A 57,671-nucleotide genomic window follows, 5' to 3' on the forward strand; every position below is an offset into this window, starting at 1 on the left:
GCGGCCCCGGTCAGCCGCAACGCCTCATCGATTTTCAGCCGGACCCTGTCATCGCTGTCACTGTTTTATTCTTATTAAGCGGCGTTGTCGCTGTAAAACGTAAGATTACTGGGGATTCCTCAGCCCTGTGGGAGAGGGTCAGGGTGAGGGGAATATGCGGCTCGGGAGGTGGGGTGTTATAAAAACGCGGTTTCGCTGCTCCCCACGCTTTTCAGCTCAAGCCCTACAAATTTGAGCCCTATTCCGTGTTCACGATCTGTATCGGTTGCAAACATAAATCCGAAATTATCTTTCGCATCAGGAGACAGATAAATTTTCACCAGAATAAGATCTGTCGCCTCTGCGCCGTACACCCGTTTGCAGTACGCCTGAGTTTCCGCTGTGATTTTCTGCGAGAAAGCGTTCTGTTTCTCAATAAGAAACTGGATATCGTTCCTCATTTTGTCATCAGGCGAATGCGCTTCCAGATTTATGCACTGAACAGGTTCAGAACCGAATATCGGTAAAAGCAAATCAACTGCGGTGCCTTCATCATCGGCATAATATTCCAGTTCTACAGACATCTTTCGGGTTCCTTTTGTCGGGACTTCAGGGCAGTGAGGGTTTCTCTGCCCTCAGCGAATTCATATCTGGCAATGCTTGCAAGAAAACGAGGGAATTATCATCCCCAGGCTTCATCTTCGGTTATCACCTTGCTGATGAAACTATCGAGACTCTGCTCAAGAAAAATACTCTTCTGGCTTTCCAGATTGGCAAAATAGACGGCCCCATCATCCATATTCATACAGTAGGGAAACCCACCGCCGTCAATGGCAAAGGGAAGAAAGTTTGCCGGGAGAATCTTCTTATCGACAACCAGCGTTCTGTAGTAGCCATCAGCGGTCAACAAACCTGGGCTGTTAGCACGCAAAATCGACAGAAAGTATTTGATATCGTTCTCATATTTTTCACTCTGGTAAACGCGCCGCCCATCCTCAAGCTTGCCACCGTTACTGATGAGCCATAACGACGTTAAAACATCAGGGAAAGAGACGCCCAGCGATGCTTCAATATCGCCAAGCTCATCAGCCGTGACGGCGGGCGATGAATCTACGAGTTTAATCATCATGTCGTTACCTGTTGGCAATAAGCAGCAATATGGCCTCTCAGCCATCCTTAATAGCAAGAAATAGTAACAGCTTCTCTTGCTTCATACTCATCACCACCATGATCGCCTCGTCGATTCATTCCCCTTTTCACCCTTGAATATCAGTAAGAAAAGGGTGAACGTTGCTGCGCCTCTTGTAAAAAATGGGTGGCATCTTCACCGGCAGCGGTATACAGCGGCGCGTTTTGATCGTTCGCAACGGCAAAAATGGCATTCGCGACATCCCCGGCGTGAGTTACTGGCGAGTGGTTATCGCGCGCCATTTGAATAAACGCATCCACCATCGCGCCATACACCGGATCGTCTTGTCCGCCAAAATAGGCCCGCGCATTCTCGCCAAACTTCGTCTCTGGTGAGCGTCCCGGCAACACCACATGAACGCGAATACCCAATGGCCTGACCTCAATGGCTAATGACTCGCTCCAGGCATTCAGCGCCGCTTTACTTGCACGATAAAGCCCAATCAGCGGCATTGCTTTGGTTGTCACTGACGATGAAACATTGATGATAACCCCTGATTTTTTCTCCCTCATTAGCGGCAGAAACGCCTGGGTTAATGCGAGTGTCCCCAGAACATTGGTGTTCATTAACTGCTGCGCGGTTGCCAGGGGCGTGAGTTCAACAGGGACCGGTGCGCCAAAACCGGCATTATTCACCAGCAGGTCAATCACCCCGGCCTTTTTCACCACATTATCAATGCTGTCAGCGGAAGTGATATCCAGCGGCAAAAGGGTCAGGTTGTCGCTTTCAGGTAATAGCGTCGGATCGGGCGTTCTCATGGTTGCAATCACTTTCCAGCCTTTGTCTAAAAAAAGTTTTGCTGTTGCAAGCCCAAAACCCGATGAGCATCCGGTAATCAGTGCAGTCGACATGTTTAATCCTCTCTGTTGGCAAGAGCAACGATCATAGCCGCCTCTGTCTGGACAATATATAATCAAAAATCCAGTAAAATTTAGAGAGCGTCCAATGTCAGACCCGTTAACCGATATTGTTACCTTGCTCAACCCCAGGCCCACCCATACCAAACTCGTTGAGGGAGCGGGTCAGTGGCGCATTGTCCGGGAATCTTGCGGAGAAGCGTTTTACTGCGCAGTGTTACAAGGCGAATGTCTGATAAGTATTAACGGCAAAGCGCCAAAATTGCTGGTATCCGGCGATTTCATTCTGATACCCGCAACCTACACGTTTGAAAACACCAATGCGGGCACGTCTGCGCCGACGGACATTACGACGCCGACCCTTATTGGCGATGGGCACGTGAGAATTGGCGCAACAACGGGACCGGCTGAATTTCTGATGAATGTGGGACACTGCGAATTCGACACGCCGGACAAACAGCTTATCGTCGCGTTACTGCCCAACGAGATCCTGGTGAAAGGACAACAGCGTTTTGTCACTCTGCTTGAACTTCTGCTTGATGAAAGCCAGGCCCGGCGGCCAGGACGTGAAGTGGTATTGATGCGTCTTTTACAGTTATTACTGGTTGAGTCGTTGCGAAGCCATGATTGTCTGTCGGGAACGGCAGGTATTTTGCGGGGATTACAACACGAAAAGATCGCCATCGCGCTGCATCTCATTCATGAAAAACCCGATATTGACTGGCAAATAGCACAACTCGCCAGCCACTGTGCGATGTCGCGTTCCTCTTTTTTCGCCATCTTCAACGAGACAGTCGGTATGCCTCCCATGCAATATCTGCTCTTCTGGCGAATGTCGTTGGCCAGAAAAGCACTGTTGAGCAGTACAGATAAAATCGAACAGATCGCATTTCGCATTGGATATCAGTCAGCGAGCGCCTTCAACGTCGCCTTCACGAAATATGTAGGGATGCCGCCGGGGGTATTCCGACGCCAGAAACCCCATGCTATCCCTGTGGAGCCGCATTACTGATGAAAAGCCAGTGTTGAACACTCTTTCTGTACGCTATCACTGGCCTTGTCTTTACGTGCTTGCCCCCTAAATAAAACAGGCTTTGCGGCATCTGTTGAAGGGGGAGCCATTAACACGGATTATCTTACCTGCATCCGATATTCAATCATGCCGCTTTTTTTCGCAATCCAGTCATATAATCTTTGCGCACGATAATTTGCTTCGTGGGTGTGCCAGTAAAGATGGCTGGCATGACGTTTTCGGGCTTCTTTCTGGACATATTCAATTAACTGTTTACCAATCTGTTTGCCGCGTGTATTTTCGCTGACATATAAATCTTCAAGATAACAGTAATCACTTTCCGCCCAGGTTGAACGGTGAAAAAGATAATGGGCGAAACCCACCACCTCGCCATTACTTTTCGCGACAGCACAGAATATCGGCTCGATTGGATTAGCAAAGCGCTCCCAGGTGCGCGTTGTGACCGCGTCAGGAATATCAACATTATAAAATATTTGATAATTTTTCCACAGCGGCAACCAGCTTTCATAATCCATTTCACTGGCTGCTTCAATTGTGATAACCACTGTATTCATAATAATAACCTCTTTATTTTCTGGCTTGTTCTGTATTGGAGTGAATCATTAATTAAAAAACGCAGGCAACGTAGGTGTTGGCTTTATTCAAACACGAAAAGCACAGGCAACGTGCCGATATATGACGCGCCTTATCGCCGCCGCTCCACCCTGCCTGTCATTGACGCTTCGGGAATAATGATAAGGTTAAAATGGCAGGTTTAGCCCCACCAATTTTTCACAATGCAGCAGACCAATTTATCTTCTGGCAGCAGACCATCCTGTTATAGACTGGATGATGAAGGAAGTAATAACGGAGAAACGGATGTTTAAGCATGCCCAGCTTGAAACGGTAAAGGCCTGGATGATTGATCCGGCAAACGGCTCACTGCCTCTTCATGAAAGGATCCAGAGAGCAATACGCGCACTTATCCTGGAAGGCATTTTATCTCACGGCAAAGCCCTCCCCGCCTCGCGTGCATTAGCCATCTCACTCAATGTTTCCCGTGACACCATTGAAGCCGCCTATACGCGTCTGCATGCGGAGGGGTTTATTGAAAGACACACGGGTAAAGGCAGCTTTGTTTCTGCCAGCGCCCGATTTCTGAAATCACATTCCCGGCAACGCCAGTCCGCCGCTGAGGTACGTGAACCAGCGCTCAGTGAGCGGGGACATGTGATGTACAAAAGTGGGGGGATACGTGAATTTTCATCGCCTCGCCCACTGGCGCCTGGGATCCCCGAAACACGTCTGTTTCCGGTACAAACCTGGGAGCGACTTGAGCGGCAGGTACTAAAAGAGTATCGCCACCGTGCGCTGGAGCAAAGCCCGCCTCAGGGGACAGAGCGGTTACGCCGGGCCATCGCAGAGTATGTCAATCTGGAACGCGGCGCGCATGCCACGCCAGAACGTATCATTATTCTGACAAGTTCCCAGCAGGCGATCGCCCTCTGTTCTCATGTCCTGATGGACAGCGGCGATGCCATCGTGATTGAAGATCCGACCTATCAGGGGGCGCAAAAAGCGTTTAAGGCTGCCGGGCTGAACAGCCTTCCGGTTCCGCTTGACGAGAAAGGGCTGTGTATTGCGTCACTTAATGCTCTGACAGCGCCGGCGAAAGCTATCTATCTTACCCCTTCCCATCAGTACCCTACCGGCGTCACCCTGTCGCTTGACCGACGGCTGGCGGTCATCGACTGGGCAAACCGTCACCAGGCCTGGATTATTGAAGATGACTATGACAGCGAGTTTCACTATGAAGGCAAGCCGATGGCCTGCGTGCAGGGGCTGGATGCCTTTAACCGGACAATCTATATCGGGACGTTCACCAAGTCTCTTTTTCCGGGGCTACGCATTGCCTGGATGATTGTGCCCGCAGAACTTGTTGAACCGCTGACGATGGCAAGGACGTTAATGGACGGTCATACCGCCTCCATCACCCAACTGACCGTCGCCAAATTTCTGGAGGGTGGCCATTTTGGTTCCTATGTCCGGATGATGCGGGAGGTTTATGTTGCTCGCCGTGACAAACTGGCAAGCCTGATTGAAGAGCGTCTTTCTGATTTTGTCGTTGGCATAACGCCAACGGGCGGGATGCAGATGCCCTGCCATCTCAGGAAAGGCATTTCCGAAGCAGCCGTCGCCGCAGCCGCCCGACGAGCAGGTATTGATATGCTTGGGCTTGCCGAATTATATGCAAATGAACCGACATCAGCCGGTTTTTTGATGGGTTTTGCGGCTTACACGGAGCAGGAAATAGAAGAGGCGGTAGAAAAAATCGCCGCCCTTTTTCGTCTTCTCTGAGGCTTTGGCGTGTCAGCCCGACACCCGCCTCACTCAATGTGCCTGCCGCTGGCAGGCCGCCAATATCATCCTGAACGGATCGCTGTACACCGCGAGCTATGTGGATTGCTAGCCTAATCGCTGCATTTCAGCGCGGCCAATACTGCGTCGCCATGCGCCAGGGGCCTGACCGTAGTGACGCTTAAAGCTGCGGTTGAAGGACTGCTGAGAGTCAAAGCCCAACGCGATGGCCACATTCAAAATCGGTTCGTCGCTGCGGGCTAACCGCTCGATCGATTTTTGCAGCTTTTGCGCACGAATATACTCGGCGAGACGATAGCCCGTATGCTCTTTGAAGATCCGCTGGAGGTGCCACTTCGAATAACCGGCGCGTCTGGAAACGGTATTGATATCGAGACGGCTTTCAATGTTGTTGTCGATCCAGTCGAGTAAATCGTGAATAAATGCGCCATTGTTCATTTTGTTTCCTCCCGCGCGGCTTACCAAAAAAGCATCTTTGTCTGTTGCATTTAAAGGTGGCCTGCTTTTGCAGTAAATGCAAGTTTTATTATTGCATTTAAATCCCTGCCGGAAATCTCTCTTCGGCCCCTGACGCAAACAGCACATAAAGTGCAACAATTATTCTTGCACTTAATTTAGCACCTCCCTACAATCGCCGCGATAGTGTATTCGCAACTGTTACAGTTTTGTGGCGATGAACGACACAAATGGCCTTAAGCCAGCCCGGACAAAGGAAGTGGCGCGGCGTCCCCTGCCGCGTCTTGCCCGGCGGCTACTATTACCGGAATAAAAATAATGAGCCTGCAAAAACATTGGGTTAATTTTCGTCTGAATGCGCTGGGAGCGGTATTACTCTCCGTCATGCTCGTCGGATGCGATGAGGGTGTCGCGCAAAATGCCGTGCCACAAGCGCCCGCCGTGAGCGCCGCTGACGTGGTCGTGAAATCGATTAGCCAGTGGGATAGCTTTAACGGCCGGATTGAAGCGGTGGAAAGCGTTCAGCTACGCCCCCGCGTCTCTGGATACATTGATAAAGTGAATTACACCGACGGCCAGGAAGTGAAAAAAGGCGAGGTGCTGTTCACCATCGATGACAGAACCTATCGCGCCGCGCTGGAACAGGCGCAGGCAACGCTGGCGAGAGCCAAAACGCAGGCCAGCCTGGCGCAAAGTGAGGCCAGCCGTACCGATAAATTAATCAACACCAATCTGGTCTCCCGTGAAGAGTGGGAACAGCGTCGTTCTGCCGCCGCCCAGGCGCAGGCCGACATTCGTGCAGCGCAGGCGGCAGTTGATGCCGCACAGCTTAACCTGGACTTCACCAAAGTGACCGCCCCCATTGATGGCCGCGCCAGTCGTGCCCTGATCACCAGCGGTAATCTGGTCACGGCGGGCGACAGCGCCAGCGTACTCACCACGCTGGTATCGCAGAAGACGGTTTACGTCTACTTTGATGTGGATGAGTCTACCTACCTCCACTACCAGAACCTCGCCCGCAGCGGGCAAGGCGCGTCCAGTAACCACATGGCGCTACCGGTTGAGATTGGCCTGGTTGGCGAGGATGGCTATCCCCATCAGGGCAAAGTGGATTTTCTGGATAATCAGTTAACGCCGAGCACCGGCACTATCCGTATGCGCGCACTGCTGGATAACGCACAGCGTCAGTTCACGCCAGGGCTCTTTGCCCGCGTGCGTCTGCCGGGCAGCGCTGAGTTCAAAGCCACGCTTATCGACGACAAAGCAGTGCTGACCGACCAGGATCGCAAATATGTTTATATCGTTGATAAAGAAGGTAAAGCGCAGCGTCGTGATATTACGCCGGGGCGTCTGGCTGCCGGTTTACGCATCGTGCAGAAGGGGCTGAACCCTGGCGATAAAGTCATCGTCGATGGTTTACAAAAAGTGTTTATGCCGGGTATGCCGGTTAACGCGAAAACCGTTGCCATGACCACCAGCACCGCCCTCAACTGATCCCTTACCTGAGAATCCGACACATGGACTTTTCCCGCTTTTTTATCGACAGGCCGATTTTCGCCGCGGTGCTGTCGATTCTGATTTTCATTACAGGATTGATCGCTATCCCGCTGCTGCCGGTCAGCGAATATCCTGATGTCGTACCGCCCAGCGTTCAGGTACGCGCGGAGTATCCCGGCGCAAACCCGAAAGTGATTGCAGAGACCGTGGCGACGCCGCTGGAAGAAGCAATCAACGGCGTTGAAAACATGATGTACATGAAATCCGTTGCCGGCTCTGATGGCGTACTGGTCACCACTGTCACCTTCCGTCCGGGTACTGACCCCGATCAGGCGCAGGTTCAGGTGCAAAACCGCGTATCACAGGCCGAAGCGCGTCTGCCGGAAGATGTGCGGCGTTTGGGTATCACCACCCAGAAACAGTCGCCGACGCTGACGCTGGTGGTGCATCTGTTTTCACCCAACGGTAAGTACGACTCCCTGTATATGCGTAACTACGCCACGCTAAAAGTGAAGGATGAGCTGGCCCGTCTGCCGGGCGTTGGTCAAATCCAGATTTTTGGTTCCGGTGAATACGCGATGCGCATCTGGCTGGATCCCAATAAAGTGGCGGCACGTGGGTTGACCGCCTCCGATGTGGTGACGGCGATGCAGGAGCAAAACGTCCAGGTTTCCGCCGGGCAGCTTGGCGCCGAGCCGCTGCCGAAAGAGAGCGATTTCCTGATCTCCATCAATGCCCAGGGTCGCCTGCACACGGAAGAAGAGTTTGGCAATATTATTCTGAAAACGGCGCAAGACGGCTCGCTGGTCCGCCTGCGTGACGTAGCGCGTATTGAAATGGGCTCCGGCAGTTATGCGCTGCGCTCCCAGCTTAACAACAAAGACGCGGTCGGGATTGGTATCTTCCAGTCACCGGGGGCCAACGCCATCGATCTGTCTAACGCAGTGCGCGCCAAGATGGACGAACTGTCGAAGCGTTTCCCGGATGATATGAAGTGGGCGGCCCCTTACGATCCGACGGTGTTTGTTCGCGATTCCATTCGCGCAGTCGTGCAAACGCTGCTGGAAGCGGTGGTGCTGGTGGTGCTGGTGGTGATTCTGTTCCTGCAAACCTGGCGCGCGTCGATTATTCCGCTGATCGCGGTGCCGGTATCGGTGGTGGGCACGTTCAGTATTCTCTACCTGCTTGGCTTCTCGCTGAATACCCTGAGTCTGTTCGGTCTGGTGCTGGCTATCGGTATCGTCGTGGATGACGCCATCGTGGTGGTGGAAAACGTTGAGCGAAATATCGAAGAGGGGCTGGCTCCACTTGCGGCGGCGCATCAGGCGATGCGTGAAGTCTCCGGGCCGATTATCGCGATTGCGCTGGTGCTGTGCGCGGTGTTCGTGCCGATGGCGTTCCTCTCCGGGGTGACCGGCCAGTTCTATAAACAGTTTGCGGTGACGATCGCGATTTCGACGGTGATCTCAGCCATCAACTCGCTGACGCTCTCACCAGCGCTGGCTGCCCTGCTGTTAAAACCGCACGGCGCGCCGAAAGACTACCCTACCCGCCTTATCGATCGTCTGTTCGGCTGGATTTTCCGTCCGTTTAACCGCTTTTTCCACCGTAGCTCGGACGGCTATCAGGGGCTGGTGGGCAAAACGCTCGGACGCCGTGGCGCGGTGTTTGTTGTCTATGTGCTGCTGCTCTGCGCCGCGGGCGTAATGTTTAAAGCCGTCCCCGGCGGGTTTATTCCGACACAGGATAAGCTCTATTTAATTGGCGGTGTGAAAATGCCGGAAGGCTCTTCGCTGGAACGCACCGATGCGGTGATCCGCAAGATGAGCGAAATCGGGATGAATACCGAAGGCGTGGATTATGCGGTCGCCTTTCCAGGGTTGAATGCGTTGCAGTTCACCAATACGCCAAATACCGGCACGGTCTTTTTTGGCCTGAAACCGTTCGATCAGCGTAAACATTCTGCGGCGGAAATTAACGCGGAGATCAACGCCAAAATCGCGCAAATCCAGCAGGGCTTCGGTTTCTCCATTTTGCCGCCGCCGATATTAGGGCTGGGTCAGGGTTCTGGCTATTCGCTTTATATTCAGGACCGCGCCGGGCTTGGCTATGGCGCGCTGCAAACCGCGGTGAACACGATGTCCGGTGCGATTATGCAGACGCCAGGAATGCACTTCCCAATCTCCACCTACCAGGCTAACGTGCCGCAACTGGATGTGCAGGTTGATCGTGATAAGGCGAAAGCACAGGGCGTGTCGCTGACCGATCTTTTCGGTACGCTGCAAACCTATCTGGGGTCGTCGTATGTCAACGATTTCAACCAGTTCGGTCGTACCTGGCGCGTGATGGCGCAGGCCGACGGGCCATACCGCGAAAGCGTGGAAGATATTGCCAATTTGCGTACCCGCAATAATCAGGGCGAAATGGTGCCGATTGGCAGTATGGTCAATATCAGTACGACTTACGGGCCGGACCCGGTGATTCGTTACAATGGCTACCCGGCGGCGGATCTCATTGGCGATGCCGACCCTCGCGTACTCTCCTCCTCACAGGCGATGACGCAACTGGACGGAATGTCTAAGCAGATCCTGCCCAATGGGATGAATATTGAATGGACGGACCTGAGCTACCAGCAGGCCACTCAGGGTAATACAGCGCTGATCGTCTTCCCGGTCGCGGTTCTGCTGGCGTTCCTGGTTCTGGCGGCGCTGTATGAAAGCTGGACGCTGCCGCTGGCGGTGATCCTTATCGTGCCGATGACGATGCTGTCCGCACTGTTCGGCGTCTGGCTGACCGGTGGCGATAACAACGTGTTTGTGCAGGTCGGTCTGGTGGTACTCATGGGGCTGGCCTGTAAAAACGCCATTCTGATCGTGGAGTTTGCCCGTGAGCTGGAAATCCAGGGCAAAGGAATCATGGAAGCGGCGCTGGAAGCTTGTCGCCTGCGTTTACGCCCGATTGTGATGACCTCTATCGCCTTTATCGCCGGGACGATCCCGCTGATACTCGGCCATGGCGCGGGGGCGGAAGTGCGCGGCGTCACCGGGATCACGGTGTTCTCTGGCATGCTGGGCGTGACACTGTTCGGTCTGTTCCTGACCCCGGTGTTTTACGTGACACTGCGTAAATTCGTCACGCGCGGTAAAGTGGAAAGAGAGGTTTTGCCAGCCTGAGTCACTGTTGCAGATAACAAAAAACCGCCTTCACTGTGAAGGCGGTTTTTTTTCGCAATATGAAAAGTATTAAAGCGATTTTTTAATCCGATCATCCAGTTCAGGCAGCAGATCGCACCCGCTGGTATCGGCTTTTTTGACCTTTTCCAGCGCGCTTGCCACGGTATGGCGAGCGAGTACATCTAACGACGCCTGCTCCGCTTCATCGGCAATCGATTTGAAATACCAGCACGCGTTGGCACTGACCACGCAGCGGGCCGGTATGTCGGGGCGCGACGCCCACAGCTTTTTATCTTCGATGACCGAAAGGTAGATATCGCGCAGGGTGATCTCTTCGGGCGGACGACCAAGATGAATAGAGCCGTTGCGGCCAAGCGTAGAGACGATAATCCCATCACGCGTGAGAGGCACCATTAATTTACGGATAAAGCTCGGGTTTGCTTCCAGACCGTAGGCCAGAATCGCACTCGTCGAACGTTCACCCAATTGCTCCGCCATCGCTACGCTGAGAACCATCTGCAAAGCTGTCGGGAAGCGGTAATCTAACATTTTATTGTCCTGGGTCGCGGTGAATCTTGTTCTTTTTGGCACCGCAGAGGTGAATAACCAATGAGCAATAATATAACAAATACAGTCTTTTTTTTGAAGCAATCAACGCGTGACCTGGCCCGTAAAAAAGAGTTTCCACGTATGACAGAGATGTCATTCAATGCCAGATGACGACATTATCTGGTAAGAATCAAAAAAATCCTCAAGCGTGATCGATACAGGCCAGAGCCTTTTCATGCCTGACCTGATTTATTTGCAAATGGAAACGATCACTTCATGCAACCAATATGCGCCAGAAATGGGGGCATATATGATATTACCAAATGAACGTTTTTTTAACCCGAACCGAAAAACGGAAGTACGGTATCCATATGCAGGCGAAAATTATGTATCTGACAATAGGCATAATCATGTCGAAATTCAGCGCAAGAGGCGCAAATAAGTATGAAGTGATGGCCCGGTCAATCATCATGATCGCGATACTGGCAACCAGTAGCACACTAAACGCCAGAGGTAACGCCCTCTTTTTGCGCACAAAAAGAGACGTAACATAGATAACCAGGAGCAGTAAAATCAGGTTAATCCCAGCGGCAGTAAAAAGATAGGATGTCTGGTAAACAGGAATACGACCGAGCATGTTCGTACCCAGTTTTAATGTCACTATCAGAGACGTGAAATAATCGTAGGCCATGAGCAAAATATTGAGGAGTGGCAGGAACAACAGGCCACCGATTTTTCTGTACCGTTTTTCCTCACATTCAGCACAATATTCAAGGTGTTGCGCGATCTCCTTATCACAGGTTAAGCAGGTCCATTTGAAAGGGGTCTCCGTCATTATTCATCCTTTTTAGTGTGTTCGCTCTTAACGAACTTGCTTCATTCCAGGATTAGTTAACGGCTAACCGTGAAGATTCTTTAGGGTGACTGCGTTTTTACCGTTGGGTGAAGAGTAATACGAGTATAAAAACGCCCTGCCCGTGCGAAATGGCCTATGGCCCCGTAAGCTTGATTAGTTTATGAAAAAATCTTAGGCTACCCCCTAAAATATAATGGATAATCAAAGGTTAAAAATGAAAAACATAACCCCGGAATATACCGTTGTCGACTTATCGCGCTGGGCAAGGAAAGAACATTTCGACGCATTCCAGAGCTTCGCGCAGTGTACATTTAGCCAAACTGTGCAAATCGATATTACCGCGCTGCTAAAACATATTAAGGAGGTCGGCTGGAAATTTTACCCCACGATGATTTTCCTCCTTGCAAAAATAGTGAACAGGCATGCGGAATTTCGTATGGCCATCAAGAACAACGAGCTTGTCGTATGGAATGACAGCCATCCAGCTTATACGATTTTCCATGATGAAACGGAGACCTTTTCGTCATTATGGAGTCACTACGACGGTAATATTCACCACTTCCAGAACGTTTTTTCAGAAGACGTGGCGCGCTATCGCAATAACCTTTCCTATCTGCCTAAAGAAGAGTCGCGGGAAAATATATTTTTTGTCTCTGCTAATCCCTGGGTAAGTTTTACCGGTTTTAATATCAACGTTGCCCATATGCAGAACTTTTTTGCCCCCATGTTTACCCTTGGTAAATACTACACACAGGGTGACAAAGTCTTGTTACCCCTCGCGGTCCAGGTACATCATGCCGTCTGCGATGGCTTCCATGTGGCAAGATTGATCAACGAATTACAAGAGATGAGTGATGACTTGTCGCGCTATTCCGAGTCACGCAATAGCTGATGCGCCCGACATTTTTTGTATGGAGTTTGCAATAAGGAAAGCAGATGGGAAATATCAAAAACCAGGGACAGTGGAAAATTGAAAGAAAATAAACACTCTCCCTGTTTATGCTGCGGTAAGCGAACGCTCGAAGAGAGAGGGAATTATGAAATTTGCGCCGTCTGCGGATGGGAAGATGATCCTGTGCAGTCCGCAGACCCTGATTTTGCGGGCGGGGCTAATCCGTTAAGTTTACATGCGTGCAGACGGGCGTGGGCGGCTGTTCAATGTAATAAGCCAACACAGTCTGAATAGCCATTTCCGCTTCGGGTTCGAAGCAGAGATATTGCATGATATACATACCTGTTTATTACACGGCCCGTTGCAGAATTTCGCCGGGCAGACCGTCAAAATCTCTGAATTCACGCGTGATAAAATTCTTGTTCGTCAGGATCTTTTTTGATGCCAGATTTGCAGGATCGATAATCGCAATGAGTGTAGAGATTTCAGGTTTTCTGCAGGCCTGCTCGACCAGTATTGTGGCAACTTTGCTCGCAATACCAAGCCCCCAATATTCCGGTAGCAGCATATAGCCCAGTTCGGCGGTCTTCGGTTGGTCAGTCACAGATGCCAGTTTGGCGAGGCCGATAAAATTACCCTGCTGATCATCCGTGATTCGGTAATAGCCCAAATCTGAATGGCGGGCATTCTCGTCGAGTATGAGTTTAAAATCACGAGAGGCCTCATCACAGGGAATGGCACGTTCTGTGATCATCGCCATAACATCGATATTACTGACAAGTTTTAAATAATCCGCAAAATCTATTTCAGAAAACTTTTCCAATAACAAATCCATTTATTACCTCATAAAACCATTAGCAGCCAAAGAAAATATCGCATTACTCTATCTGCATGGACAGCAGTATTGGCATTGTATCAATATGAATGCACTTTTAAAATTGATGGGGCCAAAACCGTTTTTTACATATGCACTTTTCTGGTACGAAACAGCTATCACTGGTAGGCGAAATCAGTATGTCCATTTTTATTCTACCGCTCCTTCGCTTAAGGTGCGCTCAAATCCGTCACCAGCAGCACGGTTCTTACTGAAAGCTCCCTGATGTCGCTCAGGTAACGAATGTTTAAGCGAAATTTTTCAGTCAAACCGTTGAATCAACTTTTTCTAACCTCCGACGCCCTGCACCCTGTTTATTCGCCGGTATATCAGGATCCGCACTAAGTAGACAGACTCTGTATGGGGGGGAGGTCTGTTAAGAGCGAACAGCGGACACAACGACTCACCAATAAGTTGCTGCCCGCTTCCGACCCAAAACCGTCGGTTGTATGCTAATTAATCTAGCAAGCACATGTTTAGCTTTTTATCCGGCGAATGAAGCAAGAGAAATTGAACCTATTGCTAAGTGTTACTGGGATAATTAAAAGGGATAATACTGGCCAATCCGTCATCAACATCAAGACCATAGGCAACTGCTATTTCTGCCACAGAGGTACCACAATTTTTTCGCAGTTTAAAAAGCGCTCGCTCAAGCATAGATATTTGAACAGGATGATCAAATCGGATGAACTGAGGGGAGCCAACGCTGTCACCGAATTCTTGGCATGCCTTTCTCATTTTCCTTAATTGTTTTGCTAAATATGAATCGCTCGGTAAACCTTGCAGGATTTTAGTTAATTCAGATCTAATGCTGATAACACTCTGAGAGCAATGACTAGCACCTTCCATATCGACAGGATTGAAAAGAACTCGCTTGTCCTCAAGAAAAATGACGATCTTCTTCGCTTCGTCAGCTTCTATTATTGGAGCATTCCACTGAATCCCAAATATAGGACAGCTAAGGCCAGTAATATTTTTATAGATTCGTTCAAATTTCAAAACTCACTCCTTGGATGGACACATAACGCCTAAAAAGTCATGCCGAGAAACGGACTCGGTTCGAGTAATCTATTAGATAGCATCACTCGGAACTACTGTAAAAACAGTTGCTATCATGCCTATTTTTACTATAAATATTATTTAATATCAGTCGGTTAAGATCGATTGCCCCCCACACATAATATAAAATGTTTGGGGGGGGTTATCTATTTTTTTCTATTTTTCAGTATAATCAAAAATGTTAATGCGAACCCAAAAATCCCAACAAAACTAGACATAATTCTTAGCAGCAACTCTCTATTATTTAAGAGTTCACTAAATAAACCGTTCTGGAATAAAGGATAAAGTACGCCCATGAAACCAATTAAAATGCCATAAAGTATCATTACTCTATCTTTCAGAGAATAAAACTGGAGTTTCTTCTCGATGGACCGGTACCTGAAAGGTGATTGTCTTTTAGAGTCAATACTACAGGATAAATCCATCTTGTTGGAAAGGTTGTTCCAGGATTTTATAATTGCATCAAGGTATATTGTTGATTTCAAATCATCCCAGAAGTTTTTTTGACCAAATGTACGCATGATGTCCATATCAAAAGGGATATTGCCAATATGTGTTACAGAACTGGCCGTATATTCTTTGTCTGATGTGGTCTTGTTAATTAATCTAAATATTGGATTGTTCGTGTCATTCTGCATCTGATTGATTAGATTATCAGTTGTTATTCTTGAGATGTTATCTTCTTCTTCCACGCAAATCGTAATATCACTGCATTGGTGTGAGGCAGATATTAGTTCATCATAGCCTGCACGACTATCAAAGAAAATAAAGTCATATGTTTTTTCATTTTTTATTGCTCGCAATAATCCTTGAATGTAATCTAGTGCTTCTTTTTTTGTGTCTGGCATCAAATCAGAAAACTGTAAAAGCTCATCTACTCTGCTCACTGATGGAATTACATCAAAAGATCTATATCGGGCAATTGCAAACTTTTTTGGACGACGTTCGAATAAAGAAGGAATTCCTTTATTTATAAAAAACTCTGCGACGGACATTTCCCAATTTTCACACAGTTTTATTTTTTCATTTTTATGATAATAAAGAAGCGAGGTGAGTCCTCGGACAAATACATCCAAGTCTATAACTAAAACATTGGAACCTGCGTTGCCTAACGTTTCAGCTAGAACTGCAGTCAGCAAGGTCTTACCAGTTCCACCCTTTCCGCTTACAATGTTTATTACTTTCATACTGCTTCCTTAAAGCATGTGAGTATTGCCATAATTATAAATTGGATGAAGAATGAAAATAAAATAGTAGTATATATTATATTCAAGTAGTCGTCATATGAAACGATGAAGGTCTGATACCTTAAATAATAGACTGGAGCGCTTACGAAAGCTAGCCAAATGATTCCTAGAGATATCTTACCCCAAAATTTATCAACGAGATTTTTTGCTGATTTCTTCTTTATTAAAAATGCAAAAATAATAAATACCCATAATTGCCCAGAGAAGTAGGCCGCACAAAATGCGCCTAGAACTTTAGGTGTGGCTATAAGGTAATTAACTATCTCATCCCACAGTTTGTCAGTTTTTAACTCCACCTTACCCTCAGCATTTTGTAGAGATTCAGATATTAGTATTATTTACACCAGCATGCGATGATGACAGCACACCTTAATGCTACCAAAAAAATCATGAAATGTAATACATATGTATGTTTTTAATAGAAAAAGATGATATGTACATTGTTTTATTGAGAGATTTCCAAGGGGTAGGCTTCATCAAAGATAAGCTACATGAGCAAAACGCTTTAACTTGCTCAAATGCATTGTGTTACAACAGTTTTGGCAACGTCTGCTTTGGCACAAAGCGGACAAACCGACTGAACAAAAGGCCCGCTATGAGCGAACATCTCGCGTTATATGCAGGCCTGTTTTACATTGTCCGTTGCCGAATGTCATCGGGCAGACCGTCAAAGCCTCTGAACTCACGTGTAATAAAACTCTTCTCGTCAGGATCTTTTTTTGATGCCAGATTTGCAGGATCGATAATCGCAATGAGGCCAGATATTTCAGGGGTTCTGCAGGCTGCTCAACCAGTATTGTGGCAACTTTGCTCGCAATACCAAGCCACCACTATTCCGGCAGCAGCATAGAGCGAAAACAGACTCACTTTGCGGTCATCGCGGGATCCGCAAGCATTGCATCGGCGATATCCAGCATTACCCGCAGGCGATCCATATGCCGGAGGTCACAGTGATACCCCATCCATATATCTATGGATGGCGGCGGCTCCGGCATATGAATAGACTGTAATGCGGGTATGGGGTGCGGATGGTGACTGGCCGTGTTGCCCCGGCATTTTCAGGAATGATTGCCGGAGTGACCAGCTCGACATTACAAATCAGCACTGCGCTGAGCGTCGCCGTCATTGGCGGCATTTTTTACAGCATGCTGGACACCGCTAAAAGCGGAGCCAATATCACGCATGCCTTTATCGTGGCGCTTCTGGCGATGGCGGTATATCTGGCGGCAGGCGCCGGATTAAGTATCCGGCTTATCCGGCGCGCCTCTGGTCTCCCTTCAGATCCGGCCAGCCGCATCCCGCAGCGATCTTAGTGCGATTCGCCTGAATGATGACGTAACCCGCCGGCAAGCAGCGTAAACACCTTAATAACGTCTGGCAGTCTCTTTTGCGGAGCGTCGCTCGCGGCTATCAACAGTGCAGCATTGAGCGCCGCTCCGTTCAACAGATGCGCAGCGGCCGTTGCATCCATCTCTTTGACGACCTTGCGTTCAATCATGCTTGTCAGGGTTTGTCGGGTGGATTCAAGGCAGCTATTCTGGCTGGGCCATTGAGCGGGATCGCCCAGGAAAGCCGGGCCGTCAAGCAGGACAATACGTCTCACTTCGGGGTCCAGCGCCATCTGAATGTAAGCAATGCCTTCGGCCAGCAATCTCTCCCAGTCATCGCTGGCTGTTGCGGCAGCGGCTTTTGCGCGCTGAGCCATTTCGCTATCTATCTGGGTGACAACCGCGGCAAGTAACCCCTTTTTATCGCCAAAGGTGTGATAAAGCGCACCGCGCGTCAGACCCACACTTGCGGTTAATTCATCCATTGATGCATTAGCAAAGCCTTTTTCTGCAAAGGCCTTACGCGCGGCTGAAATCATTTTTGCGCGATTTTCTTCCATCGCCTCGATTCGGCGGTTAACAGCCATACCCTCTCCTTTTTGACATACATCGCGTATCTCACTTGACATACGTGATGTATGTGATAATTATTACACATACATCACGTATGTTAAATCATTCCATCCTGTATTGCTTCATCTGCGCTATCTATTTGAAAAGAGGAAACCCTGTGATTCAACGCGAACCTGTTTTTCCTGCTCATCGCCATGCTCTCTATAATGAACACGGTTATTCCGCCGCGATCCGTTCTGGCGACTTGCTGTTTGTTTCTGGTCAGGTCGGAAGCCGGCCTGATGGCTCGCCGGAACCCGATTTTGCCGCTCAGGTCCGACTTGCCTTCGATAACCTGAAAGCGGTTCTTGATGCTGCTGGATGTACCTTTGATGATTTGATTGATGTCATGACCTTTCATACCGATCCTGAGAATCAATTTCCCGCCATTATGCAGGTTAAGCAGTCTGTTTTTCCGCATCCCCCTTATCCAAACTGGACTGCTGTTGGCGTCAACTGGCTTGCAGGATTCGATTTTGAAATTAAGGTGATTGCCCGCATTCCTGCGCATCAGTCATAACCAGAGGAAACAGATCAATTTATCAGTAGAACTGACATGAAAATCGCCAGACGCCGTCTGGTGATTTGTGAAAATAGCCAATGCCGTTGTCCGCCCACATCCAGTTAACTTTTTCTTCAGATCCTACCTGAAAGACGAAATCCTCAAGCCCGACACCATGTTGTATTTCCGCAGGGTATCCGCCAACTTTGGTTCCCCCGTAGCGGCTAAAGTCCTCAAAGAAACTGTCACTGGCTGGTTCATCATCGTTTACGGCAGAAAGGTCAAGAATATCCCAGGCATCCTCCCAGCCCGGCGCATCATCATTCACACTTAACCATCGCACAGGAAACGCGCGATACGGCGTGGTCAGTTCAGGTAATAACTCAAGCCCCTCAAGCGTGGCATATTCACGAATTAGCCAGCCTTCACCATGGGGTTGGTCAAAAGGATGGCTTTCCATATTATGAAAGAGAACCAGAAGAGCGACATTCTTGAGTTGTTCAGGAATAACAGGAAGCTCAGCGATACGAATCTGAAGAAGCGGAAACATCGGTTTCCCTCTCCAGACAGGCAGTCCTTCGCCTGCAAGCGATACTCCTTTTAAAAACCAGGAGGTAAGAGGATCTGCACTGGGGCGAAAACCACCGACCTGAGCCACCGAGGCGGGGCGCAATTTGGACCTGAGCTCTTCTAAAACTAACGCACTTTCGGATTTCATCTTCGATACCTTGCGTATGAGGATATTCTCTTAATATCGCGGATTCAGACCTGCTCATTATATATAAAAATGCTTCCCGGAAAGGTCCGGACCAAAGAAGACCTCAGTAATCCTTTCTCAAACCAGGTGACTTTTCACCCTCCCCCTGTTAGCTTCATCTGATGATAAAAATCTGTTCAGTATCTTCTTATGCGTTAATTATTATCACCTGCCCCTGTCAGGTGGGATAACGCTCGTCATCTTCCCGCCGGTAAGGCGGGCCTTACCGGTAATCATCCAGTGAGGCAAAGCATGAATACGGATACACCTGTCAAAGCAGTAAAACCAACTCTTCACCTTTTATGTGGAAAAATCGCTTCGGGTAAATCCACGTTAACTGCAAGATTGGGGGCATCGCCAGGCACGATCATTATCAGTGAGGACACGTGGCTGGCTGCACTCTATAAAGATGAAATACAGTCAGTCGCGGCTTATGTGCAGTGCGCAGCAAAGCTCAAAAATGCCATGAAGCCACATCTGATATCCTTACTGAACGCTGGTGTATCGGTCGTTCTGGATTTTCCGGCAAATACACGGGCGAATCGTGAATGGATGATGGATATCATTACGGCGTCGGGTGCTAATAATTGCCTGCATTATCTCAACGTCTCTGACGATATATGCAAAGCCCGTTTACGCGCCCGTAACGCCGAAGGCGCGCACGATTTTGCAGCAACAGATGAAGAGTTTGAAATGATAACGCGTTATTTCACAGCACCGAGTGCAGATGAAGGGTTCACTATTATCGAATACAGCTAAAATAGTGAACCTGAGCCGTCAGCAGACGGCTTTTTAATGCCCGTATTTATTCAAAGCATTTTCTCTATGTTATCTAACCAGTCGGGAAGATGTTCCTTGTACCAGTTAAGATACAAAGGAAAGGTTGATTTTTTCCGCTCATAAAGCAGCGTAATCACTTCGGTGACGATCCATGCTTTAGCAATAGCCATTTCTCTCGCCAGCGCTGTGGAATTACGCTGACCCGATAGCTGGCAATAGCGTTCGGCAAGATCAGTAAAGGCGTGTTTCGTTCCCATTCCTTTTATAAGGGGAGCCAGATCGATGGCCGGGCTTCCTCTTCCAAATCTTTCCCAGTCGAAAAGCACAACATCACCGTTCGCTCTTCTTCCCCAATTACCGGCATTGCTATCGCCAGAAATCAGACTCTGATAACCAAACAAAACATCACTACACTGCCGGAAGTGCCGAAATTGTCGTGCACTTTTGTCGGGTAATGCCAGGAGCAGAAGAGCGTGCTCAAGCGCGGAGTCTGACCATGCATGGTTGTGGTAAAGCCACTGCGGACTGGCGGTGTATCGATGTAAGTTTCCGAGCATAATGAGTATTTCATCTGCGAAGACTTCATCCTGGTCAATTTCACGGGGGATATATTCCAGTCTTAGCCTGCGTAACTCAGGATCGGCAGATAACAGTTTCGGCACGGCAACGCCTGCGTGGGTGAGTGCATTGGCCGCCTGTTGATAAAAATGGTACTCCACCTCACCAACAGGACATTTCTCGATGAACTGATAACCCGCTTCATCCACAAGAAGCGCCACTCTGGCTACCCCCATCCGGGATAGATTTTCAACTGACATAGCTCACTCCCTCAGTGGGTATTTTTCTGGTACTCCGGTGTTTAAAGCGATGGCATTTATGCGCGAATAAAATCGACAAAGGCCCGCAACGCGGTCGGCAGATTCCGCCGCCCGGAGTAGTAGAGGAAAAATCGCCCCGGCGGCGCGCTGAAGCTATCCAGTAGAGACACCAACCGACCCGCGGCTACCTCTTCTCTCACCATCGCCTCGTAAACGTAAGCAATGCCTGCACCGTCGCGTGCAGCCTGAATCATTAACATATCGTCGTCGAACACCAATGGGCCAGCAACAGCGACGGTCAGCGATTTTCCTGAGACCAGAAATTCCCAGTGATAGTGGCGGCCACTTGGAAAACGACGGCAAACACAGGCGTGGTCCAGCAGTTCGTCCGGCGTTTTCGGCGCGTCACGCAATTTCAGGTAAGACGGCGCCGCAACACAAACGAAGCGCTGCGGCGGACCGACAGGAACAGCCACCATATCTCCGGCCAGGCTTTCGCCAAAACGGATACCCGCGTCAAAGCCACTGTCCACGATATCAGCCAGGCCGTCGTCAGTCACAACGTCGACTTTTACGCACGGATACTTCGCCACAAATCCCGCCAGTATCGGGGCCAGCACCAGCCAGGCCGCCGGACGCGGTACATTCAGACGCAGCGTGCCTGCGGGTACCGCCTGTAACGCCGTCACGTCGGCGAGCGCGTCGGCGACATCACGCAAAGCAGGAGCGAGCCGGGCCAGCAGGCGATGGCCTGCCTCGGTGGGCGTAACGCTGCGGGTGGTGCGGTGGAGCAGACGCACGCCCAGTCGCTCTTCAAGCCCACGCATGGCATGGCTCAGGGCCGAGGCAGAGACACCTCGCTCAGCGGCCGCTTTACGGAAGCTGCGATGCCGTGCCACGGCTTCAAAGGCGTCAAGTTCATGCAGATCGATTGTCATATTGATGAGAATTATTCAGTAGTTCATCAAACATAACATGGCTTATCGCCTGCTATCTACCGTGACACACTGGCGCCGTCAACTTGATTGAGGAGTTAAACCATGCAGCACAGAAAACTGGGGAATGCCGATTTCACTATCTCACCCATCGGGCTGGGAACCTGGGCCATCGCGGGGGCGGGCTGGGAATTTGGCTGGGGAGCGCAGGATGACGAAGAAAGCCTGTCCGCGCTGGAATACGCCGTGGAGCGCGGCGTGAACTGGATCGACACCGCCGCCGTTTACGGTCTGGGTCATGCCGAGGAAATTGTCGGAAGACTGCTTCGCCGGGTGCCGGCTTCGCGCCGTCCGTTAGTCTTCACCAAAGGCAGCCTGGTCTGGGATCCGATAAGTCGGCAGATTTCGCACTCCCTGGCACCGGATTCGTTGCTTCGGGAGATTGACGAAAGCCTGCGCCGCCTTCGGACAGAAGCTATCGATCTGTATCAGATCCACTGGCCTGCCTTCCCGGCAGATGGCCCGGATGACGGCATTGAGGCGGCGCTCTCGGTGCTGGATACGGCGCGTCAGCAAGGAAAAATCCGCGCCATCGGCGTCTCCAATTTTGACGTCGCACAACTCAAGCGCGCCCAGGCCGTTACGGAGATTGCCTCACTCCAGCCGCCTTATTCAGCACTCATGCGCGAGGTCGAATCTGACATCCTGCCCTTCTGTGAGCAAACGGGGGTCGGCGTCATCGCCTATTCGACCCTGCAATCAGGTCTGCTAAGCGGTGCGATGACGCGTGAACGCATCGCCCGCCTCCCCGATGACGACTGGCGCAAAACCCGCAGTCCGGACTTTCGGGAGCCACGGCTGACCCAAAACCTTGCCTTGGTGGAGACCTTCCGTCGGATTGGCGATCGCCACGGGCTGACACCCGCGGCGGTGGCGATTGCCTGGGTGCTGAGACAGCCTGCCATATCCGGTGCGATTGTCGGCGCGCGCCGCCCGGCACAGGTCGACGGTCTGCTGGGGGCTGCCGGGTTCAAACTGAGCGAGGACGAACTGGCTGAAATCGCGCCGTTTCTGCCCGAAGGCATGGGCACCAACGTGCCAGAAGAAACGGCGTCCTGAATGGCGTTCCTTTATCCTAAATAGAAAAGGTTGCCACTGTCTCACTCAGCGCTTTGGGCTGTTCATCCGGCACAAAGCGCACTGTTTTACCGGGTACTTATACGGCGACCGGTTTTGTCCGCACGCCGACAAATACAATGAACATCGCCGTCAGCAGCAGTAACCCGCTGCCGGTGAAGACACCGCTTGCCCCGCTGACGTCAAATATTGCCCCACCGCCTGCCGCGCCCGCGCCAATGGCAAGCTGCACCGATGCCACCAGCAGTCCGCCCGCGCTTTCCGCCTCATCCGGCACGGTCGTCGCAAGCCAGGTGGTCCAGCCTACCGGCACCATGCCAAAAGCGAATCCCCACAGGGTAACCAGCAAGCCATCCAGCAACGCCAGATGCCCAAACAGCACCATCGCAACCGCCATCAGCCCCATTCCAAACGGCACCAGCGCCAGGGTCAGATGTAAATTGCGCGATAGCAGATGCCCGGCGAGGGAGGTGCCGACAAAGTTTGCCAGCCCAAATCCCAACAGGATCAACGAAATGCTCTCCACACTCACCTGCCCGACGGTCTCCAGAAAAGGTCGCAGATAGGTGAAGAAGGCAAAATGTCCGCTGAAAATCAGAATACTCGCCAGCATCCCGCCCACCATGCCCGGTCGACGCAGTACGCGAAACAGTGCGCTCAGGCTGCTACTGTGTTCCGGTTTCATGGATGGCAGCACCCATAATTGCCACAGTAGCGCCAGCGCGCTCGGTGCGGTTGAAAGAAGAAAGACATTACGCCAGCCAATAATGCTGCCCAGATAGCTGCCGAGCGGTGCGGCGACGACAGTTGCAACCGACACGCTGGAAAAGATAATCGCCAGCGCTTTTGGCACCTGGGCGATTGGCACCAGCCTTAGCGCGGTGGCAGTCGACATCGCCCAGAAGCCGCCAATCGCCACGCCTAACAGCAGACGGCCAAGCAGCAATACATGCAGCGAGGGGGCAAAGGCCACCAGCAGACTGGAGACGATTTGCAATACCGAAAAGAAAATCAGCACCCAGCGACGGTCGATATTTTTCGTGGCGGCGGCAATCAACAGCCCACTCAGCAGTGCCACCAGTGCCGTGGCGGTCACCGCCTGCCCGGCCATCCCTTCGCTTACCCCCAGACTCGCCGCCATGGGCGTCAATAAACTGGCGGGTAAAAACTCGGCGGTAATCAAACCAAACACCCCAAGCCCCAGTGAATAGACGGCTCGCCAGGCGGGTTTTACGGGCGCAGTCACCTCTCTCGCCGCAACATCTGCATTCATTTGTTCTCTCCCGTCATAAAATGTGACCTGTGTCGCAAAGCATAGGAAGTTCCCCACGGACGATCTATGACATATAATCTCCAATTATTGATAATTCGTCCGGAGTTGTAGCGATGGCGGTTCAGACACCCGATCTCATCAGCGAGTTACTGCGCGGTATGCGCCTTTCTGGCGTGAAATACCGCCGCTTTGAGGCCAGCGCGCCGTTCGGTTTCGCCTTCGACGCCGCGCCCGGTAAAGCCCAGTTTCATTTCGTTAGCCGTGGCCCGGCGGTATTACGGATGGAGAGCGGTACCTGTTTTGCGCTCAACAGCGGCGATGCGCTGTTTATTCCCAACGGCAACGCTCATGCGCTGCTCTCGGATGACGACGCGACGGCGACGCCGGTCTCCGCATTTCACGGCGAAGCCATTTGCGGCTCGGTTTGCCAAATCACCTGCGAACCCTGCAAAGGCAGTGAAAACGTGGTGATATTCAGCGGATGTATGGATTTCGAACTGGGCGGGATGCAGCCGCTGATTAAAGCGATGCCGGAAGTGATGATGGTCAGTAAGCTGATGTCAACCTGGCCGGAAATTCACCCCCTGCTTGCCGCCATGGAGCGCGAATCAATGACCCGTCAGGTCGGGTTTGCGGGTATCCTGGCGCGGCTGGCGGATGTGGTGGCAGCGCTGATTGTACGCGGTTGGGTGGAAGCCGGTTGTGGCAAAGCCACCGGCTGGGTGCAGGTGCTGCGCGACCCACGGCTGAGCCGGGCGATTTACGCCATGCATCAACAGCCGGGCATTAACTGGAGCGTGGCGGACCTGGCAAAAGAGGCAGGAACATCCCGCTCGGTCTTTGCTGAACGTTTCCTCTCTGCCACCGGTAGCACCCCGGCAAAATATCTCAGCGAGCTACGTATGCGACTGGCGATCCAGTACATTAGCCATGAAAACCAGGCTATCGAAACCGTAGCGCTGCGACTGGGCTATGGTTCGCTCGCGGCATTCAGCCGGGCCTTTAAGCGCATTGTCGGCCACCCGCCGGGCGCCCTTCGCGAGGCCGCCCAGTCACAGCCGGAGTTATGAGGGTTTGCACCGGTTGAAGACTACTGGCGCATATGTCCGGCAATCATTTCTGACAAGGTATTTTCTTCACCCAACCGGGCGAGCCGTTCTGTTATGGCATCAAAATACCGATCATCGGCTTTTGCCACGCAGATGGCCTGTTGAATTTCGGTGAAATCATCCGGCAACACACGAAAGCCTGGATTGTTTTGGGCTGCGGCCTCAAGCGGCTGGCGAATACCGGCGGCCATCTCACCTTCCCCCGCTAAAAAAGCATCAATCGCCGCCTGGGAGGATGCAAGGCGGTTCAGGGTTGCATGATGTAACTCGCGTGATAGCCAGAGGTCATAGGCCGCATTCTTGCCCACATTGATGACGACACCCGGCTTATCCATGTCGCTAACGCTTCGCCAGTCACTCTGTTCGCGCACCAGCAAGGTCCCTTTAATGGTGATATACGGGGACGTAAAGCGCAGGCGATCCTCGCGTTTAGGATCGATTGCCAAAAAGGCAATATCCCAGACGTCCTGACCGGCATCGTCAACCACCTTCCCGGCGGCAGGATAAGTGATGAATTCCGGTCGGCAATGCAGATGACGGGCGATATCTTTTGCCAGTTCGACGGTGATACCTGCTGGCTGACCATCAGGCGTCAATGAGGCCAACACAGCATTACCTAAATTGATGGCAAAACGCAGGGTGGGTAACGTTTCATCTGACATGAGCTTCTCCTGTGCGCAACGCGGTGTGATCGGTTCTCCCGTCAGGAAAAGATAGCAACAGGCCGTTCGTCATGCGCGGGCAATCCGCAATTGAATTGTCCGCGCCTTATTGCTACGCCCCACTTTCCAGCCGCTGGCGCTTACGAAGATTAGGGAACCACTTCATCCACAGCGCCACCACCACCAGCGTACCGATACCGCCAATGGCCGCCGCAGGCACGGCACCAAGCCAGGCGGCAAGCATCCCGGACTCGAACTCACCCAATTGATTTGAGGTATTGATAAAAATGGAGTTCACCGCGTTGACGCGCCCGCGCATCTCATCCGGCGTGTCGAGTTGTACCAGCGAGCCACGAATGACCATGCTGACCATATCACAGCCGCCCAGCGCAAAAAGCGCCAGCAGCGACAGCCACATCCAGCTCGACAGCGCGAAAACCAGCGTGGCAACACCAAACCCCGCCACACTCATAAACATGATCATCCCGACATTGCGCTTAAGCGCACGATGGCTTAACCAGAAGCCCATCAGCAACGCCCCTACGGCAGGGGCGCTACGCAGCACGCCCAGGCCAATGGGGCCGGTGTGCAGCACATCGTGAGCGAAAATCGGCAGTAGCGCCGTTGCCCCGCCCAGCAGGACGGCAAAGAGATCGAGGGAGATGACCCCTAAGACATCCGGGCGCTTACGGATAAAATCGACACCGGCAAACCGTGAGGAAAGCGTCGGCGGGGTACGCGGCGGCAGCGCCTGCTCATAGCGCAACGTCAGCACCAGCATTAACGAGAGCAGATACAGCCCCGCCGTCACCGCATAAACCACCTCCGCACCAGCCGCATACAGGAAACCGCCCAGTGCAGGCCCGACAATCTGCGCCGCCTGGCCGGATACCGCGTTGGCGGCCGTAGCACGCGGCAAAATCGAGGTGGGCACCAGTGCAGGTAGCATTGAGATCATCGCCGGTGATTCAAGAGTTTTCGCCGAAGAGATAATAAAAATCAGCGACAAGATCACCCCAACGCTGGCATCCCCTTTCCAAGTCAGCCAGGCGAGGAGCGCAATGGCCGCCCATTCCAGTATCTGGCCAAACATCACGACCCGGCGGCGATCAAACTGGTCGGCAATGTGCCCGGCGGGCAGTGCGAGAATAACGGAAGGGAAAAATTGCACCAGGCCTATCATGCCCAGCCAAAAGGCACTGTGGGTTTGCGAATAGATTTGCCAGCCAACGATGATAGACAACATCTGAAAGCCGAAGCTTGAGCTGGTGCGCGCCAGCCAGAACGAGACGAATGAGCGATGTTGCAGTAAACGGCCATCGTTGCCGGACAACAGTGGTGCCATAGAAAATCCTATAAAAGTGGTAAGCCAGGGCATGATGTTTGCCCGGCGGTGATTCCTGGTTCCCGTTTAGTGAATGCTGTAGCGCCCGGGATGCGCATAGCATTATTCAGTACATGTCAGTTAAGTGGGCCAGGTTCCGTTCACTAATGCTCATGTGAACTCTGTCATGATCAGCCTCGTGAACGGGTAAAGGGGGCCACCGCGGCCCCCTGCATAATCCCCGCAGCCCCATCGCTGTTAGCCCCGCGTTTCATTGCGTCCAAAATGGCTGTGTCGTGAACGGAACCTTTCCTTCTCGCTAATATAACGTCCCTTCTCACTCTTATTAATGCCCCGCCGCTGGCGCTGCCCCCGGCGCACCGGCGCGAATAAACGGCGGTTTCGCAAACCAGATAATCACCACCAGCACCATAAACCCCCACCCCAACAGCCAGAAATAGTCGATGGTTGACATCATATAGGCCTGCTGTTCGATGGTTTTATCCACTGCGGCAAGGTGCTGCTGCGTGACGCCACCCATCTTATTGAGGTAATCCATGGCAGGCGGGTGATACACCGAGACACTCTCGGTCAGATTCGCATGGTGAAATACCTCACGCCGCGACCACAGCCAGGTCGTCAGTGACGAAGCAAAAGAACCTCCCAGCACGCGGAAGAAAGTCGCCAGACCGGAGCCTTCCGCCACTTCATTGCCGTGCAGATTCGACAGCACAATCGTGGTGATCGGCATAAAGAACAGCGCCACACCGATACCCATAAACATCTGCACTTCGGCGATAGTACGAAAATCCACGCTGGTGTTGAACTGCGCACGCAGCAGACACGACACTCCCATGGTCAGGAACGACAGCGACGCCAGAATCCGCAGATCGACCCGGTTGGCATAACGCCCCACGATAGGCGTAAGCAGCAGCGGCAGGAAGCCCATCGGCGCCGCCGCCAGCCCCGCCCAGATCGCGGTGTAGCCCATCTGGGTTTGCAGCCACTGCGGCAGAATAATGTTGATGGCAAAGAACGCCGCGTAGCCGAGCATCAGTGTGGTGGTGCCGATGGCGAAGTTGCGGTCGGCAAACAGCCGCAGGTTCACAATCGGATGGCGCTCGCCAAGCTCCCAAATCACAAAGGAGACCAGCGCAATAGCTGAGATCACCGACATAACAACGATCTCAGTCGACGAGAACCAGTCGAGATCGTTGCCTTTATCCAGCACCACCTGTAACAGACCCACCCCCAGCACCAGCAGCATAATGCCGATGTAATCAATGGGGGCGTGCGTGGTGGTCTCCTCACGTTCGCGCAACTGCGTCCACACGACGATGGCCGCAAAAATACCGATCGGCACGTTGATATAGAAAATCCACGGCCAGGAGTAGTTATCGGTGATCCAGCCCCCGGTAATCGGCCCGACAATGGGCGCCACCACGGTCACCATCGACAGCAGCGCCAGCGCCATGCTGCGCTTGGTAGTCGGGAAGATAACCAGCAGCAGCGTCTGGCACATCGGGAACATGGGCCCGGCGAAAAACCCCTGCAGCGCACGGAAGATAATCAGCTCGGTCATGCTATGGGCAAAGCCGCACAGGAACGAGGTCAGAGTAAAGAGTGTGACCGATCCGACAAACAGCTTCAGTTGTCCAAAGCGCCGGGTAAACCACCCGGTCAACGGCAGTGCGATGGCATTACAGACTGCAAACGAGGTGATAACCCAGGTGCCCTGGTCCGAACTCACGCCAAGGTTGCCGGCGATGGTCGGCAACGCCACGTTGGCGATGGTGGTATCCAGCACCTGCATGAAGGTCGCCAGCGACAGCGCAATGGTGGCGAGCAGCAGGCTGGGTGGCGTAAAGGCCGCCTTATCTTGCATAACGCCCCTCTTAGCGGCTGTTTGCCGCTACAGACTGACTGTTGTCATGAAGGATTTTCGCCACCATCTGATCGGCTTTATCCAGCGCGTTCTGGTACACATCGGTGGTAAAGCGCGGTGCTGCGACCGTTTTTTGCGGCAACAGATGGCCTTCGGTGTCGCGGATATCCACTTTGGCAAACATCGACAGCCCGACACGCAGCGGATGTTTCTCCATATCGTGCGGGTCGAGGGTAATACGCACCGGCAGACGCTGAACGATTTTGATCCAGTTGCCGCTGGCGTTCTGGGCTGGCAGCAACGAGAACGCACTGCCAGTACCAATACCTAAGCTCTCAATGGTGCCCTGGTATTCAACTTTATCGCCGTACAGGTCGGCGGTCAGGACTACCTTTTGTCCCAGACGCATGGTGTTCATCTGGCTCTCTTTGAAGTTGGCATCCACCCAGACCTGATCCAGCGGGACGATCGACATCAGCGTCGTGCCGGAGTCAACACGCATTCCCAACTGGACGGCGCGTTTCGCCACAAAACCGCTGACCGGCGCCACAATGGTGCTACGGGCGTTATCCAGATAGCGCTGGCGCAGGGTTGCCACCGCGCTTTTGATTTCCGGGTGGCTGTCGATGACCGTGTCATCCACCATCGCCAGGTTGGTACTCAACGCCTGTTGCGCCGCCGCTAAATCACTTTGCGCCGTGGCCACAGCATCGCGATAGTGCGACATATCTTCTGCCGCAATCGCCCCGCTGGCAAAAATCTTCTGTCGACGCGCGAAGTCGTTCTGCGCGGTTTGCAGGGCCACTTTTTTCGCCGCCACCTGAGCGCGGTAGTTGTCTGCGGTGCTGTACAGACCACGGACCTGACGCACGGTGCTGGCCAGGTTGGCTTCCGCCTGTTGCAGGGCAATTTGCGTGTCGCTTGGGTCGAGCAACACCAGCGGCTGGCCTTTGGTGACGTAATCCCCTTCATCAACGGCGACCTGGGTGACTGTTCCGGCAATTTGCGGGGTCAGTGTCACGAGGTTGGCATTAACGTAGGCATCGTCAGTGGTTTCGTAATAACGGGCATACAGGAAGTACCATGCCAGGCAACCGGCGGCAATAAGCACCAGGATTACCAGCAGTATGGCGAAGTTGCGCTTACGTTTGCTGGGTGCGCGTTCTGGTTGTGCAGATGAATTTTGCATCTTTATCGTAACCTTATTCAGGACAACTTAACGATGGGGTTTGGTGGCCTCGTCTGGCAGCATTTTGATCAATAGCTGTACCAGCAGGCGGGATTCTTCTGGGGTCAGACGGGCAGTCAGCGAGCCAAGAATGGAAGACAGCGCTTCGTTCTGAAAGCGATCGCAAATTTTCTGCCCTTTCTCAGTCAGCGCCAGGATAACCTGACGTTTGTCTTCTGGATTGGGGGTGCGCAGGATCAGTTCGCGCTTCACCATCCGCTCGAGCATCCGGCTCATGGCCCCGGCATCCATCAACAAATTTTTGCTGACTTCAAGCGGGCTGTTGAAACCTTTGTAAATGCTGATCAGGACTTTAAATTGCGCAGCGGTGATATCCGTGTCGGCAAAAAAGTGGCTGATAAGCTGGTCTTTAAACTGGTTCGCCAGATGAATCAGTAAGCCGAGATGGAGCTTAGGATTAGGGGTATCTGTAACGTCTTTCATGTTATTTGCCTGGTCAATAATTACAAATGAAATTACTGACCAGGCAAATGTTTGTCAACGTGGTGTCAGCAAAAGAGCACAAATCTATACATTCTGAATGGTGCGTTTCGCGCCGCTGCGCTTATAGCCGGATACTGTTGCGCCGTTTTCGGCGGTCCGGCGGGTCGATTTGCAGACGTTTCAGGGATTCAGTGATAAACAGACAGGAGACAGCGCCCAGGATTTCATTCGGTGACATATTGATGGGGATGCACCACCCGATTTTGCCGAAGCCTTTGGCAAAGAACGCAATGCTCATCACTACGGCCACGTTAGAGGCGACATCGTTGGACAGAATAATGGATTGACCGTTTCTTCCCGGCGGGGTACGACCGCACTCTTTGTAGGTAAACGTCCGCTGAGTGCCAGGCGCGGACGTTTGTAAGTCCACACTGTATCGACGTTAAGGGAGCAGTTCAGCACATTACCCTTGGCATAGTCCGGTACTGATTTGAAGGGGCTGTTTGGTTGAATTAAAAATACGAACTAAAACCAACAAGAGTCGGAAAAAACTTCAAAATGCTGCTTATGGATAATAGTCATCTTAAAAATGTACGGAAAAAGAGACTAAAATCAGAAAAACATCTGTTATACATTGACTTAAAGTCATCATCTCCGCTATGAGTCCTCAATCCAAGTTGACAAATGTTTAGCCAGGAGTTCCCGTGAACGAGCATCTCTCTCATATGGATGTACATACCTTGTTTGAAGAAATGGACGAGCAGGCTGATGGAATAACGCTTAAATACTCATTTGATGACATAGCAAAGAGCAACGCATTGGTTGTCACTGAGTTTGTCAATTTTGAGCGTGACAGCACAGTAGCTTTACTCTCCAGCCTTCTTACTCTCCCGGCACACCAATCTCAGTGTTTGCGCTTCGAGGTCCTAGCGAGCCTTGCACTTATTCACTGCAAAGGTCAGCAGAAAGCAAATATCGATGACGTGAAACGCTGGTATGTCGCTATTGGAGAGTCGAGTAATATCGTTGGAGAAGATCCTGCTGAGGACGTCTTCGTCACCCTTGTTGATAATAAAAAAGGTGATTACCGTGTGCTAGAGGGGGTTTGGGAGGCAGCAGGTTTTTATACACAATTAATGGTCGAAATTGTATCCGACATGCCGGATACGCACCGCTATCGCTCACTGAAACTCGCTATACAGGCAATTCTCCGTCTCTCAGATGCTATTTGTGCTCGCTCTGGCCTTCATCGTTTTCAGGAAGGCGCAGACGAATTCCCTGACTCTCTTGACACCGCTGGTCTTGATGAGAAAGAGCTCTGTTCAAGGATAACGTTGTCCGAGCGTTCTCTTCGAGCTGAGGGGATCAAACTCTCTGACTTAGCACCTTTCATTCTTGAACCCTCTCATATAAGCATGCTTGGAAATCAGGTCCCAGGGGAGGGAATGCTTGAACAACGGCCATTGCTCCGCACACGCGATGGTATTGTGGTTGTACTTCCTACCGCCATGACCATTGCAATTCGCCAGGCAGTTATAAAATTTGCAAAGCGCACCGAAGAATTGAGCGGACTAGACAAAGCATTAGCTAACGCCTATAGCCGTACCTTCTCCGAGATGCCAGTCTTCGGCAATGGCAGAAGGTTAAGAAGACTGACATGGCAGAAGCACAAAATGAGCCGAACAACGATGGTAACCTCCGTCGTGGATGCTGGTCATTTGATGGTACTTCAGTTCGTCTTGCCTTCCATACAGCAATACGCCGATACCCGTTTCAACAGCTTGCTACAGCTAGATGAGGAGACCACGCAATTTCTAGATAACTCTGTTGAACAAATTACAGGTGACCTCGCCACACAACCCGGCTTTCAGCGTGGCATAGTCGTGCGCGTAGAATGTGGGTGGGGGGCGGGTTTTTTGGGTATGCCTCCCCAACTGCCAGATGGTTGGCAATTTGAATGGATGTCTGGTGCGGACTTTGTCCGGTTCGGGGCATTACCCGATATGTCACCAATTGCCTTCTGGCGTGTGCAAGACGCAGTCGAAACGATCAGGCAAGCTGGTGTTCGGTTCATCAATATGAGCGGAACTCTCAATCTTCTTGGATGGATACGCGCCAATGATGGCCATATGGTTCCTCATGGCCAGTTACCAGATGACCGTATCACGCCGGAACATCCACTAATGTTAATGATTCCCACGAATTTACTCCGTGATATACGAATAGCGGCAGACACAGGATATGACCGGCATCGCATTAGTGACAACAATGGTAAATGGCATCGAGTAATGAGGCCTTCTGCAGAAGATTTCTTTCCCACCGAGCGTGAGAGCAAGTGCTACGCATCCATAGATGATCTTAAAGCGCAGCGGCTGACCTGTGTATATGAGGGGCAGGGTAATCTTTGGGTAACGCTTGAAGCCCCAGAAATGGAAGACCGGATGCTCATCGTTGAGCTTGCCAAAATGGTTCAAACATGGATTGGGCGGATTGGAGAGGCACTGGAGGTCTTGAGTAAGCAACAAATAAAAAAATCATTAAAGGTGTATCTGCATTTTGATGGTAACGACAATATTGACCGATTTGATGGAGAGAAATTTCCTGATGATATGAATACATTTTGGCGACTTGAGCGAATCCATGAGCATGGGGCGATTCGCGTGGTTCTGCAAGATGGGTATCTTGCAGGTTTTCGTCTACCGGATAACCGTGCAGAACGAGCTCTGGTGCGCGCACTCGGTACGGCGTTTGCCACACTTCTTCGGATGAAAGAACCAGTGGGCAAAGGGGTAGCTGTTGAGCAGATAGCGGTGCCCAATGACAGAGCGCGCAGCTTCCACATAATGCAGGCTTATGACTTCAACCAATATTTAGGCCGTTCACTAACTAAACGTCTTTTAGCTATTGAAGATATCGACTCAGCCGCAGCCCGAATTGAGCTAGCATGGCGTGCTGTTTCGACAGATGCACCATCACGATATCAGGGTAAAAAGGCAGTTGGAAAGCTCCTTAATGATGTGGTTGATGTGCTGATCCAAGACTTACTAAGCGAACTTTCAAGATTTGACCGTAAACAGACAGTAATGCGATTACTTGAAAACGTTGTAAAGGCACGTTGTGAAGAGGCGCACTGGCGTAGTACTGCAGCAGCGGTCCTTGGCTTGCATGCAGGAGAAGAGGCTGTCGAAGAGACGATAGCTCAAGAAATGAGCCGTTATGCGGGCGCAGCGTTAACTTCCCGGCTAATCATTGAACTTGCCATCTGTGTGTGCCCGACAAGCGGTGGAATTGAACCTTCTGATATGGCACTCAGTAAACTTCTTGCACGGGCATCACTGCTTTTTCGCATAGGTGGTATGTCAGATGCCGTACGTTTCGGTGCTTTGCCTGCTGATATTCGCATCTCCCCCTTAGGTGATCTCCTCTTTCGCGATGAACTCGGCAAAATGGTGCTTGAACCAATGCTTTCAAAAGTTACTAACGAACGGTTTGAGGAACAAGCGGCACAATTCGAGCAACACTATGTGAAAACTGCCGGAGGGGATGATGAGAATAGCAAACAAGATAGTGTTGCGGCTGAAACCACCGAGGACCAAACCGATATTTTCCTTGCATTCTGGAAAGCAGAAATGGGCTTCACTCTCGAGGATGGAATGCGATTTATCCAGTTCCTTGAGTCCATCGGAATAGAGCAAGAATCAGCAATCTTCGAGATGCGAAGAAGCCAATTAGCGGATGCTGCTAAATCGGCTGGGCTCGCAGATGAAACTATTGATGCGTTCCTCAACCAGTTTATCCTTAGCGCGCGTCCGAAATGGGATGTAGTGCCCGATGGATTTGACCTTTCTGATATATATCCCTGGAGGTTTGGCCGACGCCTTTCAGTTGCTGTACGTCCCTTGTTACAGATTGAAGAGAGTCACGATCCACTAATTGTTATCGCACCAGGACTCTTGAATCTGTCCCTTAAATACGTTTTCGATGGCGCATACACTGGGCAATTTAAGCGTGACTTCTTTCGCACAGAGGGTATGAGAGACACTTGGTTAGGTGGAGCGCGGGAAGGACACACATTCGAAAAAACTTTGGAGAGAGAACTTCGTGAAACAGGCTGGACAGTTCGACGTGGCATAGGCTTTCCTGAAATTCTTCGCAGGAATCTACCAGGTGATCCGGGGGATATTGATCTTCTTGCCTGGCGCTCAGACCGCAATCAAATTCTCGTTATCGAATGTAAGGATCTCTCACTTGCTCGTAATTACTCAGAAGTTGCCTCGCAACTATCTGAATATCAAGGTGATGACATAAAGGGCAAACCAGATAAACTCAAGAAACACCTTAAACGCGTATTACTAGCCAAAGAAAACATCGATAATTTTGCCAAGTTCACTTCGATAGCGAATCCCGAGATTGTATCGTGGCTCGTTTTCAGTGGAGCATCTCCCATTGCCTATGCTCAATCCAAGATTGAGGCTTTGGCAGGAACTAATGTTGGCCGCCCAAGTGATCTTCTGAACTTTTGATAGATATGCTGTGCGATAAGACGCCCTGGCAACTAAGTTAATCGTTCCTACTACTGACAGTTTTAAATCAAGGATGATCTTATATGCTCAAAATGATTTTTTTTTGCACCGAGAGGAAAACAGACAAAATTGCTGACATCACGGCGGTCAGCGCGTTCAAAAACATATATCCCGTTTTAGATTTCAAGGGGTATAAAAATCATGGCACAAATTACTCATTACGGAGGGAAAACCCCGGGAGGTATAAACACTTTCCGAGGCACAGTGTGCCCTCACCTTAGACGGTTGCCAGCAGATGTTGAGCTGTACGCGTAGCCAGAAGTGATGAATTGCCAGCGCTGGAGAGAATAATCTGAACGTCCAGACGAGCGATTGCATTGACACTGGCATGGTGTCAATGAAGGTTCGCTCTGTGCCAGGAGCGGAACTTGCTTACATCATGCTATGTTAGTTTGCTGGGAGCAGGTCAAAGATGTTCACCGCGCCTATGCTTCAGCAACACCTTCCAGAACTTTTCAAGGAATAGAGAAATGGCTCGTAAGTATGTTTATGGTGATAAACCAATCCGCACAACAACCGCTGAGATAGTTGAAAACGAGTTTGCTGGAAAGGCTACGGCTGCTCAGGTCGATGCAATTTTAAAGAAAAGATTTCCACATTACAAAGACAATACTTATTTGAATCTGATAGTTAACGCAGTTAACTGCAATCGTGGTCACTGGAGTTTTAACAGGACTGCCAGACGAACAGATGATGCCACCCATCGCCACCATGAATATGATCGACTTTTCAAGCGCGGAAACGTTTTCGAGGTCTATGATTCCGCACTTCATGGTGTGTTTGAAATCTATGAAGCTTCAGACGGCAAATGGCTAACACGTCCGGTTAAAAGTGAGTTTGAAAAGGCCATAGAAACAGCGTCTCAACTTACCTCAGAACAACGTAGAGAGAAGCTAGCTACAGCCAACACCACGCCAGAAAGGGTCATTATAAAGAGCTATACCTTCAAGCGTAATCCCCTCGTTGTAGCAGAGGTATTAGCCTTAGCTGGAGGTAAGTGTCAAAGCTGCCTACGTGACGCACCATTCAAGCGGGAAGATGGTAGACCGTATCTTGAAGTGCATCATGTGGAGTGGCTTGCTAACGGTGGAGAGGACTCTGTTGAAAATGCTATTGCACTCTGTCCGAACTGTCACCGCGAAGCACACTACGGCACGCTTGTGTTGAAGCCGACTAACATTAAGTAGTCTTCTTATAAACCTCAACGTCTGCTCCTCGCTCACAGCGGACATCGATCTTCGCGCCGGTCCGCTCAGTGCCAAAAGCAGAAGTTGAAGAATCATCTTTGCGAGCAAAATATAACAATACTTTGATGGCGCAGCGGGCATCACTACCTTAAAAGATGATATGTAAGAGGGATTGATTGAAGTCTGGAATCCGGACGTGGGTTTATCGATGATGGAGCCGAGTTGAGGTATACGATATGAAGAGGCCAATAGTGCACAAAAATGATCGTCTGCCAGCGCAGAGAACAAACCTCTCTACACCTGAAGCACGGCAGCGCGTTATCAATGGACTTGCTACGACGGCTAAAGCTGACTTCGTCTCCTTAGTTCACTGGCTGAAAGTAGGTAAACAGAATGGTGAACCTATTCCATTAGCTAAATGTGAAAGTCTTCGCATCGTTATTCTTAACCTTCAGACCCTTAAAGCCGGTGTACAAACCGACTGGAAGCAGCTGCTCCAGTTGATGGAGAAAGAAATCAAAAAAAGCCATGAACTGAAAGCCTCAGATCCTGCTCCATCGCAGATTGTTACTGGTGTTCTGAGGAATCTTAATGGCATCAGCGAGAAGATAGCTTCGGGTAATGCTAATCCCGAGATGCTTGGCAGGCTCGAAAATATGCATAAAATGGTTGCCAACCTTGAGGGCGGTGAGGATCTGCTTAATAGCATCAGCATACTAACCCGAAATGCACAGGATACTTTGCGTGGATATAGCAAGAAGCAGCCGAATTCAAAAATTAGGAAGCCTGAAAAAGTAAATCCTACACTTCGTGACGAGCAATCTTTCCGGGCCGAGTGTGCCCCTTTGATAGGGGAAAGCGATATTTTCATAATCGCGAGTTGCCTTATTTCTATGTCGGCGCGGTTGGGACAGTCCCCTGTCACTCTAGCTAAAAGAGCAGTTGCTTTAAAAGGTGTCATCAAAACTGAGTTTTTGCCCGAACTGCTTGAGTTACTTCAGCAGGATGTAGAGTTGAATGTCCTAGTGCCGCTTCCCAGAGTCAAAGATGACAATACTCGTAGTGATGGGGGTAAGCTTGTTGGGTTGACAGGGGTCGTTGAAGGAGGTTCGTCAATCGGTGTGGAAGCGCAGCGAATTATTACCGCAGAACTTAAAAAATTCGCGCATATCTCTGGAGTTCAGCGCATTTATCTGGATACAGCTCGTTTAGGACTGGCTTTGGAAAACGATACGTTTAAGGTTATCGAGGAGGTTAAACGCATCGCTGTGGTGCATGACTGGAGCCCATTATCCGTTGCAGCGTATGCGACTAATAAAACGCCTGGTATCAGACCAGAAATAGCCGGTGATGTGATTACTTTACTGGCACAGGATGAGACTCTTTCAGCGACCGTCAGACGATAACTTTATTTGTATTAGCTCAGATTTGGCCTGACATAGGTGTGGCGCAGGGCCAGACTTAATCTGACAGTCCGCTCAGTGCCAGGCGCGGACATTGCTGATATTGTTACATTCGTGTCAATGGGGCACAGCGCAAAACAGTAAGTCAAAATTATAAAAGCGATGAGTACAAATTTGGTTGTGAGGCTAAGATTATTCCTCATAAAAAAAATAAAATTCAAAGACTTAAGGGCTAAATATGCAAATTGAACTCAGTTTTCTTGAAAAGATCGTCAATACAATATTTCTTGAAATGAAACGGCGTGGCATGGATAGTGTTCCGCTAGATGAAGATTTTTATTGGAATATCCCATCGGAATCCCTTTTTGACCCACATAATGAGCCGAATCAATTAGATATAGGCCAACTGGCAGAAGACTACGAAATATTAAGGCTTGCTCATTCGCAGCACAGTCTGGTGAGTCATAATTTAAAAAATGTCTCAGCATTAATGAGATTTTTATCGGAAAAATATCCATTTTGAATGCCAAAGCTGTGCTAAGTTCCTTAGTAGCATAGTTTTTTATCAATTTCTGGAATAAGATTTAATGATTAATAAGCAGTGATCCAGTAACCGAGCCTGATAATTTGTGGCTTGCTGTTCGCCAGGTAACTCAACTTCCGCTTCTCGCTCAAAGCTGTCGCTCCTAAAGGTTTTCTATATAGTGAAACGCTTTCATTAACTCATCTTCTGTAAGCGGCGAAATCAGACTTGCGCCTGTCTCTTTCTCAACCTTCATCAGTAGTTCGCTGCGGGTGATTCCCAATCTGTTCGCTACGTGGTTAGCGCAACTCCGTGCGTGCGACGCTCTGTGCGCAAGAAGGCCTTCTATGTCTAAAACTTTTCTTCTTGATGACGAATGTGACATTGATTCCTCCTTTAATCGAAATTGCTGTCCACTCATGCATGATGCGATAAGAAAAACAACTGATGTTTCTTGCCTGCTTCTACCGGGAGTAAACCGTAAGCACAACTTCGTAAATCAAAATAGCTGAAGTTGATGGCAGCGTCCGCCCCTCGCCCATAACGACCTTATCGTTTTTATGCTTTTTCAATAGCTTTACGCCCAGGACGTTTTTTCGTCCCGTTCATTATTTGTTCTCTGTTTCATCATAAAACGATCACACGTAATCCCCGTAATGTTGGGCATTCTCGTGAAAAATCTGGATGACACATGAACAGCGCACTGGCAGAACACCCGGAAACCCTGGCGCCCTCGTCGCACCACTTGCACAGCGCCCCGCTGCATAAAGTGCTGAGCGTCAAAAACGTAAGCAAATCCTACAACAGCCATCAGACCGTGTTGCAGGACATTAGCTTTGACCTGCACAGCGGTGAGATGGTCGGCGTGATTGGCCGCTCCGGCGCCGGTAAATCCACCCTGTTGCATGTGCTCAACGGAACGCACAGCGCGACATCCGGTGAGCTCCTGAGTTTCCCCGATGTCGGTCTACCGCGCGATGTTTCTCGCCTTAAAGGCCGTGAGCTGAGCCAGTGGCGCAGCCAGTGCGGGATGATTTTTCAGGACTTTTGCCTGGTGCCGCGTCTCGACGTGCTGACCAACGTGCTGCTGGGCAGGCTTAGCCAGACCTCAAGCTTTAAGTCGTTGTTCAAAGTCTTTACAGCCGAAGATCGCGCGAAAGCTATTGCGCTGCTGGAGTGGCTCAACATGCTGCCGCACGCGCTACAACGTGCGGAAACCCTCTCCGGCGGTCAGATGCAGCGCGTGGCAATTTGTCGGGCGCTAATTCAGAACCCCTCGATTTTACTGGCGGATGAACCCGTCGCCTCGCTGGATCCCAAAAATACACAGCGCATTATGCGCGTGTTACGAGAAGTGAGTGAGCAAGGCATCAGCGTGATGGTAAACCTGCATTCCGTGGAACTGGTAAAGGAATACTGCACGCGCGTTATCGGTGTTGCACAGGGACGGATTGTTTTTGACGCCCCCCCTTCTGCGCTGACACAGGATGTTTTGCACACGCTTTATGGTGATGAAATAAGTCAACTGCATTAATTCTTCCTTCAATTGAGACGACACAGGCAATGACAATGAAAAAGCATATTTCAGGCGCATTACGTTTATCGGCATTGATGACAGGTCTTCTGCTGGCGTGGCAGGTGAACGCGGCTGAACAACCGAAGGAATTAAATCTGGGTATCCTCGGCGGGCAGAACGCCACCCAGCAAATTGGCGATAACCAGTGCGTAAAAGACTTTCTGGACAAGGAACTGAGCGTCGACACCAAATTGCGTAACTCGTCTGACTACTCTGGCGTTATTCAGGGCTTGTTGGGCGGCAAAGTCGACGTAGTGCTGAGCATGTCGCCTGCATCGTATGCCTCCGTCTATATCAACAACCCGAAAGCGGTGGATATTGTGGGCCTCGCCGTGGACGATAAAGACCAGTCGCGCGGCTATTATTCTGTGGTTATCGTCAAAGCAGACAGCCCGTATAAGAAACTGGAAGACCTGAAAGGCAAACCGTTCGGCTTCGCTGATCCGGATTCCACCTCTGGCTTCCTGATCCCGAACCAGACGTTCAAACAGCAGTTCGGCGGCACTGCCGACAACAAATACAACAACTTCTTCTCCAGCGTCACCTTCTCCGGCGGCCACGAGCAGGACATTCTGGGTGTACTGAACAATCAGTTCGCGGGCGCAGTAACCTGGACTTCCATGGTCGGCGACTATAACTCCGGCTACAGCGTGGGCGCGTTTAACCGCCTGATTCGTATGGATCATCCGGATCTGATGAAACAGATCCGGATTATCTGGAAATCACCGCTGATTCCGAACGGCCCTATCCTGGTGAGCAATAGCCTGCCGGCTGATTTTAAAGCCAAAGTGGTCACCGCCATCAAAAAACTGGATACCGACGACCATGCCTGTTTCGTCAAGGCGATGGGCGGCACCCAGCACATCGGTCCTGGCAGCGTGGAAGATTACAAACAGATTATCGATATGAAACGTGAGCTGGTGACCGCACGTTAATTCGCACTCACATGCGTTAAAAAAATAGCCCCTGGCTGAACGCCCGGGGCTTTTGTTCGAGTGTTGTCTCCGCCTGAGACCGGTTAGCCATGAACACGAATACGTCGTTTGAGCAGTATTACCAGAACATCAGAATGCGCCAGAAACGTGACACGGTCGCCTGGTCGCTTGTCTTACTCGCACTCTATTTTACGGCCGGAAACGCAGCGGAATTTAACCTGAACACCATCTGGCATTCACTGCCGAATTTCTTCGACTACATGCGGGAGACCATGCCGACGCTGCATGTATCCACGCTCTTTGCCGACAGCCACACAAAGGGGTCGCTGGCCTACTGGGGCTATCGCCTGCCTATCCAGTTGCCGCTTATCTGGGAAACCCTGCAACTGGCGCTGGCAGCCTCGCTGGTATCGTTTGTCCTGGCAACGGTATTCGCTTTTTTGGCGGCAGGTAACACCTGGTCGCCGCCGCTGGTCCGTTTTGGTATCCGTGCGCTGGTGGCATTTTTACGTACGATGCCGGAACTGGCGTGGGCGGTTATCTTTGTGATGGCGTTTGGCATTGGCGCGATCCCCGGTTTTCTGGCGCTTATGCTGCATACCGTTGGTAGTCTGACCAAGCTCTTCTACGAAGCGATTGAAAGCGCGAATGACCGCCCCGTGCGCGGTCTGGCCGCCTGTGGCGCGAGCCATTTTCAGCGCGTCCGCTTCGCCCTGTGGCCACAGGTAAAGCCCCTTTTTCTCTCCTATGGGTTTATACGCCTTGAGATCAACTTCCGCTCCTCCACCATTCTGGGGCTGGTGGGCGCTGGCGGCATCGGCCAGGAGTTGATGACCAATATCAAACTTGACCGCTACGATCAGGTCAGTATCACGCTACTGCTGATTATTGTCGTCGTTGCGGCACTGGATACCCTGTCTGGCCGTCTGCGCCAGTGGGTGCTGGAGGGTGGAAAATGAGTCACTGGCAGGCCGCACCCGATGTGGCATTAAGTCGTCAGCAACATAAGACGTTATTTCAGGCGCAGGGGCGTTATTTGCGCCGTCTTGGTCTGATTGCCCTGGCGGGGTTGCTCTATTACGTCTGGTTTTTTGCCCGGTTCGGCATTCCCGCCGATCAGGCACTCAACGGCATCACGCAAATTGGCCGTTACATCCTGCGTATGTTTGTATGGCATGACTTTATGCACTGGCCGTTTCGCTACTACTTCACCCAAATTGCCATGACGCTCGCCATTGTCTTTGCCGGGACCCTGACCGCCACCTTTATCGCGCTGCTGCTCTCCTTCTTTGCCGCACGTAATATTATGAAAGGCGGTATCGCCGGAGTGGTGGCGTTTTTGATGCGTCGCCTGTTCGATATGTTGCGCGGTGTTGATATGGCTATCTGGGGGCTTATCTTTGTCAGGGCCGTGGGGCTTGGGCCACTGGCCGGGGTGCTGGCGATCATCATGCAGGACACCGGATTGCTGGGGCGTCTGTATGCGGAAAACCACGAGGCGGTGGACCGCTCACCCGCACGCGGGCTGACGGCTGTCGGTGCCAGCGGTCTGCAAAAACACCGCTTTAGTACCTTTACCCAGTCTTTCCCCACGTTTCTGTCGCTCAGCCTCTACCAGATTGAATCGAATACCCGCTCAGCGGCGGTGCTGGGCTTTGTCGGCGCGGGCGGGATCGGCCTGATTTACGCCGAAAACATGCGCCTGTGGAACTGGGATGTGGTGATGTTTATCACCCTGATTCTGGTGGCGATCGTGATGGCGATGGATGCGGCGTCCGCCTGGCTGCGACGCCGCTATATCACTGGAAAGCCGGTTCCGCTTTATAAAGCGCCGTAGCGGTTTAGTCCAGACGCCAGTTCAGCACCGGCCAACGGTGCTGTTCTCCCTGGGCGGCGAGCTGTGAACAGGGATTGACCAGAAAAACCTCGTCGGCACGCAGACACAGGGGCAGATCATTAATTGAATCGGTGTAAAACGTCAGCGGACCATTGGCTTGCGGATGCGCGTCGAGCCAGTGGTGAAGGCAGGTGATTTTGCCTTCCTGATAGCTCGGGGTGCCGTCGATGATGTCGGTATAGCGGTCGTTATCCATTTTAACCTCAATACCGATGGCGTGCCGGATGCCCAGCACAGGCGCGATTGCCTTCACCAGCAGGCTGACGGAAGCCGAGATAATCAACATCGGCTGGTGTTGCGCCTGTAATGACTGGATAAGCGCGAGCGCCTGCGGGTAAATACGCGGACGGATGTCGGTTTGCACACAGCGCGCCACCAGTTGGTCAACGTCATCACGGCTGAGTCCGATGAGCGGAGAGAGGATCAGCGCAACGTATTCCTGCAAATCCATCTCCCCTCGTGCGTAATCGAGCATCAGGCGTTCTTCATGCAGCAAATATTCCGGGTCGCTGACATACCCTTCGCGGACCAGAAAACGGCTAAAGATGGTGCTGCTGTCGCCATCTATCAGCGTATTGTCCAGATCGAATACGTAAAGCGGTTGCGACATTGTGGCTTCCTTTTTATCCGTTTTGGACGCACAGACTGACAAAAATATATGACATCACGATGTTGAGCGGCGCATTTTTTATGCATTGAAAAATGGCGATTTTACAAAAACAGGCACACGCTTGTGATCGGGGCAATACCGCTTTGTACCCGTCTTGATCAATGATGAGTCAATAAGAGTCGTTTTTATTTTAATTCCCCACAAACGGTGTTGCTTATAAGAAAGGAATTGGCTATCAAATCTGTAGATTCATTCAAATACCTCTAACTGGAAGCAGTGTATATCGTAACGAGACTCACTAGTGCAAATGGAGCCAGATATGAGCATGTCAGAAGATACGTCCCCGGAATCCTCCGCAGGCAAATGCCCTTTCCATGAAGGCGGCGCAAAACCCGCGAAGAAAAGCAGTGTCACCACCAACCGTGACTGGTGGCCAGAGCAATTGCGCGTGGACCTGCTTAATCAACATTCCAACCGTTCCAATCCTTTAGGCGAAAGCTTCAATTATCGTGAAGAGTTTAAAAAACTCGACTACTCCGCATTAAAAGCCGATATCAGAAAAGTGCTGACCGACTCTCAGGAGTGGTGGCCTGCTGACTGGGGTAGCTATATCGGGCTGTTCATTCGTATGGCCTGGCACAGTGCCGGGACCTATCGCACCATTGACGGACGCGGCGGTTCAGGCCGCGGGCAGCAGCGTTTCGCTCCGCTCAACTCCTGGCCGGATAACGTGAGTCTCGACAAAGCACGCCGCCTGCTGTGGCCAGTGAAACAAAAATATGGGCAGAAGATCTCCTGGGGTGATTTGATCATCCTCGCCGGTAACGTGGCGCTGGAAAACTCAGGCTTTCGCACCTTCGGTTTCGGCGCTGGTCGTGAAGATGTCTGGGAGCCGGATCTCGACGTCAACTGGGGGAATGAAAAAAACTGGCTTGAGCACCGTCATCCGGAAAGCCTTGCCCAACAGGCCATCGGCGCCACCGAAATGGGGTTAATTTACGTCAACCCGGAAGGCCCGAACGCCAGCGGTGAACCCACCTCCGCCGGAGCGGCCATCCGTGCGACCTTTGGCAACATGGGTATGAACGATGAAGAGATTGTCGCCCTGATTGCCGGTGGGCATACGCTGGGGAAAACCCACGGTGCGGCCTCAGCCGACCATGTTGGCGCCGAGCCGGAAGCGGCGTCTATTGAAGCTCAGGGCTTAGGCTGGCAAAGCAGCTATGGCAGCGGTGCAGGTGCCGATGCCATTACCTCAGGCCTTGAAGTGGTCTGGACACAAACCCCGACCCAGTGGAGCAACTACTTCTTCGAGAACCTCTTCAAATACGAGTGGGTACAGACCCGCAGCCCGGCCGGGGCGATTCAGTTTGAAGCGAAAGATGCGCCGGACATCATTCCTGACCCGTTCCACCCGGAGAAAAAACGCAAACCGACCATGCTGGTGACGGACCTGACGCTGCGTTTCGACCCGGATTTCGAGAAAATTTCCCGCCGCTTCCTGAACGATCCGCAGGCCTTTAATGAGGCCTTCGCCCGCGCCTGGTTCAAACTGACCCACCGCGATATGGGGCCAAAATCCCGCTACATTGGCCCGGAAGTGCCGAGCGAAGATCTGATTTGGCAGGATCCGCTGCCTGCCGCCATCCACCAACCGAGCGATCTGGACATTGCCAGCCTGAAAACGGCGATTGCCGAATCGGGTCTGTCGGTGAGTGAGCTGGTCTCCGTAGCCTGGGCGTCTGCGTCCACCTTCCGTGGCGGTGATAAACGCGGTGGCGCCAACGGTGCGCGTCTGGCGTTAGCGCCACAAAAAGACTGGGAAGTGAACGCGACAGCGGTCAAAGTTCTGCCAGTACTGCAAGAGATTCAGCAGGCATCCGGTAAAGCTTCGCTGGCCGACATCATCGTACTGGCAGGCGGCGTAGGTATTGAGCTTGCGGCTGCCGATGCTGGCGTGAAAATCAGCGTGCCGTTCACACCGGGCCGCGTTGATGCCCGTCAGGATCAGACCGACGTTGAGTCGTTCAAATGGATGGAGCCGCTGGCCGATGGGTTCCGCAACTATCGCCGTGTGGCAGATGAGATGCCGACCGAAACGCTGCTGATTGATAAAGCCCAGCAGTTGACGCTGACCGCGCCGGAGATGACCGCTCTGGTCGGTGGCCTGCGTGCGCTGGGTGCCAACTACGACGACAGCCGGCATGGCGTCTTCACTGACCGCGTTGGCGTGCTCAGCACCGATTTCTTCGTGAATCTGCTGGATATGCGCACCGCGTGGAAACCGGTTGATGAGAAAGCTGAGCTGTTTGAAGGCCGCGACCGGGCCAGCGGCGAAGTGAAATATACCGCTACCCGTGCCGATCTGATCTTTGGTTCTAACTCGATTCTGCGTGCGCTTGCCGAGGTGTACGCCAGCGACGATGCCAAAGAGAAGTTTGTCGCTGACTTCGTCGCCGCATGGACGAAGGTGATGAATCTCGACCGTTTCGATCTGCAATAACCGACAACCCGGCGAGACCTCTCGCCGGGTGTTTATTCGCTTAAAAAGAGATACGGTTTTTCACTGTGTGGGTGCTGCTCCACCCGCACATCCGCCTGATACCATTTTTCGATGATCGATTTCTGAATAACCGTCTGCGGCGTGCCCTGCGCCACCAGTTTTCCCTGATGTAAGAGCAAAATCCGGTCTGCCCACAGCGCCGCCAGGTTCAGGTCGTGAAGCACCGTACAAACGTGCAGTTTTCCGCGCCGGGTCAGGCTTTTCATCAGGCGCAGTAGCTGCTGCTGATGGTAGAGATCTAACGCTGAGGTAGGCTCATCAAGAAATAGCCACCCCTGCGGGCCATCATCCTGCCAGAGCTGCGCCAGACTGCGTGCCAGTTGAACGCGCTGCTGCTCGCCGCCGGAGAGTGTGCTATAGCGGCGACCCGCCAGTTCGCAACAACCGGTCAGCGCCATCACGCTGCGCACAATTTCACTTTCTTTGCCCGGTCCCCAGGGCGCGCGCCCCATGGCGATAATCCCCTCAACCGGCCAGTCAAACTGCATCCGGGTTTGTTGCAGCATCACCGCCCGGTGGCGGGAGAGCATCTCGGACGGCCAGTCGTGTAGCGGGCGGCCATCCAGACAACACAGCCCCTCTTTGGCCTTTAAAAACCCGGTCAGCAGGCGCAGCAGTGTCGATTTCCCCGCGCCATTAGGGCCAATCAGCGCCACCAGTTCCCCTGCTTCGAGGGTGACGGAGACATCGTTAATCAACTGGCGCGCGCCCACCCAGAGGTTGAGGTGCTCAGCCGTTAGACACTTAACCATGGGTCGCCCTCCCCTGACGGAAGATAAGCCACAGGAACCACGGCGCGCCCAGTACGCTGGTGAGTAGCCCCACCGGCATTTCCGCAGGCGCCACCACGGTGCGCGCAATCGTATCGGCAATCAGCAACAGCATCGCCCCGGCCAGCACCGAACCGGGCACCAGCGCCCGATGGTCCGCCCCCAGCCACAGGCGCATCAGGTGCGGCACCACCAGGCCAATAAAGCTGATAATGCCGCTGATGGCAACGCTGGCCGCCACCAGCAGTGCGCTGCACAGCAGCAGCAACCGCTGTAGCATGGGCACATTCACGCCGAGGTAATGCGCTTCTTCATCACCCAGTTGCAGCAGGTTGAGCTGCCCGGCCACGCGCCAGACCACGACGGCAGAGGGCACCATCAGCGTAGCGGCGACGGCAAGCGTTGACCACTGCGCCTGCCCAAGCCCCCCCATCCCCCACAAAGAGAGCTGGCGCAACTGGGCATCATTACTGATCCACGACAGCACACCCACCAGCGCGCCGCACAGGGCGTTAATGGCAATCCCTACCAGTAACAGTCGTGAGAGCGAACTGTCGCGGGTTTTACTGAGGATGAAAATCACCATCATCACCCCGACGCTACCGAGAAACGCCGCCAGCATCGGGGCATACAGGGCCACCAGAGCAGGCACCGTCAACGGCAGCACCAGCCAGCAGGCTACCGCCAGCGCCGCACCACTGCTGACACCCAGCAGGCCTGGGTCTGCCAGTGGATTACGAAACAGCCCCTGCATCACGCAGCCGGAAAGCGCCAGCGATGCGCCTACAACCAGCGCCAGCAGCACGCGCGGCAAACGGATAGTCAGCCAAATCTGGCGCAACGCTTCATCACCGCTGTGCCAGAGGCTGGCAAGCGGGAGCTGCATCGCCCCCACCGTGCTGGCCATCAGCGTTAGTCCGGCCAGCAGTACCGTCAGCCCCCAGAGATAGCGGGTCACAGGGCGCATTACGGCAGTTGCTCCGCTTTGTCACGTAGCACTTTCAGCGCCTGTGGGGTGCGAACGCCAAAACCGAGCAGCGCGATATCGTCCACGATCAGCAGTTGCTTACTGCGCCCGGCAGGTGTTTGTGCAAGACCGGGCAGTTTCCACAGATTCTCTTCGCCGCCCATGCTTTTGACGCCGTCGGCGGAAATCACCACCAGGTCCGGTTTGCTGGCAATCACCCCTTCTTGCGAGAGGTTGCGATAGTGGCTAAAGCCCTGCATCGCATTGATTAAACCCGCGGCACGAATCGCCCCGTCGGCAGCGGTCTCCTGCCCTGCGACCATTGACCCCATCCCGCCGTGGCTGAGGATAAACAGCACGCGTTTGTTAAGCGGTTGCGTCGGCAACGCGGCGATTTCGGCATCCAGTTTTTTGCGCAGTTCGGTCCCTTGTGCGGTTTTCCCGATGGCGGCGGCGACAGCGTCCACTTTCTTATCAATGGCCGCCACGTCATAACCGCCCGGAACATTGACCAGCTTCACGTTGTTCTCTTCCACTTTTTTCAGTACCAGCGAGGGCTGCGCCTGGGCGCTTGCCAGGACAAGGGTCGGGCGCAGCGAAAGGATGCCTTCGGCATTCAACTGACGCACATAGCCCACATCGGGAAGCTTTTGCACCTCGCCCGGCCAGGTGCTGGTGCTGTCGCGCGCGACCATCTGCGGCCCCGCCCCCAGCGCCCAGGCAATTTCGCTGACATCACCGCCAAGCGTGATAATCCGTTCGGCGGCGGCGCTGGCCATCAGCGGCAGCGCCGCCAGCAGCAGGACGAGTTTTTTCATGCCGCTTTTCCTTTCTCTGCCAGCGCGTCAATCTGTGAGCGCCACTGGCTCTGTTCCGGCTGGCCTTCGCTGCGCTGGCCGTACAACTGGGCGATCTGCGTGCCATCGGCGGCAAACAGCTCAAGACTGGTGACATGCCCGTCGGCGGTCGGCTTGCGGGTGATCCAACTTTCGGCAATGGTCTCCTCGCGCACATGCAGGGTGAAGGCCGGGTTGAAGATGTTGAGCCAGCCTTTCATCGGCGTCACCTTTTCCAGCGCGCCGGTAAAGATCTGCACGCACCCACGGTTGCCCACGAAAATCATGATTTCGTTACCCTCCCGCAGCACAGTATCGAGCAGTTGCGACAGCGCATCGTTACCCACCCGCATAGCGAGATCATCCCTGACCAGCCGAAAGGCCTGCTGGCGGGAAATATTGTGTTGTTTCAACAGGCCAAAGAACTGATGCACATCGGTCATTGCACGCCAGGCTTTGTCCAGCGCCGCACCGTCGGCATCCTGCGCGTAGTCAGGTGCGTCGATGGGTTGCAGCGTTAACGGCTGTACTTGCGGGGCGCTAAAGCGGGCAACCACCTCATCCCACGCGGCGCGATCGGTCTGTTCCGTGGCGTACACCTTGAGCACCGCGTCCCCCTGATGATCAAAGAACTGTATGCTCTGGCGTTCACCGTGCGCACTTGCTTCACGCACAAAAAAGGCACTGGCCCACTGGCTGATAAACAGGCGCAAATCCAGCGCCCGTGGGTTCAGTACCAGACCGGCACGCTCACTGATATGCAGGTTGGTAAAACTGCCCAGATGTTCATGAACCGCATAGTCATTGCGACAAATGCACTTCGTTTCCCCTACCAACTCAAGTGCGCTCAGGATCTCGCGCGCGTCATTGGTCAGCGCGATGGCGTCATGTCCTGTGCGGGCGTGCGTGAGTTCCGCTTCGCTTACCCCCAGTTCGCTGGCAATGTCGCGCGCGTATTTGCCCGGCGTCGCGGTTTTGATCTCCTGATACTGCTGCCAGAGTGCGGCGTAATCTTGCGATGAATGGGTCATGGGTGTGCTTCCTTTATGAGATTAAACCTCCGGCGCACAGGCCGGAGGGCAGGTTAAATGGAACAAAAATCAGAAATCGACGTTCACGCCCAGTTGCCATGTACGGCCAGGCATGACGGCCAGCGCTTTGTCGTAAGTATCCTGATTGGTGGTCTCCTCCTGGGTACGGCTGTTCAGGTAATCCCAGTATTTGCGATCGGTGATGTTATAAACGCCGCCGTGCAGTTTGACGTTCTTCGCCACCTGCCAGTACGCGGTCCAGTCCAGCAGGCCATAGCCCGGCACGCGCATGTATTCGGCGCTGGATTCGCCAAGGGACGAGCCGGTATTGCTGTAGGATTCACGGGTGGTCGCGGTGGCCTGCTTGCCTTTGACGAAGGTGGCGGTCAGCGCGGTACCATACCGTTTTGCCGGGTCATCCCAGGCCACGCCTGCAATGGCTTTCATCGGCGCCACACTATCAAGGTCGATGTATTTGTCGCCCATATAGCTCGATTTCGACTGGCCCTGCGTATAGCCGTACGCCAGGGTCGCGCTCAGGCCATTAATCTCTTCAAACCAGGTGCCGAAGTTAAATTTAGTGCTGATTTCACCGCCATAGATAAAGGCTTTATCGCGGTTTTCCGCCTGATAAATGGTGTAAATGTTGGACGGCACGCGGGTGAACTTGTCCGGGTTGCCGGTACGGGTGTAACGCGTATAGGCGATAAAGTTCTTGTAACTGTTGTAGAACAGCGCGGTGCGCAGGGTAATGCCTTCCGTCACCTCGCCTTTCATCCCCCATTCGAGATTATCGCTGGTTTCGGTTTTAAGGTCGGTATTACCCACCAGCGCATACTGCCCGCGCCCTGCATAGTTTGAGCCCAGATTCCAGGAGCCGTACAACTGGCTGGCGTTGGGGAATTCCGCCCCGCGTTTGTATTGCAGGTAGGTCATCAGGCGCGGCGTCAGATCGTACTGGAGGGTCAGCGATGGCAGCCACTGGGTGTCTGAGTTTTTGCCATACAGCGTGGACACGTCAGACTCATCCAGCACCGTGCTGTTGCTGGTCAGACTGGCGAGGTTGTCCGGCTTCATTGACTGATGCACAACGCGCACGCCGGGGATAATCGCAAAGTTACGATCGGCAAGGTCGAAATTAATCTGATCCTGGGCGAACGCCCCCAGCGTGTAGCCACGGCTATCGGCTTCCGGCTGCATAATCTCGCTAAACACACTCGGTATTGGCGACTGGCTGAACGGACGCTGTGTTTTGGTGGTGCTGGCGTTGAAACCGGCGCTTAAATCGTGGCGCCCGAGGGTTTTCGTCAGCGCGTTGGTGATGCCCCAGGTATCGGTATCGTAGTTTGAATTTACCGTCTCCATCGACAGCGTGGTGCTGTCCGGCATGTATGTCCAGTCGTGGGCTTCCGTATGCTGGTAGTAAACTTTGGTGGACATGCTGTCCAGCCAGACATTCACTGGCGTCCAGTCATCTTTCAGGCTGACACCCCAGCGACGCGTCTGGCTGGTCTGGTTGGCGTTGCCGATAATGAAACTGCCTGCGCTGTTCCACGCATCGTAATGGGTATGGTTGGTCTTGTGGTAGTAATCCAGCGTACCGGTAAATTTATGCACATCGTTCGGCTGCCAGATACCGGAAGCCAGCATCGCATCGGAGTGCCAGTTGGCCGGATAGGCGTCAATTGTGCCGCTGTTATTACGGGTCTGCTGACCGTCACGACGACTGTAAACAAAGATGCCGCGCAGGGTTTCATCGCCGCCCGCCGTCGTCAGGCCATTGTGCCAGCTACGATCCGCTGAATCATAATCCGACTGGTAACCAAAGTAGGTCTGCTTACCCGCGTGCAGGTAATTGTCTGCCGATTTCGGCTGGAACGAGACGTTGCCGCCGATAGAGGTATTGGCGGTTTCGGTGGAGGTGGCGCCAGACTGAATATCAATCCCACCGTACATATAGGGGTCGATATAATCGCGACCAATACCAAAGGTATTCAGGCCGGAGCGGCTGACATAACTGCGCCCGGTGGCATCGGGTTGCGCAATACCGTCAACGTCGATACCAACACGGTTACTTTCCAGGCCACGAATGTTGTATCCGGTATAGCCACCACGGTCAAAGCCGCTTTTGCCATTGCCGGAACCCCCGCTTGCGCCGGTGGCGCTAATAAGCGGCTCGTAGCGCATGATTGAGCCAAAGTCGTTGGCGCCTTTGTTTTGCAGATCCTCTGCATTTACCGTATGGCTGCTGCCCGCTTTCAGTATCGGTGCTGGTGCAGTAACAACCATCTCCTCGGCATTGTCCTGCCGGGTATCGGTTGCGGTGGTCTGTTTTACATGAGCATCAGCCGCCACGGCGGAGGTCTGATACAGTGCTGCGAGCAGTGAAGTCACCAGGACGCTCTTGCGAAACGGTGTCCGGGAAAGTTGCGATGTACCCATAATGTTGCAAGCCTTAGAATTTATTAGTATCAGGCCCACCGTTGCTTCCAGTCTTTTTATTGAGCGGGTGCTGTCAGCACAAGACACACTGCACCGCTCTTTATCTTGATCGGAATCATAATGATAACTATTATCAGTTGCAACAACTTCACAATTTCTTCACGCTTTGCGCATTCTTTTGTCTACACTAAGCCAACGTTTACACTTGCTGGTTAACATAATTATGCAAAACAAACCCGCCATCACCTTACAGTACTGCTCCCAGTGCAACTGGATGCTGCGCGCCAGTTGGATGGCGCAGGAGCTGCTTCACAGCTTTAGTGCCGACTTAGCTTCCGTCACCCTGGTACCGGGTACGGGCGGTATTTTTGTCATTGATATCGACGGAAAGGTTATCTGGGACCGTAAAGTGGATGGCGGTTTTCCGGATGCCGCAGAGCTAAAACGCCGCGTGCGAGATTACTGCTTCCCGGAAAAAGATCTCGGGCATCTGGAAATGAAAAGCGACTAGCCAACATAAAATGTGCGAGCAGTTTATATTTGTTGCTCGCGCATAAACGAATAATTGTCAGACAAACAGCGCCCCGCCACCTTAATATCCCTGGTCATCATTGCTATTTCACTTCCCAAAACTACCGCTGCCAATAATTCTGCACAGAGTAAATATTTATTTACCGGTTTTAATGCAACATCTTGATTCAAAATAAATTACTCTATTTAAGTGATCCGCTTCATATTGTTTAGCGTTCTCTATTAAGCCGTTTCCTATGCCCGATATGATGCGAAAAATAAACCCAATGGAGATCACAATGAATAAAGATGAATCAATCAAGGATATTGGCTTATTTACCGACGCAGATACCGAGTGCATGAAATCATTTTCACAGCTTGCAGAAATGATCGCAGGCCTGATAGGGCCACACTGCGAAGTGGTGCTGCATTCATTTGAGGATCACAACGCGTCGGTGAATAAAATTATTAATGGCCACCACACCGGCAGAACGATCGGCTCGCCCATTACCGATATGGGACTTAAAACGCTGCAATTGTTTAACAAGACTGGCATCAATAATACGCTGAGCTATTTTACGCGAAATAAAAAAGGCGAGTTGTTTAAATCAGCGACGTCGGTGCTCTTTGGCGAAGAAGGCAAAGCGATTGGGTTATTTTGCGTCAATATCAATCTCTCTGTTCCCTTTCACCAGATGCTCGAAACCCTGATCCCGGACGGTGATGAACCCATGCCTTTTACCGAACATTTCGGTGCCAGCCCGCATGAGGTTGTGTTGGAAGCGGCAAACAACGTCATCGCCAGCGTACAAAAAGACGTCATGATAACCAGCAAATTCAAAAACAAAGAGGTGGTTAACCAACTGTATAATAACGGCATTTTCGAGCTAAAAGATGCTGTGAAGATTGTCGCCGCCCGTCTTGGCATCACCCGCTACGCCATCTACAAATATCTGCGTGAACGTAAGTCCCACCAGGCTTAATGCCTTTCTTTGCGCGGCCATCATGGCTGCGCCCGGTTCATTTTTCCCTTCACTTCCGATGCCTGTTCCAGTGTACTTTGTGAACGGAAAACCAGGCGCCCCACGCTTTACGATTCATTTAATTGACTGAAAAATAATGCTTTTACATCACAATACACTCTACCCGTAAAGTAATATTGACGATAATAAGTGGTCTTTATGAAATGAATGAAAGCGAAAACGGGATTTATTTCTCAATTTCGCTTCGCTGGTTCACATTTCAAAACAGCGACAAAAAAACGTCGTTCACCGAATGTTCCATAATAAAGGGATTTATTGTCCTCTTTTTTATGCCATCATGACTTAGCACTCGCATAATCAATTGAAAATACAATATATTTTATTATTATTGTGAACTTTATCACCCGTTTTACATTATTTAAAAAAGCGCCAAAATAGAATTCCCCTCCCGCTATTCCCTTTGCCATATGTTTATCGCATGATGCGTTTGCCAAATGATTCCCGGGAAAGGGAAAGGACAATAAGACGCCTCCAGAATTAACTGGAGGAATTCGATTCGCTATAACTTTTTAAATTACAGAACTCACTGGAGATATAAAATGATCTATCCGGCAGAACCATTCCGTATTAAAAGTGTTGAAACCGTCTCAATGATTCCCCGTGATGAGCGTCTTAAAAAAATGGAAGAAGCAGGACTGAATACCTTCTTATTGAATTCCAAAGATGTGTATATCGATCTGCTGACGGATAGCGGCACCAACGCCATGAGCGATAAACAGTGGGCGGGTATGATGATGGGTGATGAAGCCTATGCAGGCAGCGTCAACTTCTATCACCTGGAAGCCACCGTACGTGAGTTGTTCGGCTTTAAACATATTGTGCCGACCCACCAGGGACGTGGCGCGGAAAACCTGTTATCACAACTGGCGATAAAACCGGGACAGTATGTGGCGGGCAATATGTACTTCACCACTACCCGTTATCATCAGGAAAAAAATGGCGCCTCCTTTGTTGATATCGTGCGTGATGAAGCGCATGACGCCACGCTGAACGTTCCCTTTAAAGGCAATATCGACCTGAATAAACTGCAAAAATTGATCGATGAAAAAGGGGCCAAAAATATTGCCTATATCTGCCTGGCGGTGACCGTTAACCTGGCAGGTGGGCAGCCGGTTTCAATGGAAAACATGCGTGCGGTGCGTGAGCTCACCAGCGCACATGGCATCAAGGTTTATTACGATGCAACGCGCTGCGTGGAGAATGCTTATTACATCAAAGAGCAGGAAAAAGGCTTTGAGAATAAGAGCATTAAAGAGATCGTGCATGAGATGTTCAGCTATGCCGATGGCTGCACCATGAGCGGTAAAAAAGACTGTCTGGTGAATATCGGCGGTTTCCTGTGCATGAACGATGACGACCTGTTCTCTCAGGCGCGTGAGCTGGTGGTGGTTTACGAAGGGATGCCCTCTTATGGCGGCCTGGCCGGGCGCGACATGGAAGCCATGGCGATTGGCCTGCGCGAAGCCATGCAGTTTGAATACATCGAGCACCGTATTAAGCAGGTACGCTATCTCGGTGACAAACTGAAAGCGGCGGGCGTGCCGATTGTTGAACCCGTTGGCGGCCACGCGGTATTCCTGGATGCCCGCCGTTTCTGCCCGCATCTGAGCCAGGAACAGTTCCCGGCGCAGAGCCTGGCGGCCAGTATTTACGTGGAAACCGGGGTGCGCAGCATGGAGCGCGGTATTATCTCCGCCGGGCGCAATAAAGAGACTGGCGAGCACCATAAACCGAAACTGGAAACGGTACGCCTGACCATTCCACGCCGCGTATACACCTATGCGCATATGGATGTCGTCGCCGATGGGATTATTCAGTTATATAAACACAAAGAGGATATTCGCGGGTTACGGTTCACTTACGAACCTAAACAGTTGCGTTTCTTTACCGCACGCTTTGAATACATTTAATGTGTTTTCCTGCCCCATGACCTGATGGGGCAGTTTTGTTTCTCGCCGATAAAAAATGATGTTCAAACTTATATAACGCTACCCTGACTATTCGCGTTGCTGCCAACGCGCGTGCAACCTGAATAACGACGGGTAGGATACTTATTCAGGAATATCTATTATGGCCCTCTCTTTATCTGAACCGATTCGTGACGCCGGGCTGACCAGCGGCGCCATGCTTGTTATTGCCACCGTGGTGGGTGGCGGTATGTTTTCACTGCCTATCGCGATGGCGGGCGTCTGGTTTCCGGGTGCCACCCTGATCCTTATCGCTATTTCACTGATGATGCTGATGACCGGATTAATGCTGGTTGAGGTGAATCTGCATTTTGATGTCGGTGCCAGCTTTAATACATTTACTCTGGAACTGCTCGGCAAACGCTGGAATTTCGTGGTCGGCCTCGCCTTCGGTTTTGTTTTATATATTCTCACCTACGCCTATATTTCCGGCTCGTCGGCGGTATTATCGAACACCATCGCCAAATACAGCGGGATGCACTTACCTTCCCCTGTGTCGATTATTCTGGTTAGTGTGATTGTCAGCCTGATTGCATGGTACAGCTCGCTGCTGGTGGGCCGCATCACCACCGTTCTGATCTTCGGTAAATTTATCGCTTTTTTCGCCACTTTTTCCGGCATGATCGGCACGATTAACATTGATAATCTGTTCGATACCGCCAGCGTCGCCTTGCCGCAAACCCGCTATTTGCCCTATGTGTTAATGACACTGCCGTTTTGTATTATCTCTTTCGGTTTTCATGGCAATGTGCCAAGCCTGGTGAAGCTCTACGGTAAAGAGAATATTCACCACATTAAAAATTCCATCATCGTCGGAACGTTATTTGCGCTGATTCTCTATATCTTCTGGCTGGCGGTGACCATGGGCAACATCAGTCGTGCCGACTTCTCGCCGATCATCGCCAAAGGGGGCAATATTGATGTGTTTGTTGAGGCGATTGGCGGGATTTTTACCAGCCGCTATATGGAATTGATTTTGACCTTCTTTGGTAACTTTGCCGTTGCCAGTTCGCTACTGGCTGCCACGCTCGGTCTGTTTGATTACATCGCCGACCTGTTCCATTTTGCCAATAACGGCATCGGGCGCTGCAAAACGGCCATTGTGACCTACCTGCCCCCGGCGGCGGTGTGCCTGTTCTTCCCCAACGGCTTTGTCCACGCCATCGGCTATGCCGGGCTGGCGTTTACCATCTGGAGCGTGATCCTGCCACCTTTCCTGGTCAAAAGCGCCCGCCAGCGCTTCGCCACAGCCGCTTACCGTGCGCCCTGCAATAATGCCACGCTTAACACCGTTATCGTCTGCGGCGGGATTGTCTATTTAACCGTTATTCTGGAAGTTTTTGGCCTGCTTCCCGTTTTTCACTGACGGGCGGTAGTACGGAGGATGGCGATGTTTCTGACGCTGCTCCAGTATCAGCAGCCGCTGTTTTGCCGGTTTACGTTGCTGCGAGTTGTGGTGACAGTTTTACGCAGCGTGGGGCTACGTAGAAAAACACGCTGCCAATAAGCAGGGCCTGCATTGCAGGCCCCGGTGGTAAAACGCTTTGCTGTGCTCGAATCCCCGCTTAACCCGGCTCGACGGTTTGGCGGGGATTACGCCTGGTTCCTGGCTGCGGTGCTGGCGCGAACAATATTACGCCCTGAACGCTTAGCCTCGTAGAGTGCGTCATCCGCCGCCTGAATCAAGCTGCCATAGTCTGTATGCACACGTTGGTTGAGGCTGGCAACACCTACGCTGACGCTCACAACGTCGCCCGGCGAACCAGAATGCGGCAGCCCCAGCGCCTGAACACTCGCACGTAATCTTTCCGCCACGACGACGGCATCAGCCGAGCGCGTTTCCGGCAAGAGCGCACAAAACTCCTCCCCGCCGTAACGAAAAAGCATGTCATAGGGGCGCAACAGTGAACTTCGCATGGCCGCCGCTATCTGTTGCAGGCACAGATCGCCCTGCTGATGACCGTAGCGATCGTTGTAGCGCTTGAAGTAATCCACATCAATCAACAACAGCGCCA

The 57,671-nt window shown here is 51.9% G+C and carries 51 protein-coding genes and 2 pseudogenes (1 of these 53 running past the window's edge); 24 read left to right on the plus strand and 29 right to left on the minus strand.

Annotated elements, in window-relative coordinates; all coding sequences use genetic code 11:
- Positions 1–176 precede the first annotated feature (176 nt).
- From ABU190_RS06760 to ABU190_RS06770, 3 genes are all read right to left on the minus strand, one after another.
- Entirely contained in the window at positions 177–563 is a 387-nt protein-coding gene (locus tag ABU190_RS06760; protein ID WP_354690820.1) for a hypothetical protein, read from the minus strand.
- A 98-nt stretch (positions 564–661) separates the two neighbouring features.
- Entirely contained in the window at positions 662–1,108 is a 447-nt protein-coding gene (locus ABU190_RS06765; RefSeq protein WP_354690821.1) for an SMI1/KNR4 family protein, read from the minus strand.
- Between the two features lie 140 nt (positions 1,109–1,248).
- Positions 1,249–2,019 (minus strand): SDR family oxidoreductase, encoded by a 771-nt coding sequence (locus tag ABU190_RS06770; protein ID WP_354690822.1) that lies wholly within the window; start codon positions 2,017–2,019, stop codon positions 1,249–1,251.
- Positions 2,020–2,113: 94 nt separating this feature from the next.
- On the opposite strand from ABU190_RS06770, the gene ABU190_RS06775 reads away from it, so the two are divergent.
- On the plus strand, positions 2,114–3,037 hold the full coding sequence (locus ABU190_RS06775) for an AraC family transcriptional regulator (RefSeq protein ID WP_354690823.1): 924 nt from the start codon (positions 2,114–2,116) through the stop codon (positions 3,035–3,037).
- A 119-nt stretch (positions 3,038–3,156) separates the two neighbouring features.
- On the opposite strand, the gene ABU190_RS06780 is transcribed toward ABU190_RS06775, so the two are convergent.
- Positions 3,157–3,612 (minus strand): GNAT family N-acetyltransferase, encoded by a 456-nt coding sequence (locus ABU190_RS06780; RefSeq protein WP_172600664.1) that lies wholly within the window; start codon positions 3,610–3,612, stop codon positions 3,157–3,159.
- A gap of 304 nt (positions 3,613–3,916) precedes the next feature.
- Between ABU190_RS06780 and ABU190_RS06785 the strand changes: the two genes are divergently transcribed.
- Positions 3,917–5,395, plus strand: coding sequence for a PLP-dependent aminotransferase family protein (locus ABU190_RS06785; protein ID WP_354690824.1), 1,479 nt, complete (start codon positions 3,917–3,919; stop codon positions 5,393–5,395).
- 108 nt (positions 5,396–5,503) lie between these two features.
- Here the strand turns inward: ABU190_RS06785 and ABU190_RS06790 are convergent, their stop codons facing one another.
- Positions 5,504–5,854 carry a helix-turn-helix domain-containing protein gene (locus ABU190_RS06790; RefSeq protein ID WP_354690825.1) on the minus strand — a complete coding sequence of 117 codons (351 nt, stop codon included), beginning with the start codon at positions 5,852–5,854 and terminating at the stop codon, positions 5,504–5,506.
- 336 nt (positions 5,855–6,190) lie between these two features.
- On the opposite strand from ABU190_RS06790, the gene ABU190_RS06795 reads away from it, so the two are divergent.
- Positions 6,191–7,366: an efflux RND transporter periplasmic adaptor subunit gene (locus tag ABU190_RS06795; protein WP_296433323.1), complete on the plus strand. Its 1,176-nt coding sequence runs from the start codon at positions 6,191–6,193 to the stop codon at positions 7,364–7,366.
- 23 nt (positions 7,367–7,389) lie between these two features.
- The gene (gene oqxB / locus ABU190_RS06800) at positions 7,390–10,542 is read left to right on the plus strand and encodes a multidrug efflux RND transporter permease subunit OqxB (protein WP_039079367.1); all 3,153 of its coding nucleotides are present in this window, start codon (positions 7,390–7,392) and stop codon (positions 10,540–10,542) included.
- Between the two features lie 69 nt (positions 10,543–10,611).
- Here oqxB and ABU190_RS06805 read toward each other — a convergent pair whose 3' ends face one another.
- Complete coding sequence (locus tag ABU190_RS06805; protein ID WP_354690826.1) at positions 10,612–11,091, minus strand: Rrf2 family transcriptional regulator; 480 nt, start codon at positions 11,089–11,091, stop codon at positions 10,612–10,614.
- Positions 11,092–11,407: 316 nt separating this feature from the next.
- Complete coding sequence (locus tag ABU190_RS06810; RefSeq protein WP_335255818.1) at positions 11,408–11,926, minus strand: DUF2569 family protein; 519 nt, start codon at positions 11,924–11,926, stop codon at positions 11,408–11,410.
- A 235-nt stretch (positions 11,927–12,161) separates the two neighbouring features.
- Between ABU190_RS06810 and catA the strand changes: the two genes are divergently transcribed.
- Together catA and ABU190_RS06820 are read left to right on the plus strand one after the other, a co-directional pair.
- On the plus strand, positions 12,162–12,839 hold the full coding sequence (catA, locus tag ABU190_RS06815; protein ID WP_354690827.1) for a type A chloramphenicol O-acetyltransferase: 678 nt from the start codon (positions 12,162–12,164) through the stop codon (positions 12,837–12,839).
- 78 nt (positions 12,840–12,917) lie between these two features.
- A complete protein-coding gene (locus ABU190_RS06820) occupies positions 12,918–13,133 on the plus strand; it encodes a CPCC family cysteine-rich protein (protein ID WP_354690828.1) in 216 nt (71 codons plus the stop codon).
- Positions 13,134–13,188: 55 nt separating this feature from the next.
- On the opposite strand, the gene ABU190_RS06825 is transcribed toward ABU190_RS06820, so the two are convergent.
- The 4 genes and pseudogenes from ABU190_RS06825 to ABU190_RS06840 all read right to left on the minus strand — a co-directional run.
- A complete protein-coding gene (locus tag ABU190_RS06825) occupies positions 13,189–13,674 on the minus strand; it encodes a GNAT family N-acetyltransferase (protein WP_354690829.1) in 486 nt (161 codons plus the stop codon).
- Between the two features lie 561 nt (positions 13,675–14,235).
- A complete protein-coding gene (locus ABU190_RS06830) occupies positions 14,236–14,712 on the minus strand; it encodes a DUF6650 family protein (RefSeq protein ID WP_354690830.1) in 477 nt (158 codons plus the stop codon).
- Between the two features lie 206 nt (positions 14,713–14,918).
- Positions 14,919–15,959 carry an AAA family ATPase gene (locus ABU190_RS06835; protein ID WP_354690831.1) on the minus strand — a complete coding sequence of 347 codons (1,041 nt, stop codon included), beginning with the start codon at positions 15,957–15,959 and terminating at the stop codon, positions 14,919–14,921.
- Between the two features lie 923 nt (positions 15,960–16,882).
- A pseudogene (locus ABU190_RS06840) lies at positions 16,883–17,029 on the minus strand (LysR family transcriptional regulator); the annotation flags it as partial.
- A gap of 12 nt (positions 17,030–17,041) precedes the next feature.
- Here ABU190_RS06840 and ABU190_RS06845 point away from each other — a divergent pair.
- Positions 17,042–17,332: pseudogene (locus ABU190_RS06845) on the plus strand (MFS transporter); the annotation flags it as partial.
- Here the strand turns inward: ABU190_RS06845 and ABU190_RS06850 are convergent.
- Positions 17,329–17,934, minus strand: a complete 606-nt coding sequence (locus ABU190_RS06850) for a TetR/AcrR family transcriptional regulator (protein ID WP_354690832.1) — start codon at positions 17,932–17,934, stop codon at positions 17,329–17,331. The pseudogene ABU190_RS06845 and the gene ABU190_RS06850 overlap by 4 nt on opposite strands.
- A gap of 143 nt (positions 17,935–18,077) precedes the next feature.
- On the opposite strand from ABU190_RS06850, the gene ABU190_RS06855 reads away from it, so the two are divergent.
- Entirely contained in the window at positions 18,078–18,479 is a 402-nt protein-coding gene (locus tag ABU190_RS06855; RefSeq protein ID WP_354690833.1) for a RidA family protein, read from the plus strand.
- A gap of 22 nt (positions 18,480–18,501) precedes the next feature.
- Here ABU190_RS06855 and ABU190_RS06860 read toward each other — a convergent pair whose 3' ends face one another.
- Positions 18,502–19,179: a DUF1963 domain-containing protein gene (locus tag ABU190_RS06860; RefSeq protein WP_354690834.1), complete on the minus strand. Its 678-nt coding sequence runs from the start codon at positions 19,177–19,179 to the stop codon at positions 18,502–18,504.
- Between the two features lie 291 nt (positions 19,180–19,470).
- Between ABU190_RS06860 and ABU190_RS06865 the strand changes: the two genes are divergently transcribed.
- Positions 19,471–19,977, plus strand: a complete 507-nt coding sequence (locus ABU190_RS06865; protein WP_071196105.1) for an ATP-binding protein — start codon at positions 19,471–19,473, stop codon at positions 19,975–19,977.
- 50 nt (positions 19,978–20,027) lie between these two features.
- Here ABU190_RS06865 and ABU190_RS06870 read toward each other — a convergent pair whose 3' ends face one another.
- Together ABU190_RS06870 and ABU190_RS06875 are read right to left on the minus strand one after the other, a co-directional pair.
- Positions 20,028–20,816 (minus strand): phosphotransferase, encoded by a 789-nt coding sequence (locus ABU190_RS06870; protein ID WP_354690835.1) that lies wholly within the window; start codon positions 20,814–20,816, stop codon positions 20,028–20,030.
- A gap of 56 nt (positions 20,817–20,872) precedes the next feature.
- On the minus strand, positions 20,873–21,754 hold the full coding sequence (locus ABU190_RS06875; RefSeq protein WP_223878702.1) for a LysR family transcriptional regulator: 882 nt from the start codon (positions 21,752–21,754) through the stop codon (positions 20,873–20,875).
- Positions 21,755–21,856: 102 nt separating this feature from the next.
- On the opposite strand from ABU190_RS06875, the gene ABU190_RS06880 reads away from it, so the two are divergent.
- Positions 21,857–22,870 carry an aldo/keto reductase gene (locus ABU190_RS06880; RefSeq protein WP_354690836.1) on the plus strand — a complete coding sequence of 338 codons (1,014 nt, stop codon included), beginning with the start codon at positions 21,857–21,859 and terminating at the stop codon, positions 22,868–22,870.
- A 97-nt stretch (positions 22,871–22,967) separates the two neighbouring features.
- On the opposite strand, the gene ABU190_RS06885 is transcribed toward ABU190_RS06880, so the two are convergent.
- On the minus strand, positions 22,968–24,161 hold the full coding sequence (locus tag ABU190_RS06885) for an MFS transporter (protein ID WP_296433351.1): 1,194 nt from the start codon (positions 24,159–24,161) through the stop codon (positions 22,968–22,970).
- A gap of 113 nt (positions 24,162–24,274) precedes the next feature.
- Between ABU190_RS06885 and ABU190_RS06890 the strand changes: the two genes are divergently transcribed.
- Positions 24,275–25,231 carry an AraC family transcriptional regulator gene (locus ABU190_RS06890; RefSeq protein ID WP_354690837.1) on the plus strand — a complete coding sequence of 319 codons (957 nt, stop codon included), beginning with the start codon at positions 24,275–24,277 and terminating at the stop codon, positions 25,229–25,231.
- 20 nt (positions 25,232–25,251) lie between these two features.
- On the opposite strand, the gene ABU190_RS06895 is transcribed toward ABU190_RS06890, so the two are convergent.
- From ABU190_RS06895 to ABU190_RS06920, 6 genes are all read right to left on the minus strand, one after another.
- Complete coding sequence (locus tag ABU190_RS06895) at positions 25,252–25,932, minus strand: ABC transporter substrate-binding protein (RefSeq protein ID WP_354690838.1); 681 nt, start codon at positions 25,930–25,932, stop codon at positions 25,252–25,254.
- A gap of 112 nt (positions 25,933–26,044) precedes the next feature.
- Complete coding sequence (locus tag ABU190_RS06900; protein ID WP_354690839.1) at positions 26,045–27,277, minus strand: MFS transporter; 1,233 nt, start codon at positions 27,275–27,277, stop codon at positions 26,045–26,047.
- A gap of 325 nt (positions 27,278–27,602) precedes the next feature.
- Positions 27,603–29,141: a DHA2 family efflux MFS transporter permease subunit gene (locus ABU190_RS06905; RefSeq protein WP_354690840.1), complete on the minus strand. Its 1,539-nt coding sequence runs from the start codon at positions 29,139–29,141 to the stop codon at positions 27,603–27,605.
- 10 nt (positions 29,142–29,151) lie between these two features.
- On the minus strand, positions 29,152–30,330 hold the full coding sequence (locus ABU190_RS06910; protein ID WP_125124861.1) for an efflux RND transporter periplasmic adaptor subunit: 1,179 nt from the start codon (positions 30,328–30,330) through the stop codon (positions 29,152–29,154).
- A 27-nt stretch (positions 30,331–30,357) separates the two neighbouring features.
- A complete protein-coding gene (locus tag ABU190_RS06915) occupies positions 30,358–30,813 on the minus strand; it encodes a MarR family transcriptional regulator (RefSeq protein ID WP_071196112.1) in 456 nt (151 codons plus the stop codon).
- Between the two features lie 121 nt (positions 30,814–30,934).
- On the minus strand, positions 30,935–31,243 hold the full coding sequence (locus tag ABU190_RS06920; protein ID WP_354690841.1) for a hypothetical protein: 309 nt from the start codon (positions 31,241–31,243) through the stop codon (positions 30,935–30,937).
- A 274-nt stretch (positions 31,244–31,517) separates the two neighbouring features.
- On the opposite strand from ABU190_RS06920, the gene upx reads away from it, so the two are divergent.
- The 8 genes from upx (at position 31,518) to phnE (ABU190_RS06960) (ending at position 42,857) form a co-directional block, all read left to right on the plus strand.
- Entirely contained in the window at positions 31,518–35,336 is a 3,819-nt protein-coding gene (upx, locus tag ABU190_RS06925) for an anti-phage protein Upx (protein WP_354690842.1), read from the plus strand.
- A gap of 530 nt (positions 35,337–35,866) precedes the next feature.
- Entirely contained in the window at positions 35,867–36,583 is a 717-nt protein-coding gene (locus tag ABU190_RS06930; protein WP_045281728.1) for an HNH endonuclease, read from the plus strand.
- A 236-nt stretch (positions 36,584–36,819) separates the two neighbouring features.
- Positions 36,820–37,989, plus strand: coding sequence for a hypothetical protein (locus ABU190_RS06935; protein WP_354690843.1), 1,170 nt, complete (start codon positions 36,820–36,822; stop codon positions 37,987–37,989).
- A 235-nt stretch (positions 37,990–38,224) separates the two neighbouring features.
- Complete coding sequence (locus ABU190_RS06940) at positions 38,225–38,509, plus strand: hypothetical protein (protein ID WP_107224545.1); 285 nt, start codon at positions 38,225–38,227, stop codon at positions 38,507–38,509.
- A gap of 691 nt (positions 38,510–39,200) precedes the next feature.
- A complete protein-coding gene (phnC, locus tag ABU190_RS06945) occupies positions 39,201–40,043 on the plus strand; it encodes a phosphonate ABC transporter ATP-binding protein (protein ID WP_354690844.1) in 843 nt (280 codons plus the stop codon).
- A gap of 35 nt (positions 40,044–40,078) precedes the next feature.
- Positions 40,079–41,020, plus strand: a complete 942-nt coding sequence (gene phnD / locus ABU190_RS06950; protein WP_107224548.1) for a phosphonate ABC transporter substrate-binding protein — start codon at positions 40,079–40,081, stop codon at positions 41,018–41,020.
- Between the two features lie 89 nt (positions 41,021–41,109).
- Entirely contained in the window at positions 41,110–41,979 is an 870-nt protein-coding gene (gene phnE / locus ABU190_RS06955; protein ID WP_354690845.1) for a phosphonate ABC transporter, permease protein PhnE, read from the plus strand.
- Positions 41,976–42,857, plus strand: a complete 882-nt coding sequence (gene phnE / locus ABU190_RS06960) for a phosphonate ABC transporter, permease protein PhnE (protein ID WP_071196118.1) — start codon at positions 41,976–41,978, stop codon at positions 42,855–42,857. The genes phnE (ABU190_RS06955) and phnE (ABU190_RS06960) overlap by 4 nt, the downstream gene beginning before the upstream one ends.
- Positions 42,858–42,861: 4 nt before the next feature.
- Here the strand turns inward: phnE (ABU190_RS06960) and ABU190_RS06965 are convergent, their stop codons facing one another.
- Positions 42,862–43,527, minus strand: a complete 666-nt coding sequence (locus ABU190_RS06965) for an HAD family hydrolase (protein WP_354690846.1) — start codon at positions 43,525–43,527, stop codon at positions 42,862–42,864.
- Between the two features lie 319 nt (positions 43,528–43,846).
- On the opposite strand from ABU190_RS06965, the gene katG reads away from it, so the two are divergent.
- Complete coding sequence (katG, locus tag ABU190_RS06970; protein ID WP_354690847.1) at positions 43,847–46,030, plus strand: catalase/peroxidase HPI; 2,184 nt, start codon at positions 43,847–43,849, stop codon at positions 46,028–46,030.
- A gap of 32 nt (positions 46,031–46,062) precedes the next feature.
- On the opposite strand, the gene ABU190_RS06975 is transcribed toward katG, so the two are convergent.
- The 5 genes from ABU190_RS06975 to ABU190_RS06995 form a co-directional block, all read right to left on the minus strand.
- Positions 46,063–46,842, minus strand: coding sequence for a heme ABC transporter ATP-binding protein (locus ABU190_RS06975; RefSeq protein WP_354690848.1), 780 nt, complete (start codon positions 46,840–46,842; stop codon positions 46,063–46,065).
- Positions 46,835–47,827: an iron ABC transporter permease gene (locus tag ABU190_RS06980; RefSeq protein WP_354690849.1), complete on the minus strand. Its 993-nt coding sequence runs from the start codon at positions 47,825–47,827 to the stop codon at positions 46,835–46,837. The genes ABU190_RS06975 and ABU190_RS06980 overlap by 8 nt, the downstream gene beginning before the upstream one ends.
- Positions 47,827–48,645, minus strand: coding sequence for a hemin ABC transporter substrate-binding protein (locus ABU190_RS06985; protein ID WP_079496672.1), 819 nt, complete (start codon positions 48,643–48,645; stop codon positions 47,827–47,829). The genes ABU190_RS06980 and ABU190_RS06985 overlap by 1 nt, the downstream gene beginning before the upstream one ends.
- Positions 48,642–49,694: a ChuX/HutX family heme-like substrate-binding protein gene (locus ABU190_RS06990; RefSeq protein WP_354690850.1), complete on the minus strand. Its 1,053-nt coding sequence runs from the start codon at positions 49,692–49,694 to the stop codon at positions 48,642–48,644. The genes ABU190_RS06985 and ABU190_RS06990 overlap by 4 nt, the downstream gene beginning before the upstream one ends.
- A 69-nt stretch (positions 49,695–49,763) precedes the next feature.
- Complete coding sequence (locus tag ABU190_RS06995; protein WP_354690851.1) at positions 49,764–52,136, minus strand: TonB-dependent receptor; 2,373 nt, start codon at positions 52,134–52,136, stop codon at positions 49,764–49,766.
- Between the two features lie 223 nt (positions 52,137–52,359).
- On the opposite strand from ABU190_RS06995, the gene ABU190_RS07000 reads away from it, so the two are divergent.
- From ABU190_RS07000 to ABU190_RS07015, 4 genes are all read left to right on the plus strand, one after another.
- Positions 52,360–52,647, plus strand: a complete 288-nt coding sequence (locus tag ABU190_RS07000) for a SelT/SelW/SelH family protein (protein WP_354690852.1) — start codon at positions 52,360–52,362, stop codon at positions 52,645–52,647.
- Between the two features lie 298 nt (positions 52,648–52,945).
- Positions 52,946–53,629 (plus strand): PAS domain-containing protein, encoded by a 684-nt coding sequence (locus ABU190_RS07005; RefSeq protein ID WP_354690853.1) that lies wholly within the window; start codon positions 52,946–52,948, stop codon positions 53,627–53,629.
- Positions 53,630–54,228: 599 nt separating this feature from the next.
- Positions 54,229–55,599 carry a tyrosine phenol-lyase gene (locus tag ABU190_RS07010; protein ID WP_107224555.1) on the plus strand — a complete coding sequence of 457 codons (1,371 nt, stop codon included), beginning with the start codon at positions 54,229–54,231 and terminating at the stop codon, positions 55,597–55,599.
- Positions 55,600–55,759: 160 nt separating this feature from the next.
- Positions 55,760–57,022 (plus strand): aromatic amino acid transporter, encoded by a 1,263-nt coding sequence (locus tag ABU190_RS07015; RefSeq protein ID WP_354690854.1) that lies wholly within the window; start codon positions 55,760–55,762, stop codon positions 57,020–57,022.
- A 227-nt stretch (positions 57,023–57,249) separates the two neighbouring features.
- Here ABU190_RS07015 and ABU190_RS07020 read toward each other — a convergent pair whose 3' ends face one another.
- Positions 57,250–57,671, minus strand: the 3' portion of a protein-coding gene (locus ABU190_RS07020) for a diguanylate cyclase (RefSeq protein ID WP_354690855.1). It continues 523 nt past the right edge of the window; the window shows 422 of its 945 coding nt (coding positions 524–945); the start codon falls outside the window, past its right edge; the stop codon is at positions 57,250–57,252.

The organism is Phytobacter sp. RSE-02 (genome assembly GCF_040578655.1).
Classification (GTDB): domain Bacteria; phylum Pseudomonadota; class Gammaproteobacteria; order Enterobacterales; family Enterobacteriaceae; genus Phytobacter; species Phytobacter diazotrophicus.

What these genes read in the sequence shown, in the direction of transcription:
- ABU190_RS06770 (WP_354690822.1), bottom strand. Translation starts at nt 2,019, where the DNA reads ATGTCGACTGCACTGATTACCGGATGCTCATCGGGTTTTGGGCTTGCA.
- ABU190_RS07010 (WP_107224555.1), top strand. Translation starts at nt 54,229, where the DNA reads ATGATCTATCCGGCAGAACCATTCCGTATTAAAAGTGTTGAAACCGTC.
- ABU190_RS06995 (WP_354690851.1), bottom strand. Translation starts at nt 52,136, where the DNA reads ATGGGTACATCGCAACTTTCCCGGACACCGTTTCGCAAGAGCGTCCTG.
- ABU190_RS06850 (WP_354690832.1), bottom strand. Translation starts at nt 17,934, where the DNA reads ATGGCTGTTAACCGCCGAATCGAGGCGATGGAAGAAAATCGCGCAAAA.
- ABU190_RS06975 (WP_354690848.1), bottom strand. Translation starts at nt 46,842, where the DNA reads ATGGTTAAGTGTCTAACGGCTGAGCACCTCAACCTCTGGGTGGGCGCG.
- ABU190_RS06900 (WP_354690839.1), bottom strand. Translation starts at nt 27,277, where the DNA reads ATGGCACCACTGTTGTCCGGCAACGATGGCCGTTTACTGCAACATCGC.
- ABU190_RS06825 (WP_354690829.1), bottom strand. Translation starts at nt 13,674, where the DNA reads ATGGATTTGTTATTGGAAAAGTTTTCTGAAATAGATTTTGCGGATTAT.
- ABU190_RS06805 (WP_354690826.1), bottom strand. Translation starts at nt 11,091, where the DNA reads ATGTTAGATTACCGCTTCCCGACAGCTTTGCAGATGGTTCTCAGCGTA.
- ABU190_RS06795 (WP_296433323.1), top strand. Translation starts at nt 6,191, where the DNA reads ATGAGCCTGCAAAAACATTGGGTTAATTTTCGTCTGAATGCGCTGGGA.
- phnD (WP_107224548.1), top strand. Translation starts at nt 40,079, where the DNA reads ATGAAAAAGCATATTTCAGGCGCATTACGTTTATCGGCATTGATGACA.
- ABU190_RS06890 (WP_354690837.1), top strand. Translation starts at nt 24,275, where the DNA reads ATGGCGGTTCAGACACCCGATCTCATCAGCGAGTTACTGCGCGGTATG.
- ABU190_RS06775 (WP_354690823.1), top strand. Translation starts at nt 2,114, where the DNA reads ATGTCAGACCCGTTAACCGATATTGTTACCTTGCTCAACCCCAGGCCC.
- katG (WP_354690847.1), top strand. Translation starts at nt 43,847, where the DNA reads ATGAGCATGTCAGAAGATACGTCCCCGGAATCCTCCGCAGGCAAATGC.
- ABU190_RS06965 (WP_354690846.1), bottom strand. Translation starts at nt 43,527, where the DNA reads ATGTCGCAACCGCTTTACGTATTCGATCTGGACAATACGCTGATAGAT.
- ABU190_RS06810 (WP_335255818.1), bottom strand. Translation starts at nt 11,926, where the DNA reads ATGACGGAGACCCCTTTCAAATGGACCTGCTTAACCTGTGATAAGGAG.
- phnE (WP_354690845.1), top strand. Translation starts at nt 41,110, where the DNA reads ATGAACACGAATACGTCGTTTGAGCAGTATTACCAGAACATCAGAATG.
- ABU190_RS06765 (WP_354690821.1), bottom strand. Translation starts at nt 1,108, where the DNA reads ATGATGATTAAACTCGTAGATTCATCGCCCGCCGTCACGGCTGATGAG.
- ABU190_RS06895 (WP_354690838.1), bottom strand. Translation starts at nt 25,932, where the DNA reads ATGTCAGATGAAACGTTACCCACCCTGCGTTTTGCCATCAATTTAGGT.
- ABU190_RS06870 (WP_354690835.1), bottom strand. Translation starts at nt 20,816, where the DNA reads ATGTCAGTTGAAAATCTATCCCGGATGGGGGTAGCCAGAGTGGCGCTT.
- oqxB (WP_039079367.1), top strand. Translation starts at nt 7,390, where the DNA reads ATGGACTTTTCCCGCTTTTTTATCGACAGGCCGATTTTCGCCGCGGTG.
- ABU190_RS06985 (WP_079496672.1), bottom strand. Translation starts at nt 48,645, where the DNA reads ATGAAAAAACTCGTCCTGCTGCTGGCGGCGCTGCCGCTGATGGCCAGC.
- ABU190_RS06760 (WP_354690820.1), bottom strand. Translation starts at nt 563, where the DNA reads ATGTCTGTAGAACTGGAATATTATGCCGATGATGAAGGCACCGCAGTT.
- ABU190_RS07005 (WP_354690853.1), top strand. Translation starts at nt 52,946, where the DNA reads ATGAATAAAGATGAATCAATCAAGGATATTGGCTTATTTACCGACGCA.
- ABU190_RS06935 (WP_354690843.1), top strand. Translation starts at nt 36,820, where the DNA reads ATGAAGAGGCCAATAGTGCACAAAAATGATCGTCTGCCAGCGCAGAGA.
- phnC (WP_354690844.1), top strand. Translation starts at nt 39,201, where the DNA reads ATGAACAGCGCACTGGCAGAACACCCGGAAACCCTGGCGCCCTCGTCG.
- ABU190_RS06940 (WP_107224545.1), top strand. Translation starts at nt 38,225, where the DNA reads ATGCAAATTGAACTCAGTTTTCTTGAAAAGATCGTCAATACAATATTT.
- ABU190_RS06910 (WP_125124861.1), bottom strand. Translation starts at nt 30,330, where the DNA reads ATGCAAAATTCATCTGCACAACCAGAACGCGCACCCAGCAAACGTAAG.
- ABU190_RS06860 (WP_354690834.1), bottom strand. Translation starts at nt 19,179, where the DNA reads ATGAAATCCGAAAGTGCGTTAGTTTTAGAAGAGCTCAGGTCCAAATTG.
- ABU190_RS06980 (WP_354690849.1), bottom strand. Translation starts at nt 47,827, where the DNA reads ATGCGCCCTGTGACCCGCTATCTCTGGGGGCTGACGGTACTGCTGGCC.
- ABU190_RS06790 (WP_354690825.1), bottom strand. Translation starts at nt 5,854, where the DNA reads ATGAACAATGGCGCATTTATTCACGATTTACTCGACTGGATCGACAAC.
- phnE (WP_071196118.1), top strand. Translation starts at nt 41,976, where the DNA reads ATGAGTCACTGGCAGGCCGCACCCGATGTGGCATTAAGTCGTCAGCAA.
- ABU190_RS06875 (WP_223878702.1), bottom strand. Translation starts at nt 21,754, where the DNA reads ATGACAATCGATCTGCATGAACTTGACGCCTTTGAAGCCGTGGCACGG.
- ABU190_RS06780 (WP_172600664.1), bottom strand. Translation starts at nt 3,612, where the DNA reads ATGAATACAGTGGTTATCACAATTGAAGCAGCCAGTGAAATGGATTAT.
- catA (WP_354690827.1), top strand. Translation starts at nt 12,162, where the DNA reads ATGAAAAACATAACCCCGGAATATACCGTTGTCGACTTATCGCGCTGG.
- ABU190_RS07015 (WP_354690854.1), top strand. Translation starts at nt 55,760, where the DNA reads ATGGCCCTCTCTTTATCTGAACCGATTCGTGACGCCGGGCTGACCAGC.
- ABU190_RS06785 (WP_354690824.1), top strand. Translation starts at nt 3,917, where the DNA reads ATGTTTAAGCATGCCCAGCTTGAAACGGTAAAGGCCTGGATGATTGAT.
- ABU190_RS06865 (WP_071196105.1), top strand. Translation starts at nt 19,471, where the DNA reads ATGAATACGGATACACCTGTCAAAGCAGTAAAACCAACTCTTCACCTT.
- ABU190_RS06885 (WP_296433351.1), bottom strand. Translation starts at nt 24,161, where the DNA reads ATGAATGCAGATGTTGCGGCGAGAGAGGTGACTGCGCCCGTAAAACCC.
- ABU190_RS06835 (WP_354690831.1), bottom strand. Translation starts at nt 15,959, where the DNA reads ATGAAAGTAATAAACATTGTAAGCGGAAAGGGTGGAACTGGTAAGACC.
- ABU190_RS06915 (WP_071196112.1), bottom strand. Translation starts at nt 30,813, where the DNA reads ATGAAAGACGTTACAGATACCCCTAATCCTAAGCTCCATCTCGGCTTA.
- ABU190_RS06905 (WP_354690840.1), bottom strand. Translation starts at nt 29,141, where the DNA reads ATGCAAGATAAGGCGGCCTTTACGCCACCCAGCCTGCTGCTCGCCACC.
- ABU190_RS06880 (WP_354690836.1), top strand. Translation starts at nt 21,857, where the DNA reads ATGCAGCACAGAAAACTGGGGAATGCCGATTTCACTATCTCACCCATC.
- ABU190_RS06930 (WP_045281728.1), top strand. Translation starts at nt 35,867, where the DNA reads ATGGCTCGTAAGTATGTTTATGGTGATAAACCAATCCGCACAACAACC.
- ABU190_RS07000 (WP_354690852.1), top strand. Translation starts at nt 52,360, where the DNA reads ATGCAAAACAAACCCGCCATCACCTTACAGTACTGCTCCCAGTGCAAC.
- ABU190_RS06990 (WP_354690850.1), bottom strand. Translation starts at nt 49,694, where the DNA reads ATGACCCATTCATCGCAAGATTACGCCGCACTCTGGCAGCAGTATCAG.